This window comes from Arthrobacter sp. UYCu511, from assembly GCF_040547105.1.
GTDB lineage: Bacteria > Actinomycetota > Actinomycetes > Actinomycetales > Micrococcaceae > Specibacter > Specibacter psychrochitiniphilus.
In genome coordinates this window covers 112,548-159,716 of sequence record NZ_JBEPPB010000011.1, presented here as the reverse complement: position 1 = coordinate 159,716, position 47,169 = coordinate 112,548, and the positions used below count along the sequence as shown (strand labels likewise).

Annotated in this window: 25 protein-coding genes, 1 tRNA gene and 1 pseudogene (1 of these 27 cut by a window edge); 9 read left to right on the top strand and 18 right to left on the bottom strand. The window is 57.2% G+C overall.

Annotated features, from left to right (window positions below):
- Positions 1 to 260 precede the first annotated feature (260 nt).
- Positions 261 to 2,138, top strand: a complete 1,878-nt coding sequence (locus ABIB48_RS14680) for a glycoside hydrolase family 13 protein (protein ID WP_354213461.1) — start codon at positions 261 to 263, stop codon at positions 2,136 to 2,138.
- 84 nt (positions 2,139 to 2,222) lie between these two features.
- Positions 2,223 to 3,611, top strand: coding sequence for an FAD-binding oxidoreductase (locus ABIB48_RS14675; RefSeq protein ID WP_354213460.1), 1,389 nt, complete (start codon positions 2,223 to 2,225; stop codon positions 3,609 to 3,611).
- Positions 3,612 to 3,841: 230 nt separating this feature from the next.
- Here ABIB48_RS14675 and ABIB48_RS14670 read toward each other — a convergent pair whose 3' ends face one another.
- The 4 genes from ABIB48_RS14670 to ABIB48_RS14655 form a co-directional block, all read right to left on the bottom strand.
- A complete protein-coding gene (locus ABIB48_RS14670; RefSeq protein ID WP_354213459.1) occupies positions 3,842 to 5,209 on the bottom strand; it encodes a DUF4032 domain-containing protein in 1,368 nt (455 codons plus the stop codon).
- A 76-nt stretch (positions 5,210 to 5,285) separates the two neighbouring features.
- Positions 5,286 to 6,386, bottom strand: coding sequence for an ABC transporter ATP-binding protein (locus tag ABIB48_RS14665; RefSeq protein WP_179442328.1), 1,101 nt, complete (start codon positions 6,384 to 6,386; stop codon positions 5,286 to 5,288).
- A 142-nt stretch (positions 6,387 to 6,528) separates the two neighbouring features.
- Positions 6,529 to 7,329, bottom strand: coding sequence for a trehalose-phosphatase (gene otsB, locus ABIB48_RS14660; RefSeq protein ID WP_354213458.1), 801 nt, complete (start codon positions 7,327 to 7,329; stop codon positions 6,529 to 6,531).
- Positions 7,319 to 8,722: an alpha,alpha-trehalose-phosphate synthase (UDP-forming) gene (locus ABIB48_RS14655; RefSeq protein ID WP_354213464.1), complete on the bottom strand. Its 1,404-nt coding sequence runs from the start codon at positions 8,720 to 8,722 to the stop codon at positions 7,319 to 7,321. The genes otsB and ABIB48_RS14655 overlap by 11 nt, the downstream gene beginning before the upstream one ends.
- Before the next feature lie 346 nt (positions 8,723 to 9,068).
- On the opposite strand from ABIB48_RS14655, the gene ABIB48_RS14650 reads away from it, so the two are divergent.
- From ABIB48_RS14650 to ABIB48_RS14640, 3 genes are all read left to right on the top strand, one after another.
- The gene (locus ABIB48_RS14650) at positions 9,069 to 9,968 is read left to right on the top strand and encodes a DsbA family protein (protein ID WP_110107846.1); all 900 of its coding nucleotides are present in this window, start codon (positions 9,069 to 9,071) and stop codon (positions 9,966 to 9,968) included.
- A 111-nt stretch (positions 9,969 to 10,079) separates the two neighbouring features.
- Positions 10,080 to 10,153 (top strand) — tRNA-Thr (locus ABIB48_RS14645).
- 442 nt (positions 10,154 to 10,595) lie between these two features.
- Positions 10,596 to 12,416 (top strand): alpha/beta hydrolase family protein, encoded by a 1,821-nt coding sequence (locus ABIB48_RS14640; RefSeq protein ID WP_354213457.1) that lies wholly within the window; start codon positions 10,596 to 10,598, stop codon positions 12,414 to 12,416.
- A gap of 139 nt (positions 12,417 to 12,555) precedes the next feature.
- Here ABIB48_RS14640 and ABIB48_RS14635 read toward each other — a convergent pair whose 3' ends face one another.
- The 5 genes from ABIB48_RS14635 to ABIB48_RS14615 all read right to left on the bottom strand — a co-directional run bounded on the left by ABIB48_RS14635 (position 12,556) and on the right by ABIB48_RS14615 (position 31,987).
- Positions 12,556 to 15,723 (bottom strand): reverse transcriptase domain-containing protein, encoded by a 3,168-nt coding sequence (locus ABIB48_RS14635; protein WP_354213456.1) that lies wholly within the window; start codon positions 15,721 to 15,723, stop codon positions 12,556 to 12,558.
- A gap of 130 nt (positions 15,724 to 15,853) precedes the next feature.
- On the bottom strand, positions 15,854 to 18,067 hold the full coding sequence (locus tag ABIB48_RS14630; RefSeq protein WP_354213455.1) for a UvrD-helicase domain-containing protein: 2,214 nt from the start codon (positions 18,065 to 18,067) through the stop codon (positions 15,854 to 15,856).
- Positions 18,067 to 24,462, bottom strand: coding sequence for a DEAD/DEAH box helicase (locus tag ABIB48_RS14625; protein ID WP_354213454.1), 6,396 nt, complete (start codon positions 24,460 to 24,462; stop codon positions 18,067 to 18,069). Before ABIB48_RS14625 ends, ABIB48_RS14630 begins: the two co-directional genes overlap by 1 nt.
- Entirely contained in the window at positions 24,462 to 29,090 is a 4,629-nt protein-coding gene (locus ABIB48_RS14620; RefSeq protein WP_354213453.1) for a DNA methyltransferase, read from the bottom strand. The genes ABIB48_RS14625 and ABIB48_RS14620 overlap by 1 nt, the downstream gene beginning before the upstream one ends.
- A 2-nt stretch (positions 29,091 to 29,092) precedes the next feature.
- Complete coding sequence (locus ABIB48_RS14615) at positions 29,093 to 31,987, bottom strand: helicase-related protein (protein WP_354213452.1); 2,895 nt, start codon at positions 31,985 to 31,987, stop codon at positions 29,093 to 29,095.
- 363 nt (positions 31,988 to 32,350) lie between these two features.
- Here ABIB48_RS14615 and ABIB48_RS14610 point away from each other — a divergent pair, with 363 nt between their 5' ends.
- Positions 32,351 to 34,069: a DUF262 domain-containing protein gene (locus ABIB48_RS14610; RefSeq protein ID WP_354213451.1), complete on the top strand. Its 1,719-nt coding sequence runs from the start codon at positions 32,351 to 32,353 to the stop codon at positions 34,067 to 34,069.
- A 105-nt stretch (positions 34,070 to 34,174) separates the two neighbouring features.
- Here the strand turns inward: ABIB48_RS14610 and ABIB48_RS14605 are convergent, their stop codons facing one another.
- The 4 genes from ABIB48_RS14605 to ABIB48_RS14590 all read right to left on the bottom strand — a co-directional run bounded on the left by ABIB48_RS14605 (position 34,175) and on the right by ABIB48_RS14590 (position 37,661).
- The gene (locus ABIB48_RS14605) at positions 34,175 to 35,248 is read right to left on the bottom strand and encodes a DUF4192 domain-containing protein (protein ID WP_354213450.1); all 1,074 of its coding nucleotides are present in this window, start codon (positions 35,246 to 35,248) and stop codon (positions 34,175 to 34,177) included.
- A gap of 76 nt (positions 35,249 to 35,324) precedes the next feature.
- The gene (locus tag ABIB48_RS14600; RefSeq protein WP_354213449.1) at positions 35,325 to 36,269 is read right to left on the bottom strand and encodes a hypothetical protein; all 945 of its coding nucleotides are present in this window, start codon (positions 36,267 to 36,269) and stop codon (positions 35,325 to 35,327) included.
- A gap of 32 nt (positions 36,270 to 36,301) precedes the next feature.
- Positions 36,302 to 36,781 carry an ImmA/IrrE family metallo-endopeptidase gene (locus tag ABIB48_RS14595; protein ID WP_354213448.1) on the bottom strand — a complete coding sequence of 160 codons (480 nt, stop codon included), beginning with the start codon at positions 36,779 to 36,781 and terminating at the stop codon, positions 36,302 to 36,304.
- Complete coding sequence (locus tag ABIB48_RS14590; protein WP_354213446.1) at positions 36,768 to 37,661, bottom strand: oxygenase MpaB family protein; 894 nt, start codon at positions 37,659 to 37,661, stop codon at positions 36,768 to 36,770. The genes ABIB48_RS14595 and ABIB48_RS14590 overlap by 14 nt, the downstream gene beginning before the upstream one ends.
- 284 nt (positions 37,662 to 37,945) lie before the next feature.
- Here ABIB48_RS14590 and ABIB48_RS14585 point away from each other — a divergent pair, with 284 nt between their 5' ends.
- Positions 37,946 to 38,941 (top strand): restriction endonuclease, encoded by a 996-nt coding sequence (locus tag ABIB48_RS14585; RefSeq protein ID WP_354213445.1) that lies wholly within the window; start codon positions 37,946 to 37,948, stop codon positions 38,939 to 38,941.
- A gap of 129 nt (positions 38,942 to 39,070) precedes the next feature.
- Positions 39,071 to 39,697 (top strand): 8-oxoguanine DNA glycosylase OGG fold protein, encoded by a 627-nt coding sequence (locus tag ABIB48_RS14580; protein ID WP_354213444.1) that lies wholly within the window; start codon positions 39,071 to 39,073, stop codon positions 39,695 to 39,697.
- Between the two features lie 331 nt (positions 39,698 to 40,028).
- Here ABIB48_RS14580 and ABIB48_RS14575 read toward each other — a convergent pair whose 3' ends face one another.
- Positions 40,029 to 41,393 carry a hypothetical protein gene (locus ABIB48_RS14575; RefSeq protein ID WP_354213443.1) on the bottom strand — a complete coding sequence of 455 codons (1,365 nt, stop codon included), beginning with the start codon at positions 41,391 to 41,393 and terminating at the stop codon, positions 40,029 to 40,031.
- Positions 41,394 to 42,260: 867 nt separating this feature from the next.
- The gene (locus tag ABIB48_RS14570; protein ID WP_354213463.1) at positions 42,261 to 42,521 is read right to left on the bottom strand and encodes an ATP-binding domain-containing protein; all 261 of its coding nucleotides are present in this window, start codon (positions 42,519 to 42,521) and stop codon (positions 42,261 to 42,263) included.
- On the opposite strand from ABIB48_RS14570, the gene ABIB48_RS14565 reads away from it, so the two are divergent.
- Positions 42,495 to 42,650, top strand: coding sequence for a hypothetical protein (locus tag ABIB48_RS14565; RefSeq protein ID WP_354213466.1), 156 nt, complete (start codon positions 42,495 to 42,497; stop codon positions 42,648 to 42,650). The genes ABIB48_RS14570 and ABIB48_RS14565 overlap by 27 nt on opposite strands.
- Before the next feature lie 510 nt (positions 42,651 to 43,160).
- Here ABIB48_RS14565 and ABIB48_RS14560 read toward each other — a convergent pair.
- From ABIB48_RS14560 to ABIB48_RS14545, 3 genes and pseudogenes are all read right to left on the bottom strand, one after another.
- Positions 43,161 to 43,634: pseudogene (locus tag ABIB48_RS14560) on the bottom strand (UvrD-helicase domain-containing protein); the annotation flags it as partial.
- Positions 43,627 to 45,372 (bottom strand): ATP-dependent nuclease, encoded by a 1,746-nt coding sequence (locus tag ABIB48_RS18065; protein WP_502914138.1) that lies wholly within the window; start codon positions 45,370 to 45,372, stop codon positions 43,627 to 43,629. The pseudogene ABIB48_RS14560 and the gene ABIB48_RS18065, both read right to left, overlap by 8 nt.
- 796 nt (positions 45,373 to 46,168) lie before the next feature.
- On the bottom strand, positions 46,169 to 47,169 hold the 3' portion of the coding sequence (locus ABIB48_RS14545; protein WP_354213442.1) for a DUF2971 domain-containing protein. 403 nt of this gene lie beyond the right edge of the window; only the last 1,001 of its 1,404 coding nucleotides appear in the window; its start codon lies off the right edge, out of view; it ends in the stop codon at positions 46,169 to 46,171.

Below are 47,169 nucleotides of genomic sequence, written 5' to 3'. Positions count from 1 at the left end.
GAGGATGTGGGAGAGTAGGACACCGCCGGACAACACCAAAAAGGGTAGAGGCCCCACACCACCAGGTGCGGGGCCTCCCCACCTTTAACACCACCAACACCACCAGCCGCCCCACAGGCGGCTCCACTTGTTTAACACCACAAAGACGTCCCAAAAACCGCGGAAATACGCACAGGTGCGTAATGCGCGATGTGGGTGCAGGTGTCCGTGCCCCCTCGATATATGGTGGGCGCATCGATAGCTATTGGGAAGACTGACACATGATTTCATTGACTCCGCACCACGACGGGTCCGCACTGTATGTAACAGGCGGTGGCACTCTTGGAGAACGCTGCACTTTAAGATTGCGGGTGCCCCAGAGCTGGGGTAAAGCAGAGCGCATTTGGGTTCGCAGCGTGCAGGACGCCGAGCCCCGTTACGACGAAGCCACAGTGATTGGTGAGGGCGACGGGTGGGTCTGGTGGGAAGCCAGCATGTTGCACGTGAACCCTGTGGCTCTCTACCGCTTTGTTATTCAGGTTGCTGGCAACGAGGTGGGCAACAGCGAGCAGGACGGGCCCAGCTATTGGCACCTGAATAATGCTGGCCTGCACAATCGCGACACCTCCGATTACAACGACTTCCGGGTCACCACGGCCAAGGCCGCTCCGGCATGGTCGCACGATGCCGTGATGTATCAGGTCTTCCCTGACAGGTTCGCCCGATCATCGAAAGCTGACGCGCGGCCCACCCCTGACTGGGCCGTGGCTTGTGACTGGGATACCCCGGTGCAAGGCAGTGGCCCGGACGTTGGCAGGCAGTTCTACGGCGGCGATCTGGACGGGGTCACCGGCAAGCTCGACGAGCTCGAAGCGCTGGGTGTGGATATTGTCTACCTGACACCATTCTTCCCGGGGCGCTCCAACCATCGCTATGACGCCTCCACCTTTCATGCCGTGGATCCTTTGCTCGGTGGGGATCAGGCTTTGATTAACCTGGTGGAGGCGGCTCACGCCCGTGGCATGAAGGTCATGGGCGATCTGACCTCCAATCACACCGGCGATGCTCACGAGTGGTTCAAGAGGGCGCAGGCGGACCCCAGCAATGTTGAAGCCGGCTATTACTATTTCAACGAAGACCACACCGCGTATGAATCTTGGTGGGGTGTGCAATCGCTCCCGAAACTCAACTGGGGATCAGAGGCGCTGCGGGAAGCGTTCGTCACCGGCGAGGACTCCGTGGTGGCGCATTGGCTCAAACCTCCTTTCAACCTTGACGGCTGGCGCATTGACGTCGGCAACATGACCGGAAGGCTGGGCGCTGTGAACATTAACAAGGAGGTGGCCGCGTTGATTCAGGACAGGATTCTTGGGATCAACCCGGATGCCCTGCTCCTGGGTGAGGAAACCTCCGACGCCGGCGCTGGCGTTGACGGTTTCGGCTGGCAGGGTGCCATGACTTACTCCAATTTCACCCGGCCCATCTGGCAATGGCTGGGCAACCCGAGCGCGCGCGTTGACTTTTTTGGCACCCCGCTGCCGGGCCCGCCCAAGGTAAGTGCCGACGTCGTGCTTGCCACCCATAAGGACCTCTCCAGCGCCTTCAGCTGGCCGGTGCGCAAGGCAACAATGAACGCTCTGAATACCCATGACACCGCACGAGCAGCCAGTGTCATGATTGCTGGTGGGCCGTTGGTGGCGGCCACGTTATCCATGCTGCTGCCGGGGATTGCCGTGGTTTTTGCTGGGGATGAGTACGGGCTGGAGGGGTGGAATGGTGAGGATTCGCGCACCCCGATCCCGTGGGATGAGCCGGCGCGTGTGGTGACGGATTTGCGTTCCGCCTATGCCGCGCTGGCGGCGGTGCGGCACTCCAGTGCGGCCGTGGCGGACGGTGGCATGCGGTGGTTAATGGCCGACGGCGATGTGCTGGCTTTTGTGCGGGAGTCGCCGACAGAGTCGTTGCTCGTGGTGGCTGTTCGGGCGGCGGCAGAGGTGCCTGTGGCGGACCTGGGTTTGAGTTCGGAGGATGTGCAGGCGCTGCAGGGCCCGCCAGTGATCCGGACGGGCGAAGTTGCAGCCACGGAGCAACGGTTGCATCTAGCGGGTCCTGGCGCTTATGTGTGGCGTCTAAGTGGCGTCACGGTGCCAGCTGTCTAAGCGGAGCGCTCCAACGTGTGTCCTGTGTGTATTCCTCTTAGACTGGAGGGACACACAGTTGTTTTTAGGAAGGTCTGCAAGGACATGGCAGTACAGAAGATGACCCTCAGCTCACCGTTTGCCACCGCGTTGGAGGAGGTGCTGCGGCCGGATCAAATCAGTGTCGCGGAAGAGGACTTGCAGACGTTCGCTATAGATCAGGGCCCTGTCACCGATTACCAAGAACCCCTTGCCGTGGTGTGGGCTGAAACCATTGCAGAGGTGCAGTCAGTAGTGCGGCTGGCAGCTGAGTACACGGTACCGCTGGTGACTCGAGGCGCAGGAACTGGGGTCTCGGGCGGGGCCCATGCCACTGTGGGATCTGTGGTGCTGAACCTGACCCGCATGAACAAGATTTTAGAGATTAACGCAGCCGATGAGATTGCCCGGGTGGAGCCTGGCGTCATCAACGGGGACCTGAACGCTGTAGCTGCTGAGCACGGGCTGATGTTTGCCCCGGATCCTGCCAGTTACAAGATCTCCACTATTGGTGGCAACATTGCCACGAACGCGGGCGGGCTGCGCTGCGCTAAGTACGGCGTGACCCGCGACGCCGTACTGGCGCTGGATGTTGTTTTGGCCGACGGTACTTTGATCCGGACCGGACACCGCACGTTCAAGGGTGTTGCCGGGTATGACCTCACCAGCCTTTTTGTAGGCTCTGAGGGGACCTTGGGCGTTGTGGTGGGCGCTACCGTGCGGTTGAAGTACCTGCCCACCATTGTGCGCACGCTGGCAGTGTTCTTCCCATCGGTGCAGGCTGCGGCTGCGGGCGTGCTGGCACTGGGTACGGCCCGTGTACAGCCGTGCATCCTGGAATTATTGGATGGACCGTCACTGACCGAGCTTGACTTCCGCAATGGCAGCAACCTCTCCACCCGTGGGACAGCGCTGCTATTGATTCAGTTCGACGGGTTGGCGGCTGAACAGGAAGAGGCCTTGGCAGCTACCGCTCTCGAGGCACTGGGCGGGACCATCAGCCGTGAGGACCCGGCAGAAGCCCAGCGCCTGGTTGATCTGCGCCGCAACAACCGGGGCTTGGACGTAGATGCGCAGAACCGGGTAGGCGAAGATGTAGCGGTGCCGCGCTCCCAGCTGGTCCACTACATTACGGCGCTGGAGGAAATGGCGCGGCGGCACGGCGTGGACTTGCAGGTGATTGCGCACGCTGGCGATGGTAATCTGCACCCCACATTCTCTGTGCCAACGTTTGAACCGGCCGGCATTGCCGCGTTAAACGCTGCCCTGGATGAATCCATTGACAAGGCGTTGGAACTGGGTGGGACCATCACGGGCGAACACGGGATAGGACAGTACAAGCTGCGGTGGCTGGCGTTGGAGCAGTCGGCGGAGGTACTGGCAATCCAGCGCAACATCAAGGCGCTGTTCGATCCGCAGGGCATCCTCAACCCAGGCAAAGCCATCCCGGCGTGACCCCGCACCCACGGCAGGTCCTATCCCACTAATGGCGTGTTTTTCCCGGACCCTATCCCACTAATGGCTGAAAACAACGGGACGCTGTCGCATTCACGGTTGATGATTGCGACAGCGTTCCTGTTTAAGTAGCCGTTGCTGCACTAGCGTCGACGAAAAAGTGACCATTGGTGGGATAGCGTCCGCGATAGGTGGCGGGAGCGTCTGGTGGTGGTGGTGGTGGTGGTGGGTTAGTCTTCGAAGGCGGCGTCGGGGAGGACTCCGCCTTCTAGCATTTTGATGGTGTCCGTATCGGTGCTGAGCATGATGGCGTCCTCGTCGCGGCGGTAGCGCAGGATGTTATCCACGTACGATTGCACGGCCTCGGCGAGGGGCACATTGCGTTCCTCATCCTTGGATTTAAACCAGCGGTGCTCCAATATTTCGTGAACAACCTCGGCGGGTTCTAATTTGCCGCCGAGCTCGCGCGGTATGGAGCGAACAATGGGTTCGAAGATGGTGCTGACCCAGTTGTGCGCGCTAAGTTCCTCATCCACAGCGGTTCCGGAATCTGCCCGGAAGGAGTCTATGTCGTTGAGGAGCCGGCGGGCCTGGTTCTCCTGAGCGTCAATGCCTGTCAGGCGCAGCAGACGGCGCTGGTGGTGACCGGCGTCCACCACCTTGGGTTGGAGCTGGATGGTGGAGCCGTCAGGAGTGGTTTTGATGGCGTATTCTTCCACGTCAAAGCCGAGTTCGTTGAGGCGGCGGATGCGGGCGCCCACGCGCCAGCGGTCTTCCAGCTCGAAGGATTCCTTCTCGGTGAGCTCGGCCCAGAGCCGGCGGTAGCTTTCCATGATGAGCTCGCTGGTGGCCACGGGGTCAACTTTTTCCTCAATGAGCCCACCTTCCAGCAAGTCCATCAGCTCCCCGGCAATGTTGACCCGGGCAATTTCGAGATCGTATTCGCGCTGGCCCGTGGACAGGTCAGGGTAGAGTTCACCGGTTTCGGCATCCACCAGGTACGCGGCAAAGGCTCCGGCGTCGCGGCGGAACAGCGTATTGGAGAGGGAGACATCACCCCAGTAGAAGCCCACCAGGTGCAGGCGGACCAGTAGCAGGGCCTGGGCGTCAATGAGCCGGGTGAGGGTATCGCGGCGCAGCTTCTGTGAGAACAGGGCCCGGTAGGGCAGGGAGAACTTCAGGTGCCGGGTGACGAGAACGGGATCCAGGGGCGCGCCACTGGGTGTGGTGCGTCCGCTGATGACGGCAACAGGTTCCACGCAGGGCACATCCAGGCGGGCCAGCTTGCGCAGCATGTGGTATTCGTGGCGGGCCACGTGTTCGGAGGTTTCCTTGATGGCAATGACTGAGCCATCCAAATGGGCGAAGCGGACCACGTGCCGCGAGATGCCGCGGGGGAGTGCGGCAAGGTTCGCGGCCGGCCATTCCTCCAAGCGAATGTGCCAGGGCAGATCGAGCAGGCCCGGATCGGCGCTGGCAGCCGTGATATTCAAGGAGCCCATGACAGGCACGGGAGGTGTGCTCATACGGGGTAGCTTGCCACGCTGGTCAAAGTCGGTGGGCTCGTGGTTCCACTTGGCGCCTGGTTGTTCAGTCATGGATCAAATTCTCTCTTAAAAGGTGAGGCGCGGTTGCCTGCTGGAAATCCAACAGGCAACCGCGCCTCAAGAACTACTAGTCGCGCGAGATGGCCTTGTCGCCCAAGCGGGCGCCTGAGGTTGCATCGAAGAGGTGCACGTGGCCAACCTGCGGGCGGACGTGGATGGTATCGCCCTTCATCGGTGGGCGGCGACCGTCAACACGGACCACCATGTCACGCTCGTTGCCGTCGATGATGGCGTGTCCGTAAACGTAAGCATCGGCACCGAGTTCCTCGACGACGTCGGCCTCAACAGCCAAGCCTTCACCGGCGCCAACAATCTCGAGGTCTTCGGGACGGACACCCACGGTGACCGTGTTGCCTGCGGCTTCACCCAAAACGGCGCTCTGTACGGGGTAAATTGATCCACCGAACTTCACACCGCCGTCAACAACGGGCAGTTCCAGCAGGTTCATGGCGGGGGAGCCAATGAAGCCGGCAACAAACACGTTCTGCGGGGCATCGTAGAGGTTGCGCGGGGTATCAACCTGCATGAGCAAGCCGTCCTTGAGCACTGCAACGCGGTCACCCATGGTCATGGCCTCAACCTGATCGTGGGTCACGTAGACGGTGGTGACGCCCAGGCGGCGGGTCAAGGATGCGATCTGCGTACGGGTCTGCACGCGGAGCTTGGCATCCAAGTTGGAGAGGGGCTCATCCATGAGGAATACCTGCGGGTTACGCACAATGGCGCGGCCCATGGCAACACGCTGACGCTGACCACCGGAGAGGGCCTTCGGCTTGCGGTCCAGGTAGGCCTCAAGGTCAAGGAGCTTGGCGGCTTCCAGAACACGCTTGGCGCGCTCTTCCTTGGAAATGCCGGCAATCTTCAGGGCGAAGCCCATGTTATCTGCCACGGACATGTGCGGGTAAAGAGCATAGTTCTGGAAAACCATGGCAATGTCGCGGTCCTTCGGCGGAACGTCAGTGACGTCGCGGTCGCCAATGAGGATGCGGCCTGCGTTGACGTCTTCCAAGCCGGCGAGCATGCGCAGCGAGGTGGACTTGCCACAGCCCGAGGGGCCAACGAGTACGAGGAATTCGCCATCGGCGATGTCAATGTTGAGCTTGTCAACGGCGGGCTTGGTGGTGCCCGGGTAAATGCGTGTTGCGTTATCAAAAGTTACTGTAGCCACAGTGATAAATCCCTTCATCGGCAGGTACGTGCCGAACGATCCTCAAGTGAATGGTTGTTTCATGCACAATCCGCACACTACCGAAGCAGCGAGCGGACTGATCTATGAAGTATGACACATTTTAGTTATGGCTGGGGTCACGTTAAGGACTCAGGTAGGCCGTGCGCTCTGCGAGCAGCAGCTCCAAAACGTCCGGGAGTGAGGCCGGGGTCGCTATGCGAAATTGGGCCTGTGTGTTGCCGGGGCCTACCTTGATGCCCAAATCGCCGGGGCGCAGGGCGGCAAAGGCGTGCTCGTCAGTGACGTCATCCCCCGCAAAGAAGATGGCGGTGGCACCGGTTTCTTGGCGCAGCAGGGCCAGGCTTTGGCCCTTGTTGGCGTTGATGACGGAAATTTCCAAGACCATTTTGCCGTGGCTCAAGTGCAGGGACGGAGTGTGCGCCAGTTCCGCCATGAGGCGTTCGACGCCGGCCCGTGCCGCGGCTTCTTCGGCCAGCCGGTAGTGCAGAACCACCCCGGCTGGCTTATTCTCCGCGAGCGTGCCCGGGATGCGGCTAATTTCCCGGGCGACGGCGGCGCGGGCCGTTTCCAGCGCGGATTCCTGTTCCGCTGTCAGGGACACGGCGGGGGAGTCTGGGCCCAGCCAGGTCTCAGCGCCGTGGCTGCCTACCAACAGTGTCCTCTGCGGTGGGGTGGCGACCAGCCGCAAACTGGCCAATGCGCGCCCGGAGACCAGGGCCGTCGTCGTGCGGGGCAGTGCGGCGAAGGCGGCCAAGGCTGCGGCGGAGCGGGGGAGTGGGCGGGCATCTTGTGCACGGTCCACGAGCGGGGACATGGTGCCGTCAAAGTCCAGAGCTAACAGTAACTCTGGGGTGCGGGCCAGGGTCTGCAGTGCGGCCCGCAGTTCTGCCGTGATACCAAGTGAGGGGATATCAGCTGTCATCACGGACGGCCTTCTGCGCCAGTGTGGAGAGGAAATCCTCGCTCCAGCGCTGGACATCGTGGGCGAGGATTTGCCGGCGCATGGCACGCATGCGACGGCTGGATTCGGCCTTGGGCAGGTTAATGGCGCGCAGGATGGCAGCTTTGAGGCCGTCAATGTCATGTGGATTGATCAGGAGGGCCTGCTTGAGCTGATCGGCTGCGCCGGTGAACTCGCTCAGCACCAGGGCCCCGCTGTTATCGTTGCGGGCCGCAACATACTCCTTGGCCACTAGGTTCATGCCATCGCGCAGGGCGGTGACCAGCATGACGTCTGCGGCGAGGTAGAGGGCCACCATTTCCTCCACAGGGTAGCTGTGGTGCAAATAGCGGATGGCCGTGTTTTGGATGGTGTCATGCTGGCCATTGATGCGGCCCACCATGCCTTCAACATCTTCGCGCAACTGCTTGTAGGTTTCTACGCGCTCACGGCTGGGGCTGGCCACCTGGATGAGGGCGGCGTCTTCTACTTGGACAGTGCCGTCATCGAGGAGCTCGCCGTAGGCCTTGAGTCGGTGAGTGATGCCCTTGGTGTAGTCCAGCCGGTCCACGCCCAGAAGCACTGTTGTGGGGTTGCCCAAATCCTCGCGGATCTGCTTGGCGCGGGCAATGACGTCCGGGTTCTTGGCAAGCTGCTGGATCTGGGCCACATCAATGGAGATAGGGAACGGTTCGGCGCGGGAGATGTGGGTGAAGTGGCCGGAGGTGTCATTGACGTGGACCTGCCGGGCCTTGACGCCGGCGCCGAGGAAGCGGCGGGCCGAGCGCAGGAAGTTAGCGGTGTCATTGGGGCGTTGGAAACCGAGCAGATCTGCGCCGAGCAGGCCCTCCAAGATTGCCTTGCGCCAAGGCATCTGGGCAAAAATCTCCGGTGATGGGAAAGGGATGTGGTTGAAGAAGCCGATCCTCAGGTCCGGGCGCAGTGTGCGCAAGTACTGGGGGACCAGTTGGAGCTGGTAATCCTGCACCCAGACGGTGGCGTTGGGTGCAGCTGCGCTCGCAGCAGCTTCGGCGAAGCGCCTGTTGACTACCTGGTAGGTATCCCACCAGGTTCGGTGGAACTCGGGGGTGGCAATTACGTCATGGTAGAGCGGCCAAAGGGTGGAGTTGGAGAAGCCTTCGTAATAGAGCTCCACCTCGTCCTCGGAGAGGGGGACAGGGAACAGGTCCATGTTGTCGTGGTGGAACGGTGCCAAGGTCTCATCCGCAGCGCCATGCCAGCCGATCCACGCACCTTCGCGGGTAGCCATGACGGGAGCTAAAGCGGTGACGAGCCCGCCGGGGGAACGCCGCCAGCCGTCGTCCGACTCTTCTTGCGGAACCCTGTCCACGGGGAGGCGGTTGGAGACAACGATGAAGTCTGAGCTGCCGGGCTGGGCAACGGGGTGGGCTGGCTCAGCGGTGGCCTTAGCGGTGGTCTTAGCGGGCTTGGCGGACGATTCTTGTGACACGAACAACTCCCAATAATTGGTCCCTCGGTTTCTACCAGCTTATCGTGTAGGGGTTTGGGGCAGTCATGAACAGTGTTTTTCGGGTGGGTTTGGGGTGCTGGTGAGGAGCTTTCGGGAAAGTTTCGGGAAGCTTTCGGGAAGCTTTCGGGGAGCGAGGGCAGTTTTCGGTCTTCTCCAAGGTTTGTCCCATAGGATGATCCGTATCTAGCCGTACCACGGCCTTTTTTCATGCCCAAAGACTTGAGGAAATATGAGCTCCAAAAACGAACCGCGGTTGAGCAAAGCAGAGCGCACAGCACAGGCCCGCGAGCAGGCAAAGGTTATTCGCGATGCCCAAATTAAGGCGGAAAAGCGCAAGGGCTGGCTGATCCGTGGGGGTGTTTTGGCGGCGGCCGTGGTGATCATAGTGATCATTGCGCTGGTGGTCATCAACACTCAGAAGGCTAATGAGCCGGTAGCGGATAGCGGGCCGGTGGCGGCGAATATGAACGCCTATGGCGGCATCACGCTCGGTAAAGGTGACACCGTAGTTGCCCCCACCACCACGGAAAAAACCGTAGACGTCAACAACTTGGGCGCGGCTCCCACGGCTCCAGCAGAGAAGGCATTTGATCTGGACAAGATTGGTATTGAGGCATCTGCGACCGGCAAGCCGGTCCAGACCGTGGTTTACCTAGACTTCCTGTGCCCGGTCTGCAATCAGTTTGAAAAGACGTACGGCGAAAAGCTGGACACGTTGCGCAACGACGGCAAAATCACTGTTGAGTACCGTCCGCTGGGTTTCTTGGACCGTCTCTCCTCCGGTACAAACTACTCCTCGCGTTCAGGAGCAGCTGCAGCATGCGTTGCTGACACCTCACCGACTAGCTACAAGAAGTACTTGGACATTCTCTTTGTCAACCAGCCTGCTGAGAACAGCAAAGGCTTGGATAATGCGACGCTGAAGAAGTACGCAACCGAGGTAGGAGCCGCTGACATCAGCTCCTGCGTGGATGCGAAAACCTTCCGCCCGTTCATGGCCAACACCACGGGATTGACCTCCGTTCACGGCATCAATGGCACACCCACGGTGTTCATGGATGGCCAGCAGTGGCAGACCCCGGAAACCTTCGATGACTTCATGACGCGGATTCTGGCTGCGAAGAAGTAAGTTCTTTTGCCGGTGAAAACCGGCCCTTCTCTGCGGCATTACTGCAGGGGAGGGCCGGTTTTCTTTTTTCTGAAGCGGTACGGTAGCCTTGTCTAGCGCTTGATTGCGTTTGCCTCCTTAGCTCAGCTGGCCAGAGCACCGCTCTTGTAAAGCGGGGGTCGTCGGTTCGAATCCGACAGGGGGCCCAGAAAGCCCGGATTTACAGGGATTTTGGAAGTTGAGAATGGCCCCGAAAGGGGCCATTCGTCCTTAACTCTCCATAAACTCTCCACTTTCGTTATTTGCCGCTAGTTTCCGCTGTTTTGGAGGGTCTTCAGGCGGCTCAGTTTGCTCTGAAAATGGAGACTTGTCAGCCTTCGGTGATGGGACTGCGGCGGCTGATTCCGGGACGGGTGGGTCCGATTGTGATGCTTGTTCATCACCTGTTTGGGTCTGGTCATGCGTTGGTCGCGCTTTGCGTTGCGGCTTGAAGGCGTCAACGACGGCCCTGGTATCCAAAGCCCCTCGGCGTTCTTCGCCGAAACCAGTGAAGTACGCCAGGAAATACGCTAGGGATCGCTATACTGACCCGGAAGCTTAGGGGATTCACTCGCGAATGCCCAAGAGGCCGCGATGAATGGAGCTTTCTTGTCAAACGAACCGATCTTACTGTTCTTGCACGGTGTTGGGGACGGGGATCCTCACGACAAATGGCTGGGCCACCTATCCGAGTCACTTGACCGTCTTGGATACACCGAGCTGGACAAAGTCAAGGTAATTGCGCCGAAGTACTCACACGCGCTTAGAGGTTTCGATGACAACGATGCACTCCCCGATATGACGATCAAACTGCCTGTCCGTGAGGCTGCTAAGCAGAATCGCAGGGACTTTGAACGCCGTATGGGTGCTGTGGAGTTCCGGTTGGGGCGTTCGAATAGTGGGTCAGGCTGGGGCGGCGCTGACACGGTCGTCAATGCGGCTATTGGGCTGTCCCCGTTCAGGGCAGCGAAAAACTATATGAGTACTCCGCAGATTCGCGCACTGGTTTTGAACCGGATACTCGGGCAGCTCCCCAGGGAAGGGCGGTTAGTGATCATTGGGCACAGCTTGGGCTCCGTAATCGCTGCTGACTTGGTGCGCCGCCTGCCCGTTGGTCTTGATGTTGCTGGCATGGTGACCATTGGCAGCCCCTTGGCCAATGGAAATTGCGACGACGGCAAGCTGCGGAATGATTTGAAAGATCCCCCTGCAAACCTAGGCTGGTGGTTGAATTTCTGGAATGCCCTTGACCCGGTAGCGGCCCACCGTGGGGTTTCATCCGTGTTCCCTTGGATGGTCGATTTCCGCATTGCAACCAAGGTGGATACTCACGTTCACGACGCGGAGCAATACCTCTCCAACCGGACGGTGGGGGAAGCAGTCGGATTCGGTCTTTTCGGTTCGCTCGGGCGGGAAGTCGAGTTCTTTGACAAGGGCTTCGATATTCCTTTGGATATGGGGGAGCAGTATGCTCTGGCGGCCTTGCGCTACTCGTATCTGATAAATGCGAGGCTATCTGGCGAAATTAAGGACCGTCATACCGGTGCGCTCAGAGCAGTGCAGGCGACCACAGTCGACCGCATTAGGACACGCAACAGAGGTGAAAATCTGCCTATGCCTGCGCTTGTTGCACGCCTCGCCTTTGATGCGTCCGAGCCGACCTCGGCCGTGCCCGAGCCGCTCCCTAGTAAGCACATGGGAAAGGAAGATGCCGTGGCGCTATTGACCTCTTTGGCGGTGGAGAACATTATCCAGCCGTTTGAAATCTCAATCCCGAAAGATAAGAAAGAGAAAATAGACAAGCGGGAAGCAGCCATGATGGATTTGGCAGCTGAAATGGGGTTGGGAAACAAGTACGGTTCTGATGTATTTGCTGCTGTGAAACTTGCGCACGAGACACTCAGCGATGGTCGTCCTGTGAACTGGGTTAGGTGGGTTGTTCTTGGCGCCGGAGCAGCCGCATTGGTGGTCGTGACCGGTGGACTAGTGCTTGCTCCCGCCGCTGGTCTGGCTGGTGCCGCGGCGATCACTAGTGCTCTCGCGAGTTTTGGACCCGGAGGTATGATCGGTGGCCTCTTGACTGCGGGCACACTGGCGACTGCTGGTGGTGGCGGCATTGCATTTAGCCTCGCCAGCTCGGGGACCAGCGCAGAAACTCTCGAAGCCGTTGTTGAGCGTCAGCTTGCCACGGCAATTCTGCGTAAGCTCCAAAACCTTGAACCAAATCCCCTGATCTGGAGCACTCTTGTTCAGATCGAGAGCGAAGTGCGCCGTCAGCATGAACGGCTGGACGAGTTCTCCGACGAGACCGGCCCGGCACTCACCGAGCTGAAACGAAAGATCGTGGCAGTTGAGCGGGCACTGGCCTACCTACGAGAGAACGGACTTGAACCAGTTGTTGTTTTCAGTGATGCGGTTGTACTGGTCTAGCGGGGACACGCCGCAACGTAGCCCTGCCTGTTTGCACGTTCACCCTAAATGTGACTGAGCACCAAGCTGGCGGAGACAGTACTTACGGCGCGCCCCTCAGCGTCATGGTTAAACCGTGAGTCTGGAGCCCTGAGGCCCCTCATAGCTTTGGAGTCGTTCGGCGGCGGGGATCGAGTTTGAATCCGTCGGGTAGCGGCTTAAATTGACCAGGAATGGGCCCAACTTGTGCCTGAAAGGTTCGAAGCGCAGCCGTGTCTATCTCGGCCAGCACGAAATAGTCGTTCAGTCCACCGCGGACCCTGGCTATATCACGCTGATAGTCCTTCGCCATTGGGGCTCGGACACGGCTATCACCGTACATGCGGTTGTTCACCTGTATGACAAACGCATGCATATCTAATGCCGCAGACTCAATAAGGGCATTAAATGTATTCAAGTCTCTATTCCATTCAGGAACTATTAAGAAGTCCACTTTACCTCTTAATGAGGCGCGGTATTCAATATTTGTTAGTTCGCTGCATATCAAAAAAGCAAGCCAGTGAGGACCGTGCTTAATAAGCGGAGGTTTATCCCACTTGGTTCGTGGCCTCAATGATAGTGGGTGAGCAGGTCGGGTTTGAAGGTCAATGCGCTCGTTGGGGGCGGGGTGTTGTTTGTCTTGTGAATAAAGGACAGATGACCGAAAGCCAAAAATGTCCGTAACAAATGAAGCCCATATCTGATTATGAACAAAGCCGCCATCAGCGTGAATGTACTCAACACCAGAAATAAAACTAATACCAAGGGACGTCAATTTCTTCGCTATACCAATAAACCAGGAGGCAGGCAAGGCGACTTCAGGGAAAACGATGTAATCCGGACGCGTCGGCTTAGCCAATATCTCGTTTATCAAGTGGGCTACTCGATACAACCTATCTCTGGACAGATTCGGTTTATTATGTAGCGACGAAAGCCAAGACTGTTCCTCAATTTTCAGCATGGTCACTGCAATGCGAGGCTTCGGAATATCATGACTGGACCGTAAATGTGGCGTATTAGCCAATGTGTTGGGGATCTCAAATGTAAACTGATCATCCTCACCAGATTTTACAATACCTGGCAAGTCTCTGTTATTTAGAGTGTACCCACGTGTAGCGAACATCCAATTCGAAATGTCCCCGGCGGTGTCACATTCGTTAGTGTCATCTTTAAGGCTTCCGACGGGTGACAAAAATTTGGTTAGAGAGAAGACTTCCATCGAGCTAAGCGGTCGAGTGGGAAAAAGTAGTGCAGGACATTGCGGCAGTACAGCAGGGGGAACTGTGGCTATTTGGGAGAAGCCTTCTATTGCTTTCAATAGCGTTTTTAATGCATCGACTAAGTCGGCAGGGAGAAGCTCGTCGCTAATTCGAGTGATAACCTCGGAATCCACGTCAATTCCGAATCCAGAACCAAAGGGATTTATCTCGTGAGGAAATAATGCCATACGGAAAGGTGTATATGCCAAATCGTGCCAGAAAAACAACCTGTAACTGGAGGATGAAATAGAATAGTTTTGATCTATTGTCGACAGCCTTTTAGAGAAGCTGTCCAGCGACTTGTCGACGTGGTCTTTATATGCCGCGGGTATCTCTCCGGGTGCTGTTGTCAGCACTGATTCTTTAACAATGAGATACATCCTTTCTCCCCAAGAAGTTTCTACAAGACTTGGAAGAACAGCTGACTCAGCAAGCGACTTAACGCTAAATGAACAATTTTCGATAATTTCGTTATATACATGGAGAAGCCTCTCGACGAGACTAAGAAATTCATCCCAGTCTGAGCAGTGGATGGCCAGCTTTAGAATTCTATGTATATATACGTCCATGTCAAGTGCTGTCTGAGGAGTCAGTATGTGGTTGCGAACAGACTGATAAAACGCCCGTCGATGAGATTGCCAACTATTCGGGTCCAAGTCTCGCGCGTATGCCTCGAAATCTCTAAGTGTCAGCGCAAACATTGCTCGACTAGCGGTGACTCGTTCAGTGGAACGTAGGGAATCTGCTGGGACTCCATCACGCCGGAGTGCCCTTGCGATATTCGATCCAATATCCTTCGGATCCTCAGGCAATATTGGAAGTGATCGCCATTCGCTCGACCGCTCGGCAATGGTAGTTTGAAGTGACTGCATAAGGCTCCGGCCAGTCTCACCATGCATAAAGAGAACACGATTCTTCTCATTTCCAAACGAAATTGAATCTGAACCGAGATAACTTGCGCAGAACACCCACTTTTCACCAACATTACTTAATTCAACACGAGGTGATGCGTCGGCATTACCGTTTTCTGTATTGTCGACCGTACCGGGTGCATGGTTGAAAAGACCTGCCATCCAATTCCAAACATCGTTTCCTGTTTTGAAATCTTGAACGCTCGGCATTACTATGATGATATCGTCAACATACCGCCCATAATAATATGGTCGTATTGTTTCTCTAATCGCGCGGTCGAAGCCAGTCATAGCGAGGTTGGCGACAAGGGCGCTAGCCGGCAGGCCTAAGGGAAGCCCGCTGACCTCTTGTCCGAGCAGACTACCCATGTGCCTTCGCCAAGACGTCAGTGATTTGACAAATATGGCGTGTAATTTTTGATCTATTTCATCCTTGTTTATATCGATCGTATCGAAGAAATCGTCATTTTCTAAAAATTCTGGAGATATCGAGGGGAAGAAATCGGTCGCATCGGCGGTTACGGTGATGATTCGCTCATCAGCTTCAAGTGACTTTATCATTGCGTTGAAACCATCATTCTGCCAGTTGCGATATGGAATCAGATATGGTTGATAGCTGCCACTGGAGTACCAGTTATATTCGTTGTTATGCTTTCTTCTGAGCCGGTGTCCTTTTACGTTTTCTTCGGGCAGCTCTGCGTCCAGTATCGAACCAACACCTCCGATCCAAAGGGCGCTTATTACATGCATGTCTATGCTGCACCGAGAAATTAATCGAAATTCAGCCTTCAAATTATTCTTTTGAGAGTTTTTTTGACTTTCCCATGCTTCGTCCGGCGAGACGTGCATCGTATTATTGGAGTTAGTGTTTGTAGGAGTTTCTCTCAAGGTTTTTGGGATAATGCCATACATTCCTAGATATTTAGGCTCGTCAACCCATGAAGTGTCATTACTGTTTAGTCTTTTTAGGAGAGAAGTTAGATTTTTATCGAGTTCTGTTTCGTAATGTAGAAGATCAAATGAGCGTGAATCATTTGAATAATGAAGGTCAACCTTGGCTTTGCGATAGGCCAATGCTAACTGTTCTAGAGTGTATTTATTTGCTGTTGATTTCATCATTGAGGGACTCCGGGGGCTTACGAGGATACGGTCTGGGTGCCGTGTTTAATCGGCGTTGGCTTTGTGCCCTATTCTCAGGACCTTTTTGTGCTATATGTGTAGGCACGCAGATCGTTTTGGGTTTATCGATTTAATTACTAACACCAAGCAGCACTGAGGGCTCCCCGCTCCATGTCACTAGGAGCTCGTCACGTGCACGGGTCGCTGCAACGTACAGCAGCGACCGTTCTCGCAGCAGAGCTTCGTCAAGCTCGGACTCAGCAAGGTTTTGCAACGCCGCCTTTTGGGGGAGTGAAGCATCGCTGACACCCATCAGGATGACCTTTGAGAATTCCAAACCCTTGGCAGCGTGCATCGTCAGTACAGCAGGGGCCCCAGAGGAAACTGCAACGGAAGAGCGGGCGTGGACACCCCGTTCTTCCAGCCCTGCAATGACTTGGTTGACCTGGTACTTCGCACGCACCAAGACGCCAATCGCAGAGTCCGTGCCCCACAGTTGGATTGCTTCGGCTGCGGCATCGAGTTCGGTTGCGAAGGAAGAAACGCCTTGGCGTACAGGAACCGGTCCGCTGCGAGCTGATCGATACTTCCCGGATTCCTCAGAGGTATCTTCCAGATCGGTGAAGGATGCACCTGACAACAAACCAACTGCAAATGCCAAGTTCTCAGCAGTCGTTCGGTAGTTCAAAGTTAGTCTCTTGGACCGCCCAACGATCTTGATCCCGAATCTGGACAGCGGAACCTTCTGACCGTAGATCCTCTGATGAGAGTCCTCGGCAATGAACAAATCATTGGGACCCTCGGCAACCAGCGCACGCAACAGCAACCAATGGGCTGCGTGGAAGTCCTGGGCCTCATCAACAATGACGTGGTCCGCTGGCCGCGCACCGCCGCCAAAAGCACGAATGTCCAGCACAGCGGCGGCCAGTGCTGCAATCTCGGCGAAGCTCAGCTTGTCGTCCATGCGGTTGGACCTGCGATACGACTCAAAGATCTTCCAGACAGCAATCCGCTTGGGGCGCGTCAAAGCTGTACCGCGACCCAACCGGGAGACCTTTAAATACTGATCACGCGTTGTCACAGAATTGGCCAGAACAACGGCCACATACTCCTCCGACAGGAACGTCGGGTTGGACAACGATGCATCCAAGCCGTGGTCCACGGACTCCGCTGCCGATTTCCAATCATCGTTGGTGGATCTCTTGGTACCGACCAATTCGAGGAACCCAAAGACACGTTGCAATGCCCCCTCGCGCTCTGCCGCGGAAGCCCCGTTCAGTACGGATAGCGCGGTCGCATCGATGCCGGCGATGTGAATCCCACTCTCGCCGAGGTGCTTGGCAATCGGCAGCGTAGCGTCGAGCCGCGTCACACTCGACTCCAAGGATTTCGCCAGCGTGGTTGTAAACGTTGTCAGGAGAATGCGCGCTGAAGGCGCGGCCGCCGCAAGGTTCTTCGCCCGGTGGACGGCAACCACTGTCTTGCCCGTACCTGCCCCGCCTGACAACCGGAAGGATCCGTTGCGTGACTTCTCCGCGTATGCTCGCTGCTCCGGGTGCAGGAAGGTGCGCCACGCCTCGAAGTCGTTGGACTCGATAGCATCTTGCAACTCCCGGGGATTCTCGCCGATGTATGCAAATTGGATCTTGGAAGCGGGGTGCTCCAGTGCGGCCAAGACCTTTTCATCTTCGGACTTGCTGGCATCGTCAAGGTAAGTGCCAAGGCCAAGCTCCTCCTTGACCTCCACCAGTGACTTGCCAGCTTCCAGGTCAAGGAGCGCAATTCCCTGCCAGTCCGGAGCCTGATCCACGACGGCGGCAAACTCGCCCAAGGTGCCAGCGTCCAGTGCTGCCTGGGCTACTCGGGTGTCGATGCCGGGGTCGTTTGCCAAGTAGTCGGCCGTATATCCAGCGCTGACCAAACCGTTGATCCAGTCGGGTTCCGAAGCCGCTGGCACTGCTGAAGGGGTTGGGGGTGCGACGTCGTGTGCATTCTGAACGTCGTCGAGATCCGGTGCTGTTGCCTGGATTAGCTCTGCCACGCCGCTAATGGGGTTGACGTTTAGAACGGTGGTCCGCGCAATGGAGATGGCCTTGTCATGCGGCCACGTGCCTATGTATATGTAGTGGGGTTCAGACCCGACATCGAGGCGGAACAGGACAGCACGGAAATTCAGATCGACCCGGCCTGTACGGACGCGCTTGTCAGCCGGCTTCTGCATGGGCTCAATGTGCAGGCCGGGTGAGGCGTCGTTTTCCTGCAGTTTCTGCAAGAAATCAAATACCTTCATCTTCATAGATGAGTCCAGCTTGTCCTTGCTCTTGGTCATAGTCACGGCGGCCATTAGCGGATCTCCTCGCGCTCAGAGTTTTTGAAAAGTTCAGCAATGTGCGAAGCATCCGGCAAAGCGATGATCCATCCTGCCGCGACGTGTGCTGATGGATCTTCGTCCTCCAAGAGGACACCAATTTTGCGGTCTTCCCATCCGATGGACACCATGTTGCCGTCGGGAAGCTCCAGCCCAAGCTCAGGAACAGGCAAGCCGCCGATGCCGGCCAAGGCAGTCAGTAGTGGCAATTCGTCCTCGGTCGCCATGTCTAAAAGCTCCTGCCACTCAGCGGAGAAAGTCTCCTCTGGATGCGTGAGAGTGAACTCTCCGACGGGGGAATCAGAAGCAGCCATGAGGTCAACCGTACCGATGGTCAGTCCCGTCCGCTTGAACGCCATCAGGTTGGACAGTCGCAACCACTCGCGCCACGCCTTTTCATGGCCACCAAGTGACACCGCTGACGGGCGATCATCCAGCAACAAAGACACCACAAAACCCTTGGCATCCATGGACCGGGCCCCGGCTGACATGACCAGCGGCCCGCGGCCATACTGCCAACAGTTGTCGGTGCCTGCTACGACATCCTGGGATTCGGACAGCAGATAGGCTGCGGCCCGCTCGCCCACAGACTCAAGCGATGACTTGAATGGTTTGTCCATCAGCATCATCGGCACCACTTCTGAAAAACGCTGCCATTCATCCACAACAGGTGAATTGATCCAGCTCCACAGCTGGCTCATCGCATCCATGTTGAGTAATTCGAGCAAGGATGGCTTGAGACTGAACCGGGCCTGGATCTTTTGCACGAGCGAGCTGTCGTACCACGCGGGAACGTCACGAGTAGCGGCGCCTGAATCTGCTGAAGCAAAAGCATCAACATCAGCCCATGTCACTGCCCAAGGAATGATTCCAGCATCACGCAACCCAGCGCGCTTGGCAGCATCATCGGCAAGACGGTTGATCTCTGCAGAGGCATGGTATTTGTGCCCGTCGGTGTAGATGGCAAGCTTGGGGATGGATGGATCCTGTGACCACAAAGTGAAGTCCGGACGTGTGCCAAGAATGTCTTCCTGTGGGGTCAGCGACCACCGGGCCCTACCGCCAGGCAGCCTGAACACCAGAGTGTCGCCACGAATGCCAGGCGTCACGGACGTTTGGGCCCCTACATTTGCCAGCCGGGTCATGAGTGCCCGCCGGAACTTTTGCTCCAGATGGGATTCCGGATCGTTGCCTACAGCCGGTTCCACTGTTGTTGTTTTCCACAGTGAGTACGCCGGTTCCAGCGCACCCTCGGCCGGGACCTCGCCACTGAACAAGATCTCAGCCAGAAGCCTTTGAGCAGACATGCGGGACACCTTGTCCGCCATCCACGACGGCGCAAATGGTAGTAGGCAGTTATGGCAAGCCAGCCGCTCCTCATTTTGGCAAGAACAGCTGCGGACCACCTGCCAGGCTGCGTTCAGCAAGGCCCACACCTTTTCGGGTTCGGCGAATTCGGCCAAATAGCCGGTCCCTCCGGGCACGGTGTCATGCAGCAGGAGGCTGACAGCTGCTTCGCCACCGGGCTGTGGCTCGTTGATCTGCACAATGTCGATGTGGTCCGGGGCGCCGCCCAACACCTCGCGCAACCCCAACAACAGGGCCGCAGTCAGGCTCGGAATGGCAAAATCGTCACCGATGACAGCAGTCATAGGCAATCGCAGGGCAACGCCCTGAGTAGACAATGTCCGGGCCAGCGCCACCTCGCGAACGTTTTCCTCGGAGACCTTGCGGTATTTGCACCAGAATCGGTGCTCGTGGGGATTGTTCTCCTTGGCGTTTTGATCCAGCTGGCCGCAATAGGAACACACCCTGAACAAAGGCGTCTTGAACTCTTCGCCGGCAACCGTCCGCGTCCCAGCGTTGGCTGCGGCGCGGCCCAGGTTGAGCCAGCGAATTTCAGTCCGGCGCAGGTATTTCGCGCCAAAGTCGATGCCATCTAGATACCATTGGTCGCTCACATGCGCCGGGTCAATGTCAGCAGCCACGGCAACCGTGAACAGCTCCTTGACCCGGTTGTCGTTCCGGTCGCCAATGCCTGCTTCATCGCGGTTCACTTCGGCGGATACCTTCTTCAGGGTCACCACGTCATAGATCTGGCTGACATCGGCAATCGAAGACGTCCCGCACCTGGCGCACGCCGCCACTGTCCCATGCGTATTTACCGTGGTGTTGGCCCATCCGCACTGCGGACACATCTGCCACTTCTGGACGTGGCTCTGCTGCGGCCCAAGATCGACGGCGTCGATCTTCACCTGCAGCCCCTGCGCGTAGAACGTGGCACCCGGTGCCAGCTCGGTCAGCGCGATTGACGCCCCTCGCTGGTATCCCACGCTCTCGGTGATGAACGCGTTGGTGTCCATGTCGCGCCAGCTCACGCCGACGTCAAGGATCACTGAGTCATCCAGCAGCGTGTAGTTGGGCAGCACCCCGTATTCTTCCAAGACCTTGATCCAGTAGTCACCCCGGAGCTCACGCAACTGGTGCGCCAGCATCTTCAACGTGGCGTGGGCCGTCTTGGGCGCCTGCATGTCGTCGGCCGTGGCAGCAGTGGACTCTGCCCGGGCTTCAAGCTCGGGCAGCTGCGCGTCAATCTCTTTGCGTCGCAGGTCAAGTTCTTCAACGTCTTTTGACCAGAGCTGGGCTGCCCGGATGAGGTGCTTTGCCATGTCACTTGCCTGCCCGGACGACGGCGGTGTGGCCCACCTTTGGAGGGCTGCCACGCTCGTGGCGTTCAGCAACGAGCCGTACTGTCCAAGGAACTCGGCCAGATACTCGCCAGCGTTGGTTGCCGAATCCTTGATCAAGTCCCCGAGGAAGGACCCGGGGTCTGCACTACCCAGCGCGGCTGTGGCCTTGCGCGGATGCGGCCGTCCGTCGTCACGGGCAAAGCGGTCCACCACGTGTGCGGTGTACTGGCGCTGCAGGATTTCCTCGGCATCCAGGTACGTTGCGGGCGGCCGCACCTCACCGTTGATGACGGAGAGCGGGTCATGCAGCTTGGGCAGGTGCTCGCCACGTCCGCGGACGTAGGCCAGCACCAGGGAGTTGCCCGTCAGGCGTCCGGCGCGGCCCACCCGCTGCAGGTATGAGGCCACTGAGGTTGGCAGGGAGGCAAGCATGACACAGGAGAGATCGCCAATATCGATACCCATTTCGAGTGTAGGCGTCGCCACCAAGACGTTGGGTGCCTGCGGATCCGTGCTGCTGGATTTGAACTCGGTTTCGTAGCGCAACCGTGTTTTTTCATCAAGCAGCGAGGTGTGCTCACGTGCCACCACGCGCTTCATGTCCGTGGAGCTGTAGAGGTTTCGGTAGTAGTCGCGATCCACCGAGGCGCGTTGCAAGTTGCCCGGACAGCGGGTGAACATGCACGGGGCGCCGTCCAGCTGGTCAACCACGGTGGTGGTGCCGGGGGTGAGAGCCTTGCAAGTGTCGCACTGCAGGAAGTTCCTTTCCTCCGCTAGCGATTGCACAGAGGGGGCCTTCAACACCACCCGTGAGGGTGGGATGGTGAACACTTCTGCGCCGCTCTCGGTGGCCACTGAAGAGAGCACGCCGGCCTTTTCAAACTCGCGCAGAATGGCCTTGGCCAAGAAGGCGCCGTCGGCGTTGGATACTCCCAGGCACTGGGCGGCCCAGCGGGCATACCAGGACGACGTCGAGGTGACGGCATCGAGGTTCTCTGACGTTTTGGTGGTGGGGCCGATGCGGGGGAAAGACGGCGCAGGCCGGCCACTGGGGAATGCTGGCATGCCCTCAGTCTTGAGCCGGCCACCCCAGATCTGCCAGCGGTTCCCGTCCTTTTTGATGTAGGAGTTCAGCCAGCTGTGTGCAATGCCGCCGCGGATGCGCATGCGTTCCAACACGCCGCGGGTCCAGCGCAGTAGGTCCTGGTCATTTGGGGGAGCGCCGTCAAAGGTGGTCTGCTGTGTGACTGATTCCATGGCGCTGGTAGCGAGTCCCACCAATACCGGAGCCGAACCTGCCTCGACCTCGGCCACAACAGTGCCGGTCATTTCTAGCGTTCGGCCCACCCTGCTTTGCAGGCCAAACTCCAGCGAGGCATCAAACAGAAGCCGCGCGATGGCCCGGGTCCTTGCCTTCCTGATGTCAGAGGGAGCGGAGCCCGTCTTCCAGAAGGCGCGGAACTGTTCCCGATCCACGTAGTCGGGTGCGATGAGCTGGTACCGCTCCACGGGCGTCTTGGCGTTGGCCACCGCGGTGCTGACGAGCTCCTCCAAGGTGGTTTCGCCGTCGAGCGCTGTTCGCAGGGCAGCGCGCAGCGTCAAGATGTGGGACCGCGACTGCACAAAACCGGCACGGTGTGCCGCGTCTTGCACACTGTCGGTGAAGACCAGTGCTTTCTTTTCATTGGCGTCCAGGCCCTGTGCACCAAAGAGGTTGGAGGTGGTTACGGACAGCATGGTGGCTACGGCGCTGCCCAGGAATGAGATGCCGTCCACGTTTTGGCATGCCGGGCAGGTGTCGGCCTTGGACTGGTCGTCAGCCTCGAGGCCTGTCAGCATGAGGATGGGCAAGATCCGCCCTTCCAGCAGGTCGATGCCCTGCATGTCCGGTGCATCCGAGAGGATCTGGCGGTTCTTTGCATCAAACCAGCGCAGGCCCTCCACATCGGGGGTGTCGGCGTGGTGGAGCTCCACCTTGTCCGCTTCGTTGGGCGCGTACATCAGGGCCCTGAAGCGCCCGTTGCCCGTCATTTTGTTGAGCCGGATCTTGGAGTCGTCTAGGTCCAGATCGCTGCCCGTGGGACCAAGCATTACGCCCCAGCCTGACCGGCCGCAGTGGCGGCAATACAGCGCTGGCTGGTACAGCTCGTCGTCTTGCTGGAAGCCGTCGTCGCTCCAGCGGAACTTACTGTCGCCGTGAACCAGCCGGTCGATCCTGGACAGCTCACGAATCCACATGTGCACCTCAACACTCAGTGCAGCCCGGCCATGGATGGCCCGAACATGGCTCAGAAGTGAGATGAAGTGGCTGAGGAAATCGGTCAGCGCTTCCCATTTCTCTAGGTCGGTCACCGGCGCCGCATCCGCAAAGACCTTGTGCGCCAGATCCCGCAGTGCGACAGCGTCCGTTGCATGTTCCAGTAGCGCAGCAGTCAGGGGGTGACTGCGCACGGCATCCAGCAGATCCTGCGGTTTCGTCTGGAAGACTTTCTCGGACAGTACCGATACCACGGCATCATTGTGCGCACCGCCGCCAGCATCTTGGGCGTCCTTGATGGCATCATTGATTTCGGCGGCTTTGCTGGCAACGTCCGCTATTGACAGACCCGTGCCCGGGACTTTCGCCAAACCCGCCCAATCTTGCGCGTTGAGCCTGGCCTCGGTGATGACGGCATCGGAGCCAAACGGTTCCCCAAATACGGTTTCGGCAAAACGCAGCATGGCGGCGGGGTCGCCCTTGCCGCCCAAGGTAGCGGACGTCGCGACGGGCGTTGCCCTGCCCAGCGGACGACGGCGGTCGGCCTCAGTCAGCCCGTGGGGCGAATCGGCCAAGTCTTCGGGCCAATAGGATTTCAGCGTCATGCCGAGTCTACGGAGCAGCATGGCAACATCGGTGCCCTGTGCGCCGTCGTAGGTGTGGAACTCATCCAGCACCACATACTGCAGCGAAACGGCCGACTGTTTCCAGATCGGGGCATCCTCATTTCGGAGGAGGAGCATGTCCAGCATCTTGTAGTTGGTCAGCAAGATGTCTGGAGCGTCGGCGCGGAAGACATCGCGGTCGTTGACCAAGCCTGCTGCCGTCACCATGGTGCGCGGTGCGTCCTTTTGGCCCGTGTAGATGCCGGCTGTGATGCCGTTCAGTTGCGGGTGCGAGGTGAGCATCTCGGCCAAGCGCTTGGCCTGGTCATTTGCCAGCGCGTTCATGGGATAGAGAATTAGGGCCTTCATACCCGTCACACCGTTGCGCTTGGCACGCAGGACGTGGTCGATGATGGGGATCAGGAACGACTCCGTCTTACCGGAACCGGTGCCCGTCGTCACCATGGTCGGCAGAGGCCGAACCACTCCGCCGGTCGAGCTCTCCTGATCTGTCAGGCCTGTGGAGACCAAGCCGTGCCGTGGTTTCGAGCTCAACCGCTTGAACGCCTCTGACTGGTGGCCGTACGGTTCAAAACCTTGGTACCAGTCCAGGGATTCCCGCCAGCCTTCTTTGGCCTGTTTGAACGGTAAACGGAGCCGCACATACGGTCCCTTGAATAAACCGTTCTCAGGATCGGCGAGGAAGCTGTTGATCGCTTCCCGTGCCGCATTGTCGGTCAGCGCGAAGGTTGTGCCTAGGTAGTCCGAGAGGCCCTTGTGTAGATCAGCGGCTTGGAAGGTTGGAAGCAGCTCGGCCATTAGTCCATCTCCTCCATCAGCTTCGTGAAGTGGGCATGTGCGGTGCGCATATCAGCCTCGCGGTCGTAGCCAACGAAGGGGAACTCAAATACATACGTGACCCCGCTTTGAGGGTGCGTCCAGGTTCGCTGCTCTTCGCTCAGAGTCTCTCCGTGCTGCCGATACAACTTGTTCATCTCTCCGGGCACTTTGCGGCCGTTGGTGTCATATAGATTTGCCCGTTCATAGCCATGAAGAACGGGAAACTGTGTTCGGTAAATGGTGCATAGTTCGTCTGCGTCAATTCCGAGGACTATCGACACAATGGCATCCAACTCAACTTGTGCCAGTCGCCGTGCTGCCGCAATACGCAGGGGACTATCTGTTGTCCACTGCGTCGCCTGTACATCGCACCAAAGGGAAGAATAGTCGGCTGTCAGGCAGATAAGTGCTGCAGCTCGAATCTGAATCTCCCCACTAAGACCATGCTGGAGACGTGCGGGAAGCGTGTTTACGACTGATCCGTAAAAGTGACCGAGCGATCCAGCCTTTGCCAAGAAATCAATAGGTAAGGCTGAAAGGAATCCAGCGAGTTCCAAGATGAGGCGCCCCTGGCTGATGCTTGGCCCAAAGCCGGAAATTACTCCATTGACATGTGTCGTTCCGGGAAGAATGACGGTCGGATAAAAAGTCCTTACCCCAGTCGTCGCCGCCATCAGGCGCCACCCGAGCCTGTGGACAGCCTTGGCGGGTATGAGCTGGTCATCAAACAACCAATGGGTGTAGCTGGAGTCGTAGTCTGAGCGATCCCCTGCAGGCTGGTAACTGGTGCGGGGGATGAAGTCTGCCGGGAGAGCCTCGAGGTCCAGCTCGGACCAGTCGAGGTTGTTCTTCATCGTGGGGTTGGGTTCCTTGGCGAACGGCGTGGCCACGGTGAAGTGTGGGCCCTGAAGGATGACGTCATCCCAGGAATCGTTGACCTTGGAGCCAACTTCGAAGTACCCCTTCTTGCGGTCAATAGATTCGTCCCAGCCTCTCGAGTACTGCAGGCCAAGTTCCCGAACGCGTGGTGCTCTCGACAGTTTTTCGAGTACCTTCGAACTATCCACGTTGACGGGATAGACCATGCGGGCCTGTATGGAGGGTGTACCTGGCTCGTCGAGAATGTCAGCCCAAACGGCTAGAACAGTCGGATTAACGTGAATGATCCGTTCCTTGTGCGGGCGTTGATCCCAATTGCCTTCCGGATCCTTGAGGCCCGGCACATCGCCTGAACCGTTGTGCACAAGCGAACGAGCTACAGTGTCAGGATGGTACAGGGAAGCCGCCATGACAAATGATGGCGATGCACTGCGCGCTCCGTAAATGTGAACGCCGTAACTGACCAAGTGGTGGATCTCGAAAAGAGATAGCTCATTAATGAACTGCCAGTGCCGCCGAAGTCGACGATAGGTTTCAGCGCGCAGAACGGCAGCTTTCTTCTCCGTGAAATGCGACTCGGGATGAAGAAGCCCAATGACGCCGAACGGGCTCGTAGACCGCCACGTCCGCACCATGAATGCCCGATATAGATCGGGCTGCAGGCCAGCAAGTACGGGGTTTTCTGTCTCTGCTCCCAAATAATGACTAAGCACGGTTGTGGGAATCGCATTGTCAATGAAGAAGTCGTGCATCCCTGCCTGTGCAAGAGCCTCGGCGCGCTTGGACTTGATCTCCGATTGCGGGGGCTTTGCAACTAGCTGCCACCAAGGGTCAGCTTCGGCTAGCAGCGAGGCTTCGTCTGAACGTGGACGAACCCACGGCGGGTTTCCGACTTGCAAGTCGAATCCGCCGCGACCAAAGACAGACGCGAAGTCGAGCTCCCAGTGGAAGAATCCCTGATCACTGGCTACACCCTGACACACTCGTAGCCACGGGGCCGAGTCGATTACCTTGTCCACCTTGATCGCTCCAGCAAGAATGAGTTCGTTCTCTTCAGCCGTATTGAGCTCGCCCCAAGTTGACGTCTTGAACAGATTGCCCTGTTGGGCATTGAAGCCATACTTACGGCTGTTCGATTCGGGTGTTGGCGTGCCAAGGATCCCTTCGAGCCCGGCCAACCACTCGTCAATGGTCGGGGGAGTGGCTCCATTGGTGGATTTTTCGGTCAGAGGCCAGAACCATAGTGCGTTCCAAGCATCCATGACGAGACGTAGTCGTTGGTAAGCACCATTCGGGTCGGCGAGTTTTTCCTCGATCTCCGCGCGAGTCACGATGAGGGTATCGACACTTCCGCCTGACGACATTTTGCCGAAGTAGTTGATGCTTCTTTGAACCTCGGATTCAGCGACGTCGAGACGGCGAAGAACGAACTGCCACAGTGTCTCTACACGGTGGCCAAGGCTGATCAGCCTGTCCACTTGGGACTTTGACGGCTTCGATTTGATCTTGTTACGCCAAGCTTTTAGCTCTTTTTGAGCTTCTCCAGCAAGGTCCTTTACTTCCTTGGCTTCGGCAGCGGCGCCCCAACCAGCAGCCGGCAACAGGAAGTGATGGATGCGGCCGACGGTGGTGTGGTCTTCGCCCTCCTGTGCCATGGCGTCTGCCAGTCCCTGAAGCGGTGCATCGGCGGGCGGCGTGGTCAGCCAGCTCTTGTCCGAGACTGCAGCGCGAGAGTAGGTGGCACGCCGTGCACCAATGAGCGAGTTGCCACGGCGCAGATGGAGACCAAACCAAGGAGCCTTCAAGCCGGAGACCATGGTGTCCAGCCACAGCGAGACTTCCGCCAGCTCCACAGCGGTGGAGTTCAAGTCCACGCCGTATACCTGGTGGAGTGCAATGTGGGCCTTTACTTTTTGCAACTCAACGGGGTAGTCCTCGGCCGGGATAAGAGTGTCCAGTTCATCCTGTTTGCGCTTGAGGTATTCAGCGGCCAACTGTCTGACGGCTTCGATGGCGAATGCACCGGAACCAAGTGCAGGCTCGCACACGGTCAACTTGAGGATGTCATCAGCCGGCGTTTTCTCGCCGTTCTGGTCGAGGAGTTCCTCGAGAGCTTGGGAAACAACAAACTTCGTAAGAACTTCAGGGGTGTAGTACGACGCGGACTGCTGGCGTTCGCGGCCGGCCAGTCGGTAGACGAATGAACCCTTTCCGTGGAGTACTGGGACTTCCTCACCGGTAAGCTCATCCTTAATCATGACGAAGTCTTTACGGTCAATGCCTTCCGCCCGTTCAACGGGGACAACCCACGAACCCTTCGCGGAGTCGCCGTCTTTTGCAACCTCGTAAAGATCAGTCTCGGCGATGAAGCCGGTGTAAGACATGAGGCCTTCATATACGGCACCCAGCTGGTTCACGCCCAGTTCAGCGTAAGAAATGAAACCGCGGTCCTTGCCCTTGGACTCTTTGCTTAACAGCAGACGCTCAAGAACTTTCTGCAGGGCTGCGTTGCCCAGGCTTACATGGTCGATGTCCAGCATGCGCTGCGGATCAAAGAGATCTGCCGTGAGGCTGTTGAAGTGGAGACCGGGGGCTGTGGAAGCGGTCTGGGTCTTGACAGGCTCGACCACCGGCGAGGGGTGGTGGCCTTGGTCGACTAAACGGAACAGCGTATTGAGGGATTGGTAAATATGTGTTCCGGATTGGGCCCGAAGCGATTCAGGTGGAGTCAGAGCCAATTCTCGGAGCCGGTCCAGGCCATAGCCCTCTGCATACTCTCCAGCTCCCGTGGGTAGGACACCCATTTCCGGTGAGGCCTCGGCATAAAGCAGGAACAGAATTCGGTATAGATAGCGAAGAGACTGGCGCGCAAGAACTTGACCGTCGATTTCGTCCAAGGGAAGGCCCTTGTCCGCACGCCGATGCAGGACATCGTTCGCGATGATTTCAATGGACGAACGGATCCCCTCACGCAGGTCCTTTGAAACACCCACGGTGTGCTTGACCGAACTCTCCAGCACCTGATTCCACCAGATGGATTCGCTAGCGTCGGGGAGCAACGATTCACGCCCGAAAATAGCGAGGATACGGTCGAGTTCTCCACCACGCTTGGCATCATTGCGCTCGCACGCAAGGAGAAGGTCGGCAGCGAGGTAACGGCCCTCGGCCCACCGCACGCGCTCGGTCAGAATGAGAAAACGGCCACCCATGACCACGATGAATTCCGGCGGAGCGTCCGTCTGGTACAGCTCCGATACGAGCTTCGGCGCGGCGTAGTCAGTTTCTTTGCCGTCAACCAAAGCCGAACCAAACATTGAGGCCTTGGCAGAGTCCAACAGGTCTTCCACCGAATCGACCGGAGAGGCCTCTACGAACAAAAGCCCGCCGTTGGCAGAAGCCCAAACGTTGGGGACCACGAGCTCGGTGCCGGCGCGCTCGGTGGCGAGTGCCGCCGTCGTACCTTGATAGCCGAGGGCTTCACGGACATGTTGGTAGATGGCAGATGAGTTGTCCGGCTGCTCGAGCAGACCTGCGAGGTCAACTTGGAGACTGCCGCGGGCTTGCAGGAATTTCTTGAGCGTGGAATCGAGCCCAGATTTGGTGATCTCGTCCCACTGTTTACGCAGCTTCAACACCTCGGACTGGAAGGACTCCTTGGTGGAATCCGTGGTGAAGTAATGCTCGCTGATCCAGTCTTCGCCGACAACGATGGAATCAAAAGAAGGCATGGTTAGTTGGTTCCTTCAACAGGGGTGTTGGTGGGCACGATGACGAGCAGGGGGCGGACAAGGCGCTGTGACGGGGCGAGGGATGCCGCGATGCGTTGCTCATCTTGGATGCGTGCACGCTGCTTGGTCAAGGCTTTCTTGAGTCCGGGGAGGGTTGCTTGGAGGGAGTCCTCCTGCCACTGGTCGGCGCGGCTCATCCAGCCATCGAGGCGTTGCTGAGCTGAGGCTTGGCTCGCGTCAAAGATGGAATGCAGTGTGGATTCCGTGGAGTTTACGGCGGCAGGGATGAGTTCTTGGAGCTGCCCGATGCCAGCAACGGGTCCCGGGTTGATGGCCTTGTCTGTGATGTCGACTTCCCGCAGGTAGTCCCGGATGCTTTCGAGTGGTGTGGTGAGGGCGAAATTGGGGTTGGTGGCGTCGGGGAAGTCCACGGTGAAGAACGCCTTGGAGACTACCTGGCCGCGCTGGTTCATCAGCGTTCCCATGAGCAGGACAACAGGGTTGCTGACGTTGCCACGGACGGCCAGGACCTCGCTGCGGGAGAGGGATGCGAGTGCGCGGTCGCTGGCCCAGTCGAGGACCGGGTGGAGGGGGCCAAGGAAATGGGCCTCAGGCCATGTTGTGGCTTTTTCGCCCTTGCCCGGCTGGCTGGAGCGAGCTATTTCGAGTTCGCGCTTGCCGGCTGCCAGCGATGTGGCGAGTTTGAGCTTCTTGGTGACGGCACGGTCCGCAATGTAGGCCTGCGGCAGATATGCGAGGCGCTGCTGGAGGTCGCGTGGCGGTTCCAGCTCGGCGATGGCGTGCTGCTTGTGGATGGTCCAGCCGATGCCGTTGTTCTTGGTGGGGGCTTCCGGCGTGGTGAAGGCTTCGCGGAGGGCCTCATCCAGATAATCCAGATCCGTGGCATACAGGCCGACTTCTGATTCCACCGGTGCCGATTCCGGAACGGGCTCCGTGCTGCCCAGGCTCTCAAAGAAGGCGTCAAAGTCATCCTGTTCGGTGACTTCGTCGGGGGAGCGCAGGACGTCGTCAATGTCCTTCTTTTTTAGGAGAACTTCCCGAATCGCTTCTTCCTCTTTTGCCACGCTGTGGGCGCCCATGAGCGAAGCGACGTCTTGAAGGACGGTGTGGGCTTCATTCTCGCGTTCCAGCAGACGGGTGAGGACCTTAAGATCGCCACGGAACTTGCTGTTGTCCGGTTCCAGCAACAGCGTGGCTATCTGCGGAGGGAACTTTTGGCCATAGCGGTCAATACGGCCGTTGCGCTGCTCAACGCGGATCAGGCTCCACGGAATGTCAAAGTGGATCAGGTGGTGGCACTGGGCGTGCAAATTAACGCCTTCAGAAGCGACGTCGCCAGTGACTAGGACACGGATGGGTGAGGATTCCCGCTTGAAGCTGTCAATGATGTCCAGCTGTTCAATATCACTTAGACCACCGTGGAGGATGGCGACGTTTTCCGGCTTCAGGCCGAGGTCCTTGGGGAGTTTACTTTGCAGCCAGTTAAGTGTGGGAACGCGCTCCGCGAAGATGACAGCTCGCATCGCGGAGTTCTTGGCTACGCCAATGTCCTTGAGGTAACTAACCAGCTCCCGGTACTTTGCGGAGTCGCCGTTCAGTGCTTCTTCGGCGTATTTCAGTAGGCGACGGAGAGCCTCAGCTTCACGTGCCTCCCCAGCTAGGGCGCCACCGTCGACCTTCTCAATCCGTGCCTGCACTGTCTCAATCAGAGCGGCAGGGCTGGACAGGAATGCCTTTGCCAACGTCCATGGGAACAAGCCGCCGTTCTGACCGGAATACGGGCTGCTGCCGTTGCGTGGGTAGAGCCAGACTTCTGAGAGTTCCTCGGCAACGGCGTTTTCCTCCGGGGAGGCCGCGACGAGGCGGTTGTCGGGTTCCAAGCGTTCGGCCCAGTCAGAGCCAACCTCGGCGGCAACTTCGGGGCTGTGCCTGTGCCGGCGGATGATCAAGTGCTCAATGTCCTTCTGCTCAAACGTGCCGTCAGGGCGTACAGCCGTGGGATCCAGGAGGCGGATGAGTTCGGCGAAGGAGTCATTCTTGCCGTTGTGCGGGGTGGCTGAAGCCAGGATGAGGGCTTCTGTGTTCGGGGCCAGAACGCGGGCCAGTTCATTATTCTGCGTGCCTGAGTTGGTCAGGTTGTGAGATTCGTCGATGACGACGGCGTCCCAGCGAAGCTTCTCCAGGTGGGCGCGGTAGCGGGCGCTCTTGAGGGTGTCGATAGAGATGATGGCGCGCTTGAAATACGTGAAGGGGTTACGCGTGCCGGGAAGGACCTGGCGGACCTTCTGGATGCCAGCAGAGTCGAGACGGACGAACGGCAGGGCAAAGCGGCACCAGAGTTCGTGCTGCATCTGTTCGAGGACGTGGCGCGGTGTGACGATCAGGATGCGCTCGCCACGGCCGCGCTTGACCAGTTCGCTCAGGATCATGCCGATTTCCAGAGTCTTGCCCAGGCCAACGGCGTCTGCGATGAGAATGCGCGGGCGGACATTGCGGCTGTCCAGCGCTTTGGCCACGGCGACGCGTTGGTAGTTCAGCGTGTCAGCCAGCATGCGCGTGGAGACGCCGAGCTTGGGATCGTTCAGCGGAGTGGGGGTTTTCCTGAGCGTCGACTCCAGCCAGAGGCGCGACTTGCGGTAATTGGGGGTGTCATCGGCGACGACTGTTGAGTTGCGGGGATCGACTACCTCGATCTTGTCTAGGACGGAATAGAAGGCCGCAGTTGTGTCTCTGACGAGTTCACTGAGGCCCTGGACTCTTACCAATGTGCCGTCTTCGGACTTCTCGGCGCTGGTGACCAGCCATTCTTCATCCCGAATGTGCACCACCGATCCAGGCGCGACGTTGAGCTCTAGTTCGGGTGCATGTGTGGACAAGCCGTACTCCTGGAATTCTTTGGGTCCCCCGCCCTGGTGTGTAGGGCTCTGGCCATTATCTCAGGAGATTCGGGATTGGTCCGCTGGTACTACTGCGCGCCTCGACTACTTCCATCAAAGTAAGGGATTTGAATGGATCCGCTCGTCGGAAACGCCCGGATCGAAGTGGTATCGCCAACGATTCACGTGAATTCAACTCTGCTGATCTGCAAGCTCGCCTGGAACTTCCTCTCAGCGGACAGTAGTATGTAGGGTTTGCAACCTCGATTTATGAGTAATCAAGCCCGGTTGATGGTTGTAGTGTCATCGGATACCAATAGACTCGGGCTAGTCCTGCCCATATTAGAGATCGTGGAGTGAATAATGGTGACTACCGAGGCCCTGCCGAGTAGCAAAATCCAGGCGAATGAACACGCACTTTCTGATGTTTTCAATGCCAAGTTCAATTTCAGTATTCCCGACTACCAACGCCCTTACTCTTGGGGTCAAGAGCAAGCCGCCGAGCTCCTCAGTGACATTCAGGATGCAGCTGAACGGAGTCCAGAGGAACCCTACTTTCTGGGTTCGATCGTGCTCGTAAAGACCGCTGGCTCAGCGGACGCAGACGTCATCGATGGCCAGCAACGACTGACTACTCTGACTATCCTTTTTGCCATGATTCGTGAGCTCACCATCGATCCGGAACTTCGCGGCAATCTGCAATCCCTCATAGTCGAACTTGGAAACAAGGCTCTCGGGTTGGCCCCGAAGCCGAGACTCACTATCCGAAGCAGGGACAGCGAAGTCTTTAACAAGTACATTCAGTCCCAGGGTTCTGCGCCCGAGATACAGTCGCTTGATCTGGAAGGACTAGCTACCGATTCGCAGAAGGCGGTTATTGGGAACGCAAGGTATTTTTTGACCGAACTGACCAAGATGACTGAGGACGAACGGCTCGACTTGATTCGGCACCTCCTCAGGAAGACATTTCTCGTAGTTGTTGCGACCGCCGATCTTTCTAGCGCCCACAGAATCTTTAGCGTGATGAATGCTCGGGGGATGGATCTCACTCCGGCAGACATGTTCAAGGCTGAAATCATCGGCAAGATTGATGACAGCAGCAAGGAGAAGTACGCCAAGAAGTGGGAAGATGCCGAGGAACAACTCGGCCGGCAGGGGTTCGCCGACGTTTTCCTCTACGTTCGCATGGTCATTGCCAAGATTCGAGGCCACCGAGAATTGCTTCTCGAATTCAAGGAACAGGTTCTGTCGCCGCACCTTAAAGATCATTCTGCGGACCATTTTGTGGACCATGTTCTGTTGCCCTATGCCTCAGCCTATTCGCAGGTGCGTGACGCCAATTTCTCAGCGACTCACGGTGCCGATGAGATCAATGCTTGGCTGACCAGGCTTGCTCAGCTCGACAACAATGACTGGGTACCACCGGCAATCTGGGCGCTCAAAGAACATGGAGACGATCCGACTTGGCTTGGACAGTTCTTTGCCAGGCTGGAACGCTTGGCTGCGAGCATGCTGATTAGGCGTGTATACACGACCCCTAGAGCTCAGCGGTACGTCGAGCTTTTGAAGCAATTGGGCAACGGGGACGGTCTTGAGTCCGCAGCGTTCGAACTAGACGAAGCTGAACGAAGTGAAACAAGGCTTGCCTTGGATGGTCCCCTCTATCAAAACAAGCGTGTGGTTAAATATGTCCTGCTGCGTCTAGACGAGACGCTGACTCAGTCCAGCGGAGTAACCTACGCGCACAAATATATCTCTGTTGAACACGTTCTACCGCAGAACCCGAAGGAAGATTCGCAATGGCGCCAAGACTTCACAGATGACGAACGAACAATCTGGACCCACCGAGTGGGCAATCTTTTGCTCTTGAATAGGGTTAAGAACTCCGAAGCCTCGAACAGGGACTTCACACACAAGAAGCAAGGCTATTTCACAGGGAAAAACGGGGTGACCAACTATGCCCTCACCACCCAAGTTGTTCAGCAAGAAGCATGGACAACCGAGGTACTGGAAAATTCTCAGACCGACAGAATGAAAATGCTGGTCAAACTATGGGAGCTGGGTAGCGTCCACAGCTCTTGATCGGGAACGAGTTGGGCATTTTGCCCAATTGGGACTCTGGCCCAAGGAACATGAGATTCTCGATGCTTCGTGTCGCGGGAGCCCAGCTCAAATGGGGAGGGTTTTCTACGCCATCCCCATTCCCTCGATCCGCGGCCCGCGACTCATAGGTGGTTGGTACGCCGAGTTCTTGTCCATGGCCCAAGGTGCGAGAATGCCGGCGGCGACCATTTGGTCGCTGAGTTGGGCAAGCCGATAGTGGGGGTCGGCTTCGAGTGCATGCTTGAAACACTGGTGGGCGCGAGATCCTTTGCCCTCCCACCACTGGATGATGCCAAGGCTGGTGAGAACGGGCGCTGCATCGGGTCCGTTGGCGCGAGTGTAGAGGTGGAGCAGGAGTTCCTGGGCGCGGTCGACGCGCTGCCAATGTGGGGGACGCTTGGTTTGGCCGAGCAGCAAGTCGCCCAAGCTGTCTTCTAGTCCAGGAATGTCAGCCAACAGCCGATCCCGCACGGAGATGAACTTGAAGTCGGCCAGCAGCTCGGCCGACTGTGCATCAGTTGGTAGGTCGGCACCTTCGAGAAAGCCGCCCCACAAGGTTCTTGCCTTGGCAGTGGCGACGGGTGGGGTCATGGACTCGATCCGGATGCAGTGTTTGAATACCTCTTCGCTCAGGTCCCGCCGGGCGAGTATGGGAATGCGAAATCCGGGTCCGGGCTCAATGCTGGAACCGCGAAATACCAGTTCAGCGTTGAGTTGGCTTGTCTTGATTTCATCAAGCGGAGTGCGGGCCAGAGGGTCGGGAATCAACTGGAAGTAGCTGGTGTACGACGTCTCCCCGATGAGCCAGCCGTCACGCACGTTGATGTTGTGCTGAGATAGTTCCTCGGTCAGGGACTCCATCACGTCCTCGTAGGGCCGGTCGTCCATGGGCTCCCACGGCGCAGGTGTGAAGATGCCGAAGACGACGCCGGTTGCCTCACGATCCGTAGCGATGAACTTAACGACGTCCTGCACATACCTGTTGGTGTCCGCTTCCGCTTTGGGAAGGCCTACCCGAAGGGTCGCACCTATGCGGTGATCGTCGAGAGTAATGCAGACCAGGCTTTCCTTGGGCCAATAGCCCAGAGTATGTCCCATCAGACTAATGAAATCGTCTGGGGTCGTGATGCTGAGCCGTTCCACAATTCCTCCGACCATGCACGGATCATGAGCTGAAGCTCCTGTCACCAGTTCATGGGCCGAAGGAGGTAAAACGACGTCGGGCCAGCCGGGTTCAGCGGCCGATCAGTGCATCCTCAATGTGGCTGACCAACGCCAATGATCTAGGTCTGAGGGGGCGTTCTGGCCGTTTGAATTCACAGTCCCTCACTTCGATCACTCTGCGGTGCAACCGTCTCACAGGCTTGATCGCCAGGAAGTCAAGCAATGAAATCTCGTTGGGGTTGAGGACGACATCGTGGGTCCCGGTGGTTACCTGCCGCCAGGTGGTGTGAATCTCAATCAAGAGCCACCGGGCTTGCAAATCTCGCTGAAGATGCTTGATGGGACCGCCCAATCGTGGGAGGACGACGCCAAAGCCGACCAGCACGACGGCGGACGTCTCCGTCACGCCATTGAGCGTGTTCAAGAAGGATATGGGGCTGTTGCTGCCGTCGTGCGCGGCCATGACCATCCCAGAAAGCAACCGATCCACGAGCATGAGGCAAAATGCTGCGATCCCCAGGCCGATCAGGCGGAATCCCAGGCGAAAAGCCACTGCGTGCAGGGAAGCGGTGCGACGACGCAAGATAAGCATGATGTCGAGGCACACCCAAAGGATGAACAAGGAACCGCTCCAGAGAAATAACTGCATACCGGGCTGGTCACCGTAGGTGATCGGCAAGTTCTGATCGGCGCGGTCCACCTGGCTCGTGAGAAAACCGACAGTGACTGCTATCCCGGCCACCGTCATTGCCGAGTTTCCCAGCGCAAGTTGGTGTCGCCGTCGTACGTTATCGGTAAAAGCAGCCAGCACAATAGCCGCGCGGAACTGCCAAAACCCGGTTAACAGAAACAGCAGCAGGACGAGGCCGACGGTGTTGTGCCCGCCCAGCACAGGGTCCACCGCGTAGTAAACCGGGGCTATGTGAAGTGTGCAGGCCGCTGCCGCAAAGACTGTGGCCCGGAACAGTTGGGCGCGGCGGGGGTCGACGACGGCCGTGAGCCGGACAATGGCCATGGCCCACAGCGTCAGCGCTGGCACAAGGAGCATCAGCCGAAGGCTTCCTGGAGTCCGCCGGGTTCGTCAGGGCTCTGGCGGCCGTTGCTACTGATGCGGTCGGCGAGGAGATCGGCCAGAATTTCGGCCGTTTTCTCTGCATCGTCGAGGAAGCTCTTCCGGCCCAGGAGTTTCCGAGGCTGGGTGGGGAAGGATCTGCTGAATTCGCCGATATTGATGCCCGCCGCAGTGCGCTCGTGTGCCAGAAGCAGGTGGCTGAATTCGTGGAGGATGCTGTGCTGTCGGTGCCATAACGACAGTTGCGGCGCGTAGTAGATTACCTTCAAGTTGTCGTAGTAGTCGGCAGTCAGAGCGGACAGATCGTGCTGCTCGATGTCCAATACCGAGATGACGATGGTGATGCCTCGCAACGCCTCGACGGCCTTCTGGATCGATTCCAGAGAGGCTTCGCCATCGAGAATTAGGGCCTTGTTGGCGCGGACGGCAGCACGGCGGGCGTCATGATGGCTCATGATTCGGCTCGCTGGCTGGGGTCATGATGTTTTCCGGGCCGATGTCATCGAGGCGGTAGCCGTTGGGGTAGAGGCTGGATCCTTCCTCGCCTGGGACGAAATGCGGCTTGGTGCTGAGGGGGCGCCGGCGCTGGATTGCGTTGCGGGCTGATAACACCGCCTTGAGGGTCGCTTTGCTCAACTGCGTGGCGCGGGATAGGCCAAGAGCATCGGTGAGGCGGTCGTCGTCGAACATTGCCGTGAGCATTTTCTTGGCAAGTGGCCGGGCGGGCGCGGGCAGTCTAGATTTGAGGATTTGAACGGTGCTGGCCATCAGCTGGGCGCCACCGGGGGAGTGGGCGATGTTTTTGCGCTCGTAGTCGTCGAAGAACTTTTCCGCGTCGGCGAACGTCGAAGGGATAGTTCCTATGTTCATGCGCGCGCCGAGTTCTTGGTAGAAACGAGTCGCTGCTTGTTCCTCCGCCGGTGTTGGGGCCCTCCAAGCGTGTGTGCCGGCCCAGCGGAGGGGGACGACGAGGAGAGTGAGTAGGACGTAGAGGAAATCGTCGTTGCTGCCTGGGACGTGGCGGTGGACGTGGTTGAGGAGACGGATCATGTGGCGGCCGCGGTCGCTGTCCAGTCCGTTGCAGATAAGTTCGTAGGTCACGATGGCGGTGTCGTATGAACGCTTGATGGGGCGTTGGGTGATTTCGCCGTTGCGTTGCAATGTTGCGGCGATGCGGGGGATGGCGAAATTGCGGTAATAGGCGAGGAAGAAGCCCAGCTCGATGTCGGCGGCGAGGTCGTAGAGGACCATTTGGCGGTAGGTGGCTTCCCAATCTTCGGGGACCGCTTCTGTTTGCTGGCGGGCGGACTCGGCGAGGCTGCTGTGCATTTGCATTCTAGACCTCCCGTCAACAGCGTGGACCTGTCCACTGTCGTCAACAGTTCCGAACAGGTGCTTCAGCCCATTCTAGATCCGCTACTGGTGAGCAACCAGATTTGCATCTTGATTTTCCCGATTGAGTGCAGGCCCTCAATCGCAGCTGCGGTAGGGGCCGACTGCCCCTACCGCAGGCGTGAGTAGAAGATCGACTTGCTGGGTTTCAGTCCTAAGATGGGAGGAATCTTGCCATTGACAGAAGGTAGTGAGCTGTGCGCGTTTGGGGTATCCACAATGACACCTTGACCAGTGAACTGGTTGAAAATGGGTTTATCAGCATCGGATGGGACATGCTGGGTGACCTAGCTCTTATTCCTGGCGGGCGTGAGGGGCTGAAACGAGCCCTCGAGCGAAGTGTCTCGGAAGACGACCATAAAGCAATTCCCGGCTGGGCTGGAATCCTCCTGCGCTTTCGTGATGAGATCCAACAAGGTGACCTCGTGGTTGCTCCTTACAAACCAAATGGCACGATCAATATCGGAGTGGTTTCGGGGGACTACGAATACATAGCGACTGAACCCATTCATCGGAACCGCCGTCGGGTGGACTGGAAACAAATTGGCTTGTCGCGGACAGTGTTTACTCAACCCGCGTTGTACGAGATCGGGTCGGCGCTTACCTTGTTCAATGTTCGTAACCATGACCAAGAATTCCGGGCGGCCTTATCCGCACAGGCCAAATCTATCGAGGAACTAACGCAGATCGTCGAGAAAGTGGCCGCAGACAATCCCAGCGACGAGAACCCAAGTGAGGAGCCTCGAGCGTCGCGCATCGAACGACAGACACGCGATTTTGTGCTCGATGCACTCCAAGAAAAGATCTCACATCGCCAATTCGAGGAGTTTACTGCTGACCTGCTCCGAGCGCTTGGCTATGAAGCAAGAGTCACCCAGTACTCTCAGGATGGGGGAGTAGATGTCATCGCCCATCGCGATCCCCTGGGGATCGAGCCGCCTTTGATCAAAGTTCAATGCAAACACAAGACCGGTACGATCGGTGCGCCGGAAGTTCAACAGCTCATTGGGACGCAGGGGCCAGGAGAGCTGGCTCTTTTTGTCACATTAGGTCCTTATAGCCGAGACGCACTTGCGCTTGAACGTCAGCGGCCGGGCATCAGACTTCTAAACGGTGAAGATGTTGTCTCACTTGTGCTCGCGAATTACTCCCAACTCCCTGAGCGGTGGCGCACGCTATTCCCCCTGACCACTCTTTGGGTCGTGTCTGACGATGCCGCCTAATTACTTTCGCGCGTCACCGTCACGGAGCCCACAAATGTCTACCGCTTTCAGGAGCTATCAATGGCTAGGAACAGAAAAACAGCCGAACAAGTTGTCGAGCTAATCCGGTCTAGCGGAGGACTTCCCAGCATGGAAGAGGTCTCCTCTCAAGGGTTTTGGTTTTATCCACGCCATTGGCTCTCCAAATGGGACAAAGTACTCATGCCACAGATCCCGAAAATTCTCGGCAATGAAGGACGAGACAATAGGGGACGGAAGTGGCTCACCCGCCAAGACCTCTTCAATATGGGGCAAAGCATCGATACAGTTGATGACGCGATCGAGTTCTATGTGGCCGTATGTTCTTGGGGCGTTGGAAATAAGGCCAGAGATGTCTACCGCAGGATTCCTCCATTGATGCACCCTGAAGTGGGCGAGCGACTTTTGCTCGGAATCAAAATCCTACAGGGGATGGACGGCTCCGCCATTGCGGGCTACAAGGCTTTTAGCAGTCCGGATATCGCCTATCTGAAGGGCCTCGGTCCAGCCTTCTTCAGCAAACTTCTCTACTTTGCCGACGGAGTGTACTCTTCGGGTCGTGACAAGCAAGCACTCATCCTCGACCAAAAGGTTGCTAAATCCATCGGATGGCCCGCCAAAACATGGTGGCGCGCGGACGAGTACCAGGACTACCTGGAGTTGGTAGACCAAGCATGCAAGCTGCTTGATCCATGTCCAAGAGCTGACGGCATTGAATATGCGCTTTTTCGCGGATAGGTGAGGTGCCAAAGTGATTCATCGCGATCGGAAATGAGCGGAATATTGATGCGCAGCAACTAAACAGCCAGCTTGTGAAGGTCAGCCCGGGGCATGGATTCGACCAATTAGATAAATGCAAGACCTCTCACTTAAGACTGAGCAGCCTGAACGACAATTGGCGCTGCCCATAGTGCGGGCAATTGATACTTCTCCTTGTAGGTAAGAGAGGCCCCTGCAATGTGACTACGTGCGAGTACGCCAAACGCGATTATCCTGACGAGAGGTCCTTGCATGATTCCCGCCGCGACTTTTGAAAATACAAACCACTGGGCACGGAGTCTGGCGAAATTCAGAGACCAACGTAATCCGATTGCCCCCATGCCCTAGCCTTTTGCTTCAGAGACCTCTCCAGAAAGTCTGTCTCAAATTTATTGTGTCCATCTTCATCCATGAGCGCTACATAGCGGCGAAAGCTGCCAGCGAGATTGGGGTAACCCGCTTCGAGCCGCTCAGCCACCTCACGTGCTAGAAGATATGCGGCAGAATCGAGCACATGTAGTCGAGCAGTGTGCGAGGGCGATGGTTCACCGTCGGGTTGAACATCGACAAGTATCTCACGTGCTGTATTTCGTTTGGTAGTGATTTTAAGATGCGAAAATTCTCCTAACGCTCGGCCAATAGCATTTAGTCGACCGAGACCAGCTGCTTCGATCCACCTGTTAGGAGAGCTCTTGCGGGATTCGTGTTTTGCTGCCGGTCCGGGCTTGAGGCGGTGAGTTCTCGCTCGGGCGGTCTGTTCGATTACACCGCGTAGGCATCCTAGAGTTATGTCAGTGTCGTCGAGCCAAAGCTGCCATGAGGAGTGCAGGGCCATGGCAGCTGTCCTGAGTGCTGCGCTTTCATACTCGTTTCCTTCATCTGCTACAAGGAATGCCGCTTCGCTGATTGCCCCGTAGCGAAACAAGCGCGCATAGAGAAATCCATGTCCGTCCTCAGGATCGATGATGCCAGCTTCGTTGATGAGCCCTCTGCGCGCCTGCTCGATTGATCGTGCCCGGCGCTCCAATAATGCGCCAACGAGGTGGTAAGGGATCACCATGCGACACACAACGTTTTGTGCTTGGCGGCCGTTGATCGAGCGGCGGTAGGCAGCACCGTACTCAATGATTCGGTCCGCATTGCTACTAAAGGCTGTTGCAGGGTCAAGCGGTTCAGTCGTGTGCCCGAGCTCCATTAGGTCTTCTTGGTTTCTATGGAGAGTTGGCAGAACGATGTGCTGTTGCATAGGCAATATGCTGATGCAACCCTCCTGGCGTCGGCTGTGAGCTTCGAATTCAATGCCGGCCAACAACTGTGTAGCCGTTGCTCTGGCAATGGCTAGCACCCGTTCTTCCAATTGCTTTGTGGAATTGCTCGCGGAACCGAAATTATGGGCAGCATCGAAATCCTTGGCGACCGAATCAAATGGTCGCCTTCCGTGGAGTGACTCGGAGATCCACGCCCAATCTGCGCCCATGTCTCTAACGACGAGAGGCCCCAGGTGCGACCAAACGCGTGTAATGAACTTTTCGTCCAACTCGTCGTCGCATTTTTGGAGGTCATTTGATGCGGCCAAATTCAAGGTCCATCTTTCGAGGAACATTCGGACGGTGATAAGGGCGCCATACGTCATCCCGGAGCGGATGAGCCTGTGGATCTCAACGTATTGATCCAAGCTCCATCGAAGGTGGGTGCCCCATTTGCCGTCCCGCGGCATGACCTGGTCTTTGGGCCAAGCAGCTCCGCAAAGTGAAAGGAGAGCATCGGCTTTCGGGACCAAAGATAGTGTTTGCCAAGCACTAGGCGATAGCCGCTCTAGACAGTCTCGATTCTGCTTTCGTCGCTGGAACATTAGCACGCCAAGGTGTTCTGCGAGGAGGCCAGGGTAAGAACGGGACATTCTTTCTAAGTTGGACAGTGATTGAGGCACGATCGATGCCTTCAAAAACTGCCGTTCACCTTTGGGAGGCTTGGGCTTACGTACCTTCTTTTGCTTACGTTTGGCGCTGACAGGCAATCGGATCCATCGCTTTCCTTTGAATTCGTCTCCGTGAAGGGACTGGAGACGAACGATATTCTACGCGGTGATGCGTTTGGCACTTCGATTCAACAACAGAGGCTCTTTACGGCATTGCTACTTTTTGATGCCCCGAATGCGGCGGGGCTGGTCGGCGCCGACCGGTGCTGGGACCGGTGTGGCGCGGGGTGTCGTTCAGGCGCACGCCGGGGTGCTTGCCGGGGTGTTTGCTGCCCGGGTCGGTGTTGGTCTGGTGAGCTGGCAAGTTGCCGGTCTTGACGCGGGGGCGGGGGCAGAGTTGTGGTCGTGAATTCGGGCCGTATCTGAAAGTTTTGGATCATGTCGGCGACTTTTTGCGACCACTGGGAATCCTTGTCGACGAGTTTCGATGGGATATTCCGTTATTGGGCATGCGTTGTAGAGCTCGAATACGGATATCGAGTGGGTCTCGTCCCGCAAGTGGACCGAGGGTGATTGACGCGAAATCGTCAATAGATGTCCTACGTCCATTTGGCCAAGTCGTGCTCATGCCGTTCTGGCGATAATTAATCGTTTGCTTGCCCGGCTCAGAGCAACGTATAAGTGATTGTTCGAAGTGATCGTGTGTGGGTCGAGCAGGATCACATTTTCGAATTCGAGGCCCTTGAGGCGGAGCGTAGTTCCTACGACTACGCCGTACGGTTCCCAAGAGGAACGCTGATTCTGCCGCTCGATTATCCAAGACGCGCAGTCCTCGAGAGATAATTCTTGGTTCGAACGATGATGCTTCAGGACGCTGACAAACAACTTTTGAAGCTGCGGCCGATAGGTCTGGCCGCCTTCATTGTTGATAAGTTGGCGGAAAAATCCGAGCAAAACCTCGTTGGTTCCGTCAGCTATGTATTGCGCAGCGGCCTCTACGACGGGGTGTTTTGACCTGCTGGTCTCCCCTTTCGATGCTAGGTTTCTTCGGAGGGTTTGGACGACTGACGTTGCTACGCCGGTTCTCGTCTTGGCTGCGAAATCGATAACTTCCACAAGTGCCCTCGAGCGGTCGGACGTCGCGTCGATTTTCCTGGAAACTTCCCTAGCATCCGTCAGATTCGAAGTTTCAGCGACTCGAACCCTGCCCTTGTAAGAGCGCGCTATCCGTGGAAGGGCGTGGATGTTTGCGTGATCTGGGGTGATAATCGCTGTCGTCCCAGATTTCGGGATCAAACTGGACAGGCTGCCCATCGAGGCGTCTCGATCCAGCGAATAGATCTCGTAAGGAATGGGAGGTATGGTCGGGGGCTTCCGGCCAGATTGTAGCTCAACGCGGGTTTGTGTGAGCCATTCTCCCAGGCTCGGATTCGTCGATTGCCACCTATACGGCGTCGCCAAAGTTGTCAAGCACGGAAAGATGGGGGTGGTACCTGTCCACGGCGCAGCTGGTGCAGAGCCAAAGTCGAATATTGCCTGCAGCGGATCCCCGAGGACGACGGTCGGAAGGACACTCGAGAGAACCTCCAGTGTTTGCATCTGATCAACACTGCAGTCTTGAAACTCATCCACGATAAGTAGGTCAAAACCCATTGTCACGACGGTGAGAACGGTTCTGCTCTGAAGCGCCCTCAACGCGGCCGGTTGAATTCTTGCCAGATCCGGTTTTTCTGCTTCACTCCAACCGGCGCGACCAGGAAACGCTCGCACAAGTCTGAGTGAAAAAGCTGAGATCGTCTCGATCCGTGCCTGTCGGTGGCCTTGTCGAGGCACCTGACGCTTTAGCGCTGCGATTCCGGCGTTGGTGTGCGTCAGTACAAGTATCCGCAATTCAGGGTGATTCTTGATAGTTTGCCCTATAGCATATGTCTTGCCATGGCCAGCGGGAGCTACGACGGACCCTGTGCCGATGCTGGCGAGATCTATTGCGTCAGACATTTGAGCCCCAATCGACGAGCTCACAGACTATTCGAGATGCCGGTGCCTCGTTCCGAATCGCGTCGACGTCACCCAACGTGATTTCCGCCAAGATTTCGCCTCCGGTTGTCGACTTAAACCACTTCGGGCCGTCCTTCTTGGCCAGTTGCCAAAGTGCTGTTTTTGCGGAAGCCAATTGCGCATGCGGGACGTTCTCAGAGGCCAAGATCTGTCGGGTCAGGGAATCTGGACATCCCCTTGCAGCCAGTGAGTCAATAACAGACTGTTCCGATGAGTTTTCTAGGCCATGTTCAAGAACTCGGCGTAGCCCGTCCGCGGAGAGTGATTCGATCATTTGCTGTTCGGTGCATTTTGATTCGTCGCACCGGATAACTGTGGCGATTCGCTGCAGTCCGGTGAAATCAGTATTAGTGTCGTGGTCGCAGAGTACAGCTGTGCGATACCCGAGACTGGCAAAGGCCATGGTGTTGGAAATGATGTTTCCGTCTCCTCCGGCGTCGGCGGTTGCGACAGCTGTAATCAGCTGCGGATCGTTGTCCTCAGCGTTCAGGTAGACACCGCGTGCGAATCCGGCTTCCGTGGCTCCCTCGCAGACCAATACGCTGGGCGCAAGAAAAGCTTCGGCATTCTTTCTCAAAGCTCCTTGGAAGTTCTCACTCGGTACGAGCACACGTGTGTCACTCTGGGGTTGTTTCCGAATGATAGCCAGATTCGAGTATCTCAATTCACGTAGGACAACTGGCGAGTGGGTGGTTAGAAATACTTGCGCGAGGTTGGATCCCCCCGAAGTGCGGTGACTTAGAGTACGAAGAAGATGTCGTATCCGGAAAGGCTCCAATCCGGCCTCCAACTCGTCAACAAGTAGCACGCGGGCATTTTCCGAATTTGCTAATTGGGCTGCGATACCAGTAAGCCGTCGCGAGCCCAGTCCATGCCGCTCCATGGGAACGTCGTCGCTGTGAAGGGATACTGCACCTTCTCCGAGCTGAAATGAGTCTGCATTTAGTGCAGCGGAGAGACTAGCTTCGGTACGAATACCACGGAGCATGTGGGCCTCAGCGGTCACTCTTCCGGCGATGCCCGAGAGCTGATGGAAGGCGTCCGCCGTTGCAGCCTTTGCTGCTCTGGACGCCTCTATCAGCGTTTGGGTGGTAGGACGCTGATCGGCCACGTCGGTCATTCTCAGCAGGGGTGAATTTCGAGACCATCGGAGATCTTGGATGTTTTCACTTCCAACCCTGACCACTCCGAATGATCCGCGATGGGATGCACGCAGTACACCGGGAGTGTCCTGCCTATCTGCGATAACCTGCCAAATAGGTTCGAGATATTGGTCCACACGGAGCTCAATTGTCAGGGCTGGCAGTTCAGTGTCTGGCTCATCTACGAGCGTGCCAGTATTCGGATCGACACCGCGTACGTAGTTCATGAATGCGTTGATTCCAAGGAGTTCAGTCGGAGGCTCGACAATAGTTGCTCGTATTAGGAGGGCCCTATTTTCCTTCGACGGACCGTGGAAGTCGTTGTCGGTAAAGGCATGGCTCCAGCGCGGCGAAAAAAGCAGGCCCAGTGCATCTAGGATCGTTGACTTGCCCGAGTCCCCTGGACCGATAAGGGCGGTCAAGCCCGGATTCGGTCGCCACTCCATTTTTCGGATGCCACGGAAATTTTCAATGAGAACTTCATGTATGCGCAAGACTTCGCCCCCTGGTAGGTCAAGGCCTATGTGCCTCGTCACTATATGGTGCTAAATCTATCGGTTCATCCAGGTTCAACCGAGATCGTGAAGCGGGTAACCCCACTTGTGGTCATGCAACTGCAAGTCTTGCCTATCGCGTTGATTCCCGTTGTATGGAGTAGCTGGCGTCTCAGCGCCGCGTCAGGAATTTGCCCCAGCCATGCTGGTGCCGACTCTCTTAGCCCATCACGTTCAGCGTCCCGTAGATAGCCCGGGATGAATCAGGGGTAAAATTGAGAGCAGTGCATTAGTGCCTGACTTGCCAGGCTTGAGGTCGTGCAGCAGGCCAACGGGAGTTCCCACCACGTCATACAGAACTCATACTTTTGAAGGTAGAGCAGCCACTATTTAGTATCTTGCATTGTTGCAATCTCACCATGCAAGAACAGGTCAAAAGAGCCTATTGGCAGCCAGAAACCGACCCTTGGCATGACAGCGGGGTTCATAACTGTTGATAACTGACGATTGGTCTTTAGTGCTCAACATGCTCTGACCTGCTGCGATAGTAATAGTCGCTGGTTCCATGCGGTTGTTCGTTGAGTCGGCCAGCGCTGGCTGTTTCGGTTCGAATTCGAGAGCTCGCAGTACACTGAACGAGGCGTGTGATTGATCCCTTGCAGCCGAGGTGGCGATGGGCCAGTGGTCCTTGGTCTTAAGCCTGCAACAACTCAGTCTCCCGTCACATCTGAAGCGCGGCAACTGGCGGAGCCGTTCAGGCTAGGCCTTGTATTCGGTCCACCTCAAGAATTCAGCAGCATGTTGTTGGTGCCGAAGCCCTCGTCGAGAAGTGCCGGGGTCATCCTTTGAACGGCTGCACGGATTTGTGCACGTTGCGACTGGCCACCTCATAGCCACGCTGCTGCAGTAGTCCTTCAATGGTGCGCGTGATGCTGGCATCGGGTATGGGAGAGCACCAGAGACCTTTTAGCGGCAGAGGCTGGTTGGGCTTACTGGACGATGTCATCACCTTTAGTACCGGGACGATGGACTTTCGTCCGTGTTCATAATGAACAGGGTCGAAAGCGGTGAAGTTTGTTGTTATCCACCGAACCTCCTGCTCGTCTTTGAAAGCGACGTGTTTCATCGTAGAGGCAAGTATTACGGCCTGTTTCTGTAGCTCACGCACGAGCTTTGGCAGGTTCACAGGGGCAGTGTTTCGGATATCCTCTATAGCATTCCGAATGAAACTTCGGGCAAGTTTTTGCTTTCCAGTTTCACTGTACGTGACGCGGTACCACCCGCTAATTAAGGGTATGTCGCCGCGGATGTTCTTGTCCTCGTTTGCCATGTCCACAGCGAGGCCGTCGGCAGATAGCCCCACAGCAGTGTCGATACCGATAGCAAAGCCGTCGCCACTTGCATAGTTCCGCCAGAGGGTGAGACTGTCTCTCTCTGTGGAAGCTGAGATGTAGTAAACATCGTTGATGATCTTGTTGACATACTTTTCGTTCACTACTTCACCTAGTGTTTCTTCCACCACCAGCCAATCTGCCGGATCGTAGTCATCGGCTTGTTTGGCCTCGATTATCCGGTCAGTGAGAGCCTGCGAGATGATGTGGAAGCCGTGAGTCATTTCGGAGGCGTCGTTGAGATGCTGTGGACTCGAAGCCCACAGTTGCCCATTCCAAAGGATGGACAACAGAGCGTGTCCATTTGTGTAATGCCAGACTGGTCGGTTCCACCGATAGCGAAGCTGTCTATCGGTGGTGAGGAATTCCTGTGTCTTGGTCGCGAAGCCAGGCAGCAAAGCGCCTCGAGCAGCGTCTGATACAGCAGCGAGTATCGCTTGGATGTTTG

What these genes read in the sequence shown, in the direction of transcription:
- ABIB48_RS14680 (WP_354213461.1), top strand. Translation starts at nt 261, where the DNA reads ATGATTTCATTGACTCCGCACCACGACGGGTCCGCACTGTATGTAACA.
- ABIB48_RS14595 (WP_354213448.1), bottom strand. Translation starts at nt 36,781, where the DNA reads ATGAGCCATCATGACGCCCGCCGTGCTGCCGTCCGCGCCAACAAGGCC.
- ABIB48_RS14580 (WP_354213444.1), top strand. Translation starts at nt 39,071, where the DNA reads ATGGAAGAGGTCTCCTCTCAAGGGTTTTGGTTTTATCCACGCCATTGG.
- ABIB48_RS14600 (WP_354213449.1), bottom strand. Translation starts at nt 36,269, where the DNA reads ATGGCCATTGTCCGGCTCACGGCCGTCGTCGACCCCCGCCGCGCCCAA.
- ABIB48_RS14630 (WP_354213455.1), bottom strand. Translation starts at nt 18,067, where the DNA reads ATGGCCGCCGTGACTATGACCAAGAGCAAGGACAAGCTGGACTCATCT.
- ABIB48_RS14620 (WP_354213453.1), bottom strand. Translation starts at nt 29,090, where the DNA reads ATGCCTTCTTTTGATTCCATCGTTGTCGGCGAAGACTGGATCAGCGAG.
- otsB (WP_354213458.1), bottom strand. Translation starts at nt 7,329, where the DNA reads ATGACAGCTGATATCCCCTCACTTGGTATCACGGCAGAACTGCGGGCC.
- ABIB48_RS14610 (WP_354213451.1), top strand. Translation starts at nt 32,351, where the DNA reads ATGGTGACTACCGAGGCCCTGCCGAGTAGCAAAATCCAGGCGAATGAA.
- ABIB48_RS14670 (WP_354213459.1), bottom strand. Translation starts at nt 5,209, where the DNA reads ATGACTGAACAACCAGGCGCCAAGTGGAACCACGAGCCCACCGACTTT.
- ABIB48_RS14590 (WP_354213446.1), bottom strand. Translation starts at nt 37,661, where the DNA reads ATGCAAATGCACAGCAGCCTCGCCGAGTCCGCCCGCCAGCAAACAGAA.
- ABIB48_RS14625 (WP_354213454.1), bottom strand. Translation starts at nt 24,462, where the DNA reads ATGGCCGAGCTGCTTCCAACCTTCCAAGCCGCTGATCTACACAAGGGC.
- ABIB48_RS14605 (WP_354213450.1), bottom strand. Translation starts at nt 35,248, where the DNA reads ATGGTCGGAGGAATTGTGGAACGGCTCAGCATCACGACCCCAGACGAT.
- ABIB48_RS14675 (WP_354213460.1), top strand. Translation starts at nt 2,223, where the DNA reads ATGGCAGTACAGAAGATGACCCTCAGCTCACCGTTTGCCACCGCGTTG.
- ABIB48_RS14650 (WP_110107846.1), top strand. Translation starts at nt 9,069, where the DNA reads ATGAGCTCCAAAAACGAACCGCGGTTGAGCAAAGCAGAGCGCACAGCA.
- ABIB48_RS14565 (WP_354213466.1), top strand. Translation starts at nt 42,495, where the DNA reads ATGATGCTTCAGGACGCTGACAAACAACTTTTGAAGCTGCGGCCGATA.
- ABIB48_RS14635 (WP_354213456.1), bottom strand. Translation starts at nt 15,723, where the DNA reads ATGATGAAATCAACAGCAAATAAATACACTCTAGAACAGTTAGCATTG.